General features: G+C 65.9%; 50 protein-coding genes and 1 pseudogene (2 of these 51 cut by a window edge). 21 read left to right on the forward strand and 30 right to left on the reverse strand.

What is annotated here, in order from left to right; genetic code table 11:
• From ACQR1L_RS07915 to ACQR1L_RS07940, 6 genes are all read right to left on the reverse strand, one after another.
• On the reverse strand, nt 1-315 hold the beginning of the coding sequence (locus ACQR1L_RS07915) for an ABC transporter ATP-binding protein (protein ID WP_434857397.1). Its footprint begins 681 nt before the window's first position; only the first 315 of its 996 coding nucleotides appear in the window; the start codon lies at nt 313-315; its stop codon lies beyond the left edge, outside the window.
• Entirely contained in the window at nt 315-1220 is a 906-nt protein-coding gene (locus ACQR1L_RS07920; RefSeq protein ID WP_434857398.1) for an ABC transporter permease, read from the reverse strand. The genes ACQR1L_RS07915 and ACQR1L_RS07920 overlap by 1 nt, the downstream gene beginning before the upstream one ends.
• Complete coding sequence (locus tag ACQR1L_RS07925) at nt 1217-2197, reverse strand: ABC transporter permease (protein ID WP_434857399.1); 981 nt, start codon at nt 2195-2197, stop codon at nt 1217-1219. Before ACQR1L_RS07925 ends, ACQR1L_RS07920 begins: the two co-directional genes overlap by 4 nt.
• Nucleotides 2198-2246: 49 nt before the next feature.
• A complete protein-coding gene (locus ACQR1L_RS07930) occupies nt 2247-3842 on the reverse strand; it encodes an ABC transporter substrate-binding protein (protein ID WP_434857400.1) in 1596 nt (531 codons plus the stop codon).
• Between the two features lie 81 nt (nt 3843-3923).
• Nucleotides 3924-4868: a CobW family GTP-binding protein gene (locus tag ACQR1L_RS07935; protein WP_434857401.1), complete on the reverse strand. Its 945-nt coding sequence runs from the start codon at nt 4866-4868 to the stop codon at nt 3924-3926.
• A complete protein-coding gene (locus ACQR1L_RS07940) occupies nt 4865-6511 on the reverse strand; it encodes an amidohydrolase (protein WP_434857402.1) in 1647 nt (548 codons plus the stop codon). The genes ACQR1L_RS07935 and ACQR1L_RS07940 overlap by 4 nt, the downstream gene beginning before the upstream one ends.
• Nucleotides 6512-6726: 215 nt before the next feature.
• On the opposite strand from ACQR1L_RS07940, the gene ACQR1L_RS07945 reads away from it, so the two are divergent.
• Entirely contained in the window at nt 6727-8268 is a 1542-nt protein-coding gene (locus ACQR1L_RS07945) for a PLP-dependent aminotransferase family protein (protein WP_434857403.1), read from the forward strand.
• Between the two features lie 4 nt (nt 8269-8272).
• On the opposite strand, the gene ACQR1L_RS07950 is transcribed toward ACQR1L_RS07945, so the two are convergent.
• A complete protein-coding gene (locus tag ACQR1L_RS07950) occupies nt 8273-9067 on the reverse strand; it encodes a sulfite exporter TauE/SafE family protein (protein ID WP_434857404.1) in 795 nt (264 codons plus the stop codon).
• Between the two features lie 193 nt (nt 9068-9260).
• On the opposite strand from ACQR1L_RS07950, the gene ACQR1L_RS07955 reads away from it, so the two are divergent.
• Both ACQR1L_RS07955 and ACQR1L_RS07960 read left to right on the forward strand, forming a co-directional pair.
• Nucleotides 9261-9674 (forward strand): nuclear transport factor 2 family protein, encoded by a 414-nt coding sequence (locus ACQR1L_RS07955; RefSeq protein ID WP_434857405.1) that lies wholly within the window; start codon nt 9261-9263, stop codon nt 9672-9674.
• On the forward strand, nt 9671-11059 hold the full coding sequence (locus ACQR1L_RS07960) for an NAD(P)/FAD-dependent oxidoreductase (RefSeq protein ID WP_434857406.1): 1389 nt from the start codon (nt 9671-9673) through the stop codon (nt 11057-11059). The genes ACQR1L_RS07955 and ACQR1L_RS07960 overlap by 4 nt, the downstream gene beginning before the upstream one ends.
• A gap of 326 nt (nt 11060-11385) precedes the next feature.
• Here the strand turns inward: ACQR1L_RS07960 and ACQR1L_RS07965 are convergent.
• The 7 genes and pseudogenes from ACQR1L_RS07965 to ACQR1L_RS07995 all read right to left on the reverse strand — a co-directional run bounded on the left by ACQR1L_RS07965 (nt 11386) and on the right by ACQR1L_RS07995 (nt 18838).
• Nucleotides 11386-12326 (reverse strand): annotated as a pseudogene (locus ACQR1L_RS07965) (ABC transporter substrate-binding protein).
• Nucleotides 12323-13426, reverse strand: coding sequence for an LLM class flavin-dependent oxidoreductase (locus tag ACQR1L_RS07970; RefSeq protein WP_434857407.1), 1104 nt, complete (start codon nt 13424-13426; stop codon nt 12323-12325). Before ACQR1L_RS07970 ends, ACQR1L_RS07965 begins: the two are co-directional and overlap by 4 nt.
• A gap of 21 nt (nt 13427-13447) precedes the next feature.
• A complete protein-coding gene (locus ACQR1L_RS07975) occupies nt 13448-14632 on the reverse strand; it encodes an acyl-CoA dehydrogenase family protein (RefSeq protein ID WP_434857408.1) in 1185 nt (394 codons plus the stop codon).
• Nucleotides 14626-15417, reverse strand: coding sequence for an ABC transporter ATP-binding protein (locus ACQR1L_RS07980; RefSeq protein ID WP_434857409.1), 792 nt, complete (start codon nt 15415-15417; stop codon nt 14626-14628). The genes ACQR1L_RS07975 and ACQR1L_RS07980 overlap by 7 nt, the downstream gene beginning before the upstream one ends.
• Nucleotides 15411-16424 (reverse strand): ABC transporter permease, encoded by a 1014-nt coding sequence (locus ACQR1L_RS07985; protein WP_434857410.1) that lies wholly within the window; start codon nt 16422-16424, stop codon nt 15411-15413. Before ACQR1L_RS07985 ends, ACQR1L_RS07980 begins: the two co-directional genes overlap by 7 nt.
• Complete coding sequence (locus ACQR1L_RS07990) at nt 16402-17493, reverse strand: ABC transporter substrate-binding protein (protein ID WP_434857411.1); 1092 nt, start codon at nt 17491-17493, stop codon at nt 16402-16404. The genes ACQR1L_RS07985 and ACQR1L_RS07990 overlap by 23 nt, the downstream gene beginning before the upstream one ends.
• Nucleotides 17494-17743: 250 nt before the next feature.
• Nucleotides 17744-18838, reverse strand: coding sequence for an LLM class flavin-dependent oxidoreductase (locus tag ACQR1L_RS07995; RefSeq protein ID WP_434857412.1), 1095 nt, complete (start codon nt 18836-18838; stop codon nt 17744-17746).
• 302 nt (nt 18839-19140) lie between these two features.
• On the opposite strand from ACQR1L_RS07995, the gene ACQR1L_RS08000 reads away from it, so the two are divergent.
• From ACQR1L_RS08000 to ACQR1L_RS08040, 9 genes are all read left to right on the forward strand, one after another.
• Complete coding sequence (locus ACQR1L_RS08000) at nt 19141-19998, forward strand: ABC transporter permease subunit (RefSeq protein ID WP_434857413.1); 858 nt, start codon at nt 19141-19143, stop codon at nt 19996-19998.
• Entirely contained in the window at nt 19995-20714 is a 720-nt protein-coding gene (locus tag ACQR1L_RS08005) for an ABC transporter ATP-binding protein (protein WP_434857414.1), read from the forward strand. The genes ACQR1L_RS08000 and ACQR1L_RS08005 overlap by 4 nt, the downstream gene beginning before the upstream one ends.
• An 18-nt stretch (nt 20715-20732) precedes the next feature.
• Nucleotides 20733-21749 carry an NrtA/SsuA/CpmA family ABC transporter substrate-binding protein gene (locus ACQR1L_RS08010; protein ID WP_434857415.1) on the forward strand — a complete coding sequence of 339 codons (1017 nt, stop codon included), beginning with the start codon at nt 20733-20735 and terminating at the stop codon, nt 21747-21749.
• A gap of 35 nt (nt 21750-21784) precedes the next feature.
• The gene (locus ACQR1L_RS08015) at nt 21785-23014 is read left to right on the forward strand and encodes an acyl-CoA dehydrogenase family protein (RefSeq protein ID WP_434857416.1); all 1230 of its coding nucleotides are present in this window, start codon (nt 21785-21787) and stop codon (nt 23012-23014) included.
• Nucleotides 23015-23047: 33 nt separating this feature from the next.
• Nucleotides 23048-23614: a flavin reductase family protein gene (locus ACQR1L_RS08020; protein ID WP_434857417.1), complete on the forward strand. Its 567-nt coding sequence runs from the start codon at nt 23048-23050 to the stop codon at nt 23612-23614.
• 23 nt (nt 23615-23637) lie between these two features.
• Complete coding sequence (gene epsC / locus ACQR1L_RS08025; protein WP_434857418.1) at nt 23638-24591, forward strand: serine O-acetyltransferase EpsC; 954 nt, start codon at nt 23638-23640, stop codon at nt 24589-24591.
• 198 nt (nt 24592-24789) lie between these two features.
• Nucleotides 24790-25011, forward strand: coding sequence for a hypothetical protein (locus ACQR1L_RS08030; RefSeq protein ID WP_434857419.1), 222 nt, complete (start codon nt 24790-24792; stop codon nt 25009-25011).
• Nucleotides 25012-25066: 55 nt separating this feature from the next.
• A complete protein-coding gene (locus ACQR1L_RS08035) occupies nt 25067-26410 on the forward strand; it encodes an LLM class flavin-dependent oxidoreductase (RefSeq protein ID WP_434857420.1) in 1344 nt (447 codons plus the stop codon).
• A gap of 88 nt (nt 26411-26498) precedes the next feature.
• A complete protein-coding gene (locus ACQR1L_RS08040; protein WP_434857421.1) occupies nt 26499-27326 on the forward strand; it encodes a MetQ/NlpA family ABC transporter substrate-binding protein in 828 nt (275 codons plus the stop codon).
• A gap of 51 nt (nt 27327-27377) precedes the next feature.
• Here ACQR1L_RS08040 and ACQR1L_RS08045 read toward each other — a convergent pair whose 3' ends face one another.
• The 4 genes from ACQR1L_RS08045 to ACQR1L_RS08060 all read right to left on the reverse strand — a co-directional run bounded on the left by ACQR1L_RS08045 (nt 27378) and on the right by ACQR1L_RS08060 (nt 31552).
• Entirely contained in the window at nt 27378-28232 is an 855-nt protein-coding gene (locus ACQR1L_RS08045; RefSeq protein WP_434857422.1) for an NADPH-dependent oxidoreductase, read from the reverse strand.
• A 139-nt stretch (nt 28233-28371) separates the two neighbouring features.
• Nucleotides 28372-29589, reverse strand: a complete 1218-nt coding sequence (locus ACQR1L_RS08050; RefSeq protein ID WP_434857423.1) for an LLM class flavin-dependent oxidoreductase — start codon at nt 29587-29589, stop codon at nt 28372-28374.
• Nucleotides 29586-29960: a 4Fe-4S binding protein gene (locus ACQR1L_RS08055; protein ID WP_434857424.1), complete on the reverse strand. Its 375-nt coding sequence runs from the start codon at nt 29958-29960 to the stop codon at nt 29586-29588. Before ACQR1L_RS08055 ends, ACQR1L_RS08050 begins: the two co-directional genes overlap by 4 nt.
• A complete protein-coding gene (locus ACQR1L_RS08060; RefSeq protein ID WP_434857425.1) occupies nt 29957-31552 on the reverse strand; it encodes an FAD-dependent oxidoreductase in 1596 nt (531 codons plus the stop codon). Before ACQR1L_RS08060 ends, ACQR1L_RS08055 begins: the two co-directional genes overlap by 4 nt.
• A gap of 448 nt (nt 31553-32000) precedes the next feature.
• On the opposite strand from ACQR1L_RS08060, the gene ACQR1L_RS08065 reads away from it, so the two are divergent.
• Nucleotides 32001-33425 carry an FAD/NAD(P)-binding protein gene (locus tag ACQR1L_RS08065; protein WP_434857426.1) on the forward strand — a complete coding sequence of 475 codons (1425 nt, stop codon included), beginning with the start codon at nt 32001-32003 and terminating at the stop codon, nt 33423-33425.
• Here the strand turns inward: ACQR1L_RS08065 and ACQR1L_RS08070 are convergent.
• From ACQR1L_RS08070 to ACQR1L_RS08090, 5 genes are all read right to left on the reverse strand, one after another.
• Nucleotides 33407-34183: a MetQ/NlpA family ABC transporter substrate-binding protein gene (locus tag ACQR1L_RS08070; RefSeq protein ID WP_434857427.1), complete on the reverse strand. Its 777-nt coding sequence runs from the start codon at nt 34181-34183 to the stop codon at nt 33407-33409. The two genes, ACQR1L_RS08065 and ACQR1L_RS08070, sit on opposite strands and share 19 nt — an antisense overlap.
• 259 nt (nt 34184-34442) lie before the next feature.
• The gene (locus ACQR1L_RS08075) at nt 34443-35255 is read right to left on the reverse strand and encodes a class II aldolase/adducin family protein (RefSeq protein ID WP_434857799.1); all 813 of its coding nucleotides are present in this window, start codon (nt 35253-35255) and stop codon (nt 34443-34445) included.
• Nucleotides 35256-35276: 21 nt separating this feature from the next.
• On the reverse strand, nt 35277-35942 hold the full coding sequence (locus ACQR1L_RS08080; RefSeq protein ID WP_315705772.1) for a methionine ABC transporter permease: 666 nt from the start codon (nt 35940-35942) through the stop codon (nt 35277-35279).
• Entirely contained in the window at nt 35932-37056 is a 1125-nt protein-coding gene (locus ACQR1L_RS08085; RefSeq protein ID WP_434857428.1) for a methionine ABC transporter ATP-binding protein, read from the reverse strand. The genes ACQR1L_RS08080 and ACQR1L_RS08085 overlap by 11 nt, the downstream gene beginning before the upstream one ends.
• 152 nt (nt 37057-37208) lie before the next feature.
• Complete coding sequence (locus tag ACQR1L_RS08090) at nt 37209-38054, reverse strand: CmcJ/NvfI family oxidoreductase (protein ID WP_434857429.1); 846 nt, start codon at nt 38052-38054, stop codon at nt 37209-37211.
• 441 nt (nt 38055-38495) lie between these two features.
• Here ACQR1L_RS08090 and ACQR1L_RS08095 point away from each other — a divergent pair, with 441 nt between their 5' ends.
• On the forward strand, nt 38496-38699 hold the full coding sequence (locus tag ACQR1L_RS08095) for a hypothetical protein (RefSeq protein ID WP_434857430.1): 204 nt from the start codon (nt 38496-38498) through the stop codon (nt 38697-38699).
• 39 nt (nt 38700-38738) lie between these two features.
• Here the strand turns inward: ACQR1L_RS08095 and ACQR1L_RS08100 are convergent, their stop codons facing one another.
• From ACQR1L_RS08100 to ACQR1L_RS08110, 3 genes are all read right to left on the reverse strand, one after another.
• Nucleotides 38739-39677: a TauD/TfdA dioxygenase family protein gene (locus ACQR1L_RS08100; protein ID WP_434857431.1), complete on the reverse strand. Its 939-nt coding sequence runs from the start codon at nt 39675-39677 to the stop codon at nt 38739-38741.
• A 31-nt stretch (nt 39678-39708) separates the two neighbouring features.
• Nucleotides 39709-39912 carry a hypothetical protein gene (locus tag ACQR1L_RS08105; RefSeq protein ID WP_434857432.1) on the reverse strand — a complete coding sequence of 68 codons (204 nt, stop codon included), beginning with the start codon at nt 39910-39912 and terminating at the stop codon, nt 39709-39711.
• A 395-nt stretch (nt 39913-40307) separates the two neighbouring features.
• Nucleotides 40308-40508, reverse strand: a complete 201-nt coding sequence (locus tag ACQR1L_RS08110; protein WP_434857433.1) for a hypothetical protein — start codon at nt 40506-40508, stop codon at nt 40308-40310.
• A 260-nt stretch (nt 40509-40768) separates the two neighbouring features.
• On the opposite strand from ACQR1L_RS08110, the gene ACQR1L_RS08115 reads away from it, so the two are divergent.
• The 5 genes from ACQR1L_RS08115 to ACQR1L_RS08135 are packed head-to-tail and all read left to right on the forward strand — an operon-like array spanning nt 40769 to nt 46892.
• Nucleotides 40769-41995, forward strand: a complete 1227-nt coding sequence (locus ACQR1L_RS08115) for an MFS transporter (protein ID WP_434857434.1) — start codon at nt 40769-40771, stop codon at nt 41993-41995.
• Nucleotides 41996-42051: 56 nt separating this feature from the next.
• Nucleotides 42052-43404, forward strand: a complete 1353-nt coding sequence (locus ACQR1L_RS08120; RefSeq protein ID WP_434857435.1) for a c-type cytochrome — start codon at nt 42052-42054, stop codon at nt 43402-43404.
• An 11-nt stretch (nt 43405-43415) separates the two neighbouring features.
• Nucleotides 43416-43901, forward strand: a complete 486-nt coding sequence (locus ACQR1L_RS08125) for a (2Fe-2S)-binding protein (protein WP_434857436.1) — start codon at nt 43416-43418, stop codon at nt 43899-43901.
• Nucleotides 43898-46129, forward strand: a complete 2232-nt coding sequence (locus ACQR1L_RS08130; RefSeq protein WP_434857800.1) for a molybdopterin cofactor-binding domain-containing protein — start codon at nt 43898-43900, stop codon at nt 46127-46129. The genes ACQR1L_RS08125 and ACQR1L_RS08130 overlap by 4 nt, the downstream gene beginning before the upstream one ends.
• Before the next feature lie 22 nt (nt 46130-46151).
• On the forward strand, nt 46152-46892 hold the full coding sequence (locus ACQR1L_RS08135; protein ID WP_434857437.1) for a DUF1275 family protein: 741 nt from the start codon (nt 46152-46154) through the stop codon (nt 46890-46892).
• 44 nt (nt 46893-46936) lie between these two features.
• On the opposite strand, the gene ACQR1L_RS08140 is transcribed toward ACQR1L_RS08135, so the two are convergent.
• Nucleotides 46937-52051, reverse strand: coding sequence for a trifunctional serine/threonine-protein kinase/ATP-binding protein/sensor histidine kinase (locus ACQR1L_RS08140; protein WP_434857438.1), 5115 nt, complete (start codon nt 52049-52051; stop codon nt 46937-46939).
• 233 nt (nt 52052-52284) lie between these two features.
• Here ACQR1L_RS08140 and ACQR1L_RS08145 point away from each other — a divergent pair, with 233 nt between their 5' ends.
• Nucleotides 52285-53190, forward strand: a complete 906-nt coding sequence (locus tag ACQR1L_RS08145) for a helix-turn-helix domain-containing protein (RefSeq protein ID WP_434857439.1) — start codon at nt 52285-52287, stop codon at nt 53188-53190.
• A 28-nt stretch (nt 53191-53218) separates the two neighbouring features.
• Here the strand turns inward: ACQR1L_RS08145 and ACQR1L_RS08150 are convergent, their stop codons facing one another.
• Genes ACQR1L_RS08150 through ACQR1L_RS08160 form a run of 3 tightly spaced genes read right to left on the reverse strand, consistent with a single transcriptional unit; the run spans nt 53219 to nt 56414 of the window.
• A complete protein-coding gene (locus tag ACQR1L_RS08150; protein WP_434857440.1) occupies nt 53219-54160 on the reverse strand; it encodes an efflux RND transporter periplasmic adaptor subunit in 942 nt (313 codons plus the stop codon).
• Nucleotides 54157-54363 carry a DUF1656 domain-containing protein gene (locus ACQR1L_RS08155; protein WP_434857441.1) on the reverse strand — a complete coding sequence of 69 codons (207 nt, stop codon included), beginning with the start codon at nt 54361-54363 and terminating at the stop codon, nt 54157-54159. Before ACQR1L_RS08155 ends, ACQR1L_RS08150 begins: the two co-directional genes overlap by 4 nt.
• 11 nt (nt 54364-54374) lie before the next feature.
• Complete coding sequence (locus ACQR1L_RS08160; RefSeq protein WP_434857442.1) at nt 54375-56414, reverse strand: FUSC family protein; 2040 nt, start codon at nt 56412-56414, stop codon at nt 54375-54377.
• Nucleotides 56415-56683: 269 nt separating this feature from the next.
• Between ACQR1L_RS08160 and ACQR1L_RS08165 the strand changes: the two genes are divergently transcribed.
• Nucleotides 56684-56727: the start of a DUF3551 domain-containing protein gene (locus tag ACQR1L_RS08165; RefSeq protein WP_434857443.1), read on the forward strand. Its footprint extends 184 nt past the window's final position; only the first 44 of its 228 coding nucleotides appear in the window; it begins with the start codon at nt 56684-56686; its stop codon lies off the right edge, out of view.

The raw sequence follows: 56727 nt of genomic DNA on the forward strand, positions 1-56727 counted from the left end.
ATTGAGCGCCGTCATCGGCTCCTGGAAGATCATCGACATGGCGCTGCCGCGCAGGCTCCGCATCTCCTTCGGCGACAGGGCCAGCACGTCCCTGCCATCCAGCACGATGCGACCCGAGGTAATGACGAAGTCCTCCGGCAGCAGCCGCATCAGCGCCAGCGCCGTCATGCTCTTGCCGCAGCCGGATTCGCCGACCAGCGCCAGGGTCTGCCCCAGCGCGACCGTGAACGACAAATTCTCGATCACAGGGACGAGGCGGCCGGCCCCGTTGCGCATGCTGACGTTGAGATCATCGACTTCGAGCAGCGCACCCATCACGACCTCCGCCGCAGGCGCGGGTTGATCGCATCGTTGAGGCCGTCGCCGACCAGGCTGATTGCGAGCACCGCGAGGAAGATCGCCGCTCCCGGGAACATCACCGCCCACCAGGCGTCGAGAATGTAGTTGCGGTTCTGGCCCAGCATCAATCCCCAGCTCATCACGTTCGGGTCGCCCAGGCCCAGGAAGCTCAGGCCGCCCTCGAACAGGATCGCGACGCCGATCGCCAGCGTCGCCGACACGATCACCGCGGGCAGCGCATTCGGCAGCAGCACGCGCAGGATCAGGTTTGCGTTGGAGGCGCCCGCCGCGCGCGACGCCTTGACGAAGTCGAGGTCGCGCAGCCGCATGAGTTCCGCCCGCGTCAGCCGCGCCACCGAGGTCCAGCTGACGCCGCCGATCGCGAGCGTGATGGTGGTCAGCTTCGGCCCGAACAGCGTCACCAGCACCATCGCGAACAGCAAGGGCGGCAGGATCTGGAAGAACTCGGTGATCTTGACCATGATGGCATCGATCGCGCCGCCGAAGTAGCCGCCGACCGCGCCGATGACGAGGCCGATCGCGATCGTGATGAGCGCGGCGACGGCGCCGACCGCGAGCGTCGCGCGCCCGCCATGGATCAGCCCGGCCAGCACGTCGCGGCCGAGATAGTCGGTGCCGAACCAGGCATCGGCATCGGGCGGCATGAACGGCGCGCCGACGAGATCGAGCGGATCCACCGGATAGAGCGATGGCCCGACCACGGCTACCACAATGATCAGGATCAGCAGGCACGCGCCGGCGACGCCGGACGGGCTCTTCATGAATTGCCGTAGCGCCAGGCGCCCCGGCGACGCGGCGGCCCGCACGGGCAGATCGGCCGGCGACGTCGGCAGCGGCGCGGTGCTCTCGATCACCGTCATCGCCGCCCCGTCCGGATTCGCGGGTCAACGAGGCGGTAGACCACATCGGTCAGGATATTGGCGGTCATCACCATCAGCGCAGAGAAGAACAGCACGGCCATCAAGGTCGGATAGTCGCGCCGCAGAATGGAATCGAACACCAGCCGGCCCATGCCGGGCCAGCTGAACACGGTCTCGACCAGCACGGCGCCGGCGAACAGATTGCCGAACTGATGGCCGGCGACGGTCACGATCGGGATCAGCGTGTTGCGCAGCGCGTGTTTGCCAACCACCAACCACTCCGGCAGCCCCTTGGCGCGGGCGGTTCTGACATAGTCGGCCGACAGCGCCTCGATCATGTTGACGCGCGCCAGCCGGCTGTATTGCGCGATGAACACGAGCGCGAGCGTCAGCGACGGCAGCACCAGATGGCGGGCGACGTCGAGCACATAGGCGACCCCGTACCTCGGATTGACCACGTCGGCCATGCCGACGACGGGGAGGATCGGCCAGACCGAGCCGAACAGCAACAACAACAGCAGCCCGGTCCAGAAGATCGGCGCTGCGTAGCCGGCCAGCGAGACCACCGTGACCGCGTGGCTGAACAGGCCGTTCGGCCGCCGGGCGCTGACCACACCAAGCAAGGTCCCGATCGCGAGCGCCGCGGACAGTGCGCACAAGGTCAGATACAGCGTCGCCGGCAGCCGCTGCAGGATCAGGCCGAGCACGGGCTGGTTGAAGTAGTAGGAGTAGCCGAAGTCGCCCATCGCGACATTGCCGAGATAGATCGAGAGCTGCTGCAACAGGCTCTGGTCGAGGCCGTATTTGGCGCGCAGCGCCGCAACGACGTCGGCCGACGCGCCGCCCATCTCGCCGGCGATCACCTGGACGGGATCGCCGGGAGCAAGGTGGATCAGGCAGAAGTTGAGCACCAGCACGGCGATCAGCAGGGCGACCGCATTGATGATCTGCCGGGCCAGATGGGTGGCGAATGCCATGATGCAGCACGTCTCCTCGTGGCTCTCGCGAACCGATGTCAGACCCGCCTCAGGTCTTCGGCGGCGTTTCCCAGTACAGCTCGTCGAGCGGCGACATCATGCCCCAGATCGAGTTCGGGAGATTGCCGAGTCCCTTGGCAAACGCATTGTAGTACGGGCTGACATTGATGAAGTAGATCGGCACATCCGAGACGACGATCTTCTGGAACTCCGAGTAGAGCGCCTTGCGCTTCTCGGGCGAGGTTTCGACCGCCGCCGCCTGCAACAGCTCATCCACCTTCGGATTGGAGTATTGCTGGGTGTTCGACCAGATGATGCCCTTGCGGATGTTCGACGTCAGATAAGTCCGGTTGACGCCGATCACCGGGTCACCCCAGTTGTAGACGGTGTCCATGGTCAGGTCGAAGTCGAAGTTCGAGACGCGCTGCGCCCAGGTCGGGAAATCCGGCGCGGCGCGCACCTCGAGATTGATGCCGACGCGCTTGAGCTGCGAGCGCATGTACTCGGCGACATTGCGCTGCTGCTCGTCGCCGCCCGGAATGTAATCGATGGTCAGCGAAAAGCGCGAGCCGTCCGCCCCCTTGGCGTAGCCCGCGGCATCCAGCAACGCCGCCGATTTGGCGTAGTCCACCTTGTAGGCTTCGACGGCCGCTTCGGCGAGCGGCGAATCCGGCGCGATCGGCCCCAGCGCTGGCGTGGCCTTGCCGCCCATCAGCTTGGAGACGATGAAGTCGCGGTTGGCCGCATAGGCGATGGCCTGGCGCACGCGGACGTCGTCGAGCGGCTTCTTCTTTGTGTTGAAGGCAAGCCAGTTGAGCGGGCCGACGCCGGCCATGCCCTTGTCGGTCACGACCAGGTTGGGTGACTTCTGCAGCCGATCGATGTCGCGGGCGCCGGCGATGAAGGGAAACGCGCTGAAGTCGCCGCGTTCCAGCGAGACCACGGCCGCGTTCTGGTCCGACACCAGCCTGACCACGATCTTGTCGAGCTTGGGCCGGCCGGGGATGAAGAACTTGTCGAACTTCTCCAGCGTGTAGTATTCGCCCTGCTTGTACTCGGTCAGCTTGAACGGCCCGGAACCGATCGGCTTCAGGTTGGCCGGGTGGGTCTTGAGGTCCTGGCCATCGCCGTAGATGTGCTTGGGCAGGATCGGCATCAGCGCCGGCGACATCGCCAGGAGCAGTGACGGGCTCGGGTTCTTCAGGCGGAGGATCGCGGTCGCGGGATCGGGCGTCTCGACCTTGTCGACCGCCGCCAGCATGGTCTGGAACGGATGATTGGCCTTGATCGCCATGATCGAGAAGGCGACGTCCTCCGACGTCACGGGGTGACCGTCGTGGAAGACGGCATCCTTCACCAGGTGCAGCGTGACGGACAATCCGTCAGGCGCGACCTCCCACGACTGCGCCAGATAGGGCTGCGGATTCCACTTGTCGTCATAGCGCAGCGGGCTGGCGAAGATCTGCGCGGTCGGCATCGCCGTCGCCATGCCCGACTGCACGGCGCCGTTGAAATGCCGCGGCACCTGCGTCGTCGCGACCACCAGCGTATTGCCGCCCGCTGATTGCGCCTGCGCCGCGGGCGAGGCGGCCGTGGCCACGACGAGACCGAGAGCTCCGAGCACGAAATGTCGTCTGATCAACATGGCTATCCCGCTTCCTGATTTACGAAAGGGTGGATGATGAGAAAGTCGCTTGGTGGTCCGATGTGCTCTGCTGTCATCGCGTCACGCCGCAGCGGTCAGGGCGCGGTCGAGGATCGCGTCGAGTTCGTGATCCGATGGCAAATTCGCGGTACCCACGCCAGCCAGCGTGATCGTCTCAGCCACATCCGACGCAGCATCGTCCGCGGGCGTCAGCGACCAGTTGCGCGACACCAGTTGGAACACCTGCGCCCGGTCGTCGCCGTCGACCCGGCAAATTCCCTTCAGCCGCAGCAACTGGCCCGGCAGGTCGTGCACCGCGGCCGCCAGCCTGTCGCGATCGAAACGGCCGGCGCGCCGATAGGTCCAGCGACGGAAATCGCTCTCATGATCCACCGTTTCCGCCACCGGCTCGGCGCGGAAACGTGCGAGCCGCCCCCGTCCGAAAACGGCCTGATGCGCAGGAGTGAGCGCCGATAATGGCTCGATCGGCACAGCCGGCCGGATGGCGCCGATGACGGCACACGCGGCCTCACGCTGGCTCTCGCTGGCGAGGTCGCATTTGCTGAGCAGCACGACGTCGCATTTGGCGAACTGGTTGCGGATGGTCTCGCCGATGTGCCGGTCCTCGCACTGTGTCGCGATGCGGGTTGCATCGGCCAGCACGACGACGCCGTCGAGCCGCAGCGACGGCTCGACCAGCGCGATCTCGGCGATACGCCAGGGATCGCCGACGCCGCTGGCTTCGATCACGACGCGATCGAAGCGCCCGACATCGTCGAGCAGCCGCGCCAAGGTGTCGAGAAAGCCCGTCCCGATGCTGCAGCAGACGCAGCCATTGGTGAGCGACATCGTCGTGCCGTCGTGGCTGCGGATCAAAGCCGCATCGACGTTGATCTCGCCGAAATCGTTCACCAGCACCGCGCAACGCTCCGTGCTTGCGGACAGCAGCCTGTTGAGCAGCGTGGTCTTGCCGGCGCCGAGAAAGCCGCCGATCACGGTGAACGGAATGGGCGCTGATGCCGTCATGTGCGCGGCGCCTCCTTGACGACGCCGCCGACCACCGTGCCCCACACCGGAACGTCCTTCAGGGCCTCCGGCGCGACCGTCAATGGATCCTGCTCGAGGACCGCGAAGTCAGCATACTTGCCGGCCTCGATGCTGCCGATGAGATGGTCGAGCTTGAGCGTGTAGGCCGCGCCGATCGTGATGGCATTCAGCGCCTGCTCCACGCTCAGCGCCTCGGTCTCGGCGCCGAGCTTGCGGCCCGACGAGGTCACGCGGTTCACGGCGCACCACGCGGTGAACAGCGGCGACAGCGGCGTGACCGGCGCATCGGAATGGATCGAGAAGGGAACGCCGATCCGCTGCGCCGTGCCGGTCGCATCGAGGCGGTTCGCCCGCTCCGGTCCCATCGTAAGCTCGTAGTGGGAATCGCCCCAGTAGAAGACATGATTGGCAAACAGGTTGACGCACATGCCGAGCGCCTTCATGCGGCGGAACTGCGCCGCGTCGGCCATCTGGCAGTGCTGCAGGGTATGGCGGTGGTCCGGCCGCGGATGAGCGGTCTGCGCCTTCTCCACGGCGTCAAGCGCAAGCTCGGTCGCCTCGTCGCCATTGGTGTGGATGTGAAGCTGGATGCCCGCCCGGTGGTAGAGATCGACCAGGCGCGGCAGCTCGTCGGGCGCGATGTACCACAGACCATTCGACGCGCCGTTGTGGTAACCAGGCCAGCGCAAGCGCGCCGTGAAGCCCTGGATCGAACCGTCCACGACCAGCTTGACAATGCCGTAATGCAGCTTGTCGTTGCCGGACTCACGAAGCGCTGTGATCTTCTCGATCGCCTTGTCCGGGCTGTGGGTGGCCGAGGCCAGCGCCGGCACCAGGCGCACACCGAACTCCGCCTGCTGCGTCGCCGCGCGGTAGAGATCGAGCGTGTTCTCGGTGAGATCGTTGTGCAGATCGGTGATCGTGGTGACGCCCTGCACGCAGGCCGACGACGCGTAGCGCTGCACGTCCGACATTGTCAGCAGCTCCGACAGCGGATTGCCCACCAGACGGAACGCCCGCAGCCGTGCCGCGATGCCTTGCAGCTCGCCGCTGGCCCGGCCGTCGGCTCCGGCGACGACACCGGAGATGTCGGTGGCATGCAGGAGCTGGGTGCGCTCCAGCACCAGCGTGTTGACCACGCTGATATGGAAGCTGGCGTGGATCACCATGATCGGCCGCGTCGTCGAGACCCGGTCCAGCGCTTCGCGCGTCAGCTTCTCGCCGCCGATATGCAGCGGATCGAAACCCCAGGCGAACAGCGTCGCGTTCGGATCGGTCATCGCGGCTTCGGCCTCGCGGAGCCGTGCGACGATCGCATCGATATCAGGCACGCCGGCCACCGCACTGCCCTCCGGCGAGCGCCGTTCGAACGCGCCGACATAGGGCAGCGACCACATCATGCCTTCCATGATGTGGCTATGACCTTCGACGAACCCTGGTAGCAGCACCTTGTCGCGGAAGCGCATGTCGATCCCGCCCTGCGGGACGAACTGAGCGATCTCAGCTTCACTGCCGGCCGCGACGATCCGCCCCTCTCGCACCGCAACGTGCGTCGCATGGGGTCGCGACGGATTCATCGTCACGATTCTGCGGGCGACGTAGACGACGGTATCTGAGCTCACCGCGAACTCCTTCAACTTCCCAGGACCCGTTTGACCAGGACCCGTTTGACCAAGAGCCATCTGTTGAAACCTGCGGTGTCGGACGAGTCCAGGCCAGCGCCAGATGCCATGCACAAATGGAGCCAGCCCATGCGAAACGGGGCCGCAGACTTTCCGCCATGGCGCGGTTTTTGCTTTAATTTCAGCAGCTCACAGGGTTGGGACCAAATACCTCGATGGCAAAATTCGCGCCCTTGCTGCGATCCGAAGCGGACCGGCCAACAGTTCCGATTCACGACCTCCTGTTCTGGGTCTCCTTGTTTGACGGCCTGGACCGCGGCGGCACTTTCCTGCAACTTCAGATCCGACAGATGATCGTAACAGCGATTGAGGATGGTCGTCTGCCGCTCGGCGTTCGCATGCCGTCCAGCCGCGATCTCGCCGCGCTGCTCAAGGTGTCCCGCAATACCATCGTCATCGCCTATGAGCAGCTCGTCGATCAGAACTTCCTGGTCTCGCGCGAGCGTAGCGGTTACTTCGTGGCCGGCCTGCCGAAGCATATCGGCGAAGCCCAGCAGCCCGCGACGGAAATCTACAGCCGGCGCTGGACCGAGCGGTTCGCGCTGCAGCCGTCGGCGCTACGCAACATCGTCAAACCGCTCGACTGGCAGACCTATCCCTATCCCTTCATCTTCGGTCAGTTCGACCCGAGCCTGTTTCCGACCAACGACTGGCGTGAAAGCGCGCGCGCGGCGCTCAGCGTGCCCGAGATCAACAACTGGGCGCGCGATATGATCGACGGCGACGATCCGGCGCTGATCGAACAATTGCAGCGGCAGGTGTTGCCGCGCCGCGGCATTCGCGCCCGCGCCGACGAGATCATGCTCACGATCGGAGCACAGCACGCCCTGTATTTGATTGCGAAGCTGTTTCTGCAGCCCGACACCCCGATCGGCATCGAAGACCCCGGCTATCCGGACGCGCGCAACATCTTCGGCATGATGACATCGCGGGTCGTGCCGCTTCGGCTCGACGATCAGGGCCTGGTGCCTGACGACGCGTTCGCGCGCTGCGCGCTGGCCTATGTCACCGCGAGCCACCAGTGCCCGACCACGACGGCGATGTCGCGGACACGGCGCGAGGAGATTCTCAAGGTCGCGCGCGAGCGCGATATCGTCCTGATCGAGGATGATTATGAGAGCGAGCTGATGCCGGAGGGCAGCAGCCTGCCGCCGCTGATGAGCCTGGATCGCGACCAGAGCGTGCTCTATGTCGGCAGCCTGTCGAAGGCCTTGGCGCCCGGACTGCGGCTCGGCTACGTCGTGGCGCCAGCGCCCGTCATCCGCGAGTTGCGCGCGCTGCGCCGGCTGATGCTGCGCCATCCGCCGCTGAACAACCAGCGCGTCGCGGCCTTGTTCATCGGCCTCGGACACTACCGCTCGCATCTGCAGCAGGTCGGCCGCGTGCTGCTGGAACGCGCCACCCTGCTCGATTCGCTGCTGCCGCAAGCGCTGCCGGGCTGCAGCTGGTCGCGCGGACCGGGCAGCACCAGCTACTGGATCACCTGCCCTGCGGGAACGGATGCGGTGCGGCTGTCGGAGGTGGCGCGCGCCGAAGGCGTGGTCATCGAGCCCGGCGACGTGTTCTCGATCAACCCCGAGGCGACACGCAACTGCTTCCGTCTCGGCTTCTCCTCGATCCGCACCGACCGGATCGCGCCGGGGATCGCGAAGCTCGGCCAGATCTTCGCTCAGTACATGTCGTCGCGAACTACCTGAGCGACTACAGCAGGTCGCTCAGCCCCTTGAGTGCACTGCCGAGTGCGACCACCGCGAGACTCGCCATCGAGACCCGGCGATGTAGCGCGTCGCTGCCGCGATGAAAGCCGAGATCGCCGAGCCAGGTGCCGACCAGCATGACCGGGATGCCGAGCGCGGTCAGCACCGCGATATGCAGGTCGAGCAGATCGAACCACGCCAGGCTGGCCGTTCCGACGATCGAGGAGACCAGGAAGAACACCATCATCGAGGCACGCGCGGCGATCCGGCCGAATGCGCCCGAATTGTAGTAGACGATCACCGGCGGTCCGGGCATGCCCGCAAGGCCATTGAACAAACCGGCGGTGAGACCGACCAGCGCCGTGATCCAGCGCGCCGGCGTTGCCGTCAAACGAAACCCCGTATTCAGCAGCACGACCGCGCCGACCGTGATCAGGGCAATCAGGAGGCGTGCCGCCGATGCCGAGACCACGCTGAGCACCAGCGCGCCGATCGGCGAGCCGATCACGCCTCCGAGGATCAGCCAACGCAGCGATGGCCAGTCGCAGACCCGCGAGGCGCGCGGCAGATCGCCGAGTCCTATCAGAAGCTGCAGGCAGACCGCGACCGGCACCGATTGCGTGGGCGGCATGAACAGGCCGAGCAGCGGCACGGCCGTCAGCGCAAAACCGAAGCCCGTGAAGCCGCGCACCAGCGCCGCTGCAAAGATCGACAGCGCCGCGGCGAGCACCAGTGGGGCGCTCGGCAGCGAGGTGGAGGCGATGTCATGGACCGCGACGGCAAGTTCCTGCAGGGCCATCGTCAAGGTGTGATGTAAGGACAAAAGGGCGGCGTCATGCGCCCAGTCAGCAGGATCGCCATGGTCGTGAAAGGGCCAGCCGCGCCCGACCACCGGGCCAGTTCTGGCTACAGAGCTCGCCCGCTCTGGTTCTAGGGCCCCCAGCCGCCGGCATGGCACATGCGAGCCAAGCTCCAGCCGCGGAGGACATGACATGGCCGATCTCGAAACCGTCCGCAGCGAACTGCTCGCCACGCTGTTCGCCGCCTTCAACCGACACGATGGCGCGGGCGTGATGGCCTGCATGACCGATGACATCATCTTCGACGCGGCCGCAGGCCCAGACAGCTGCGGCCGGCGCATCAGCGGCGCGGCCGATGTGCGCGCCGCGTTCGAGGCGACCTGGAGCGGCATGCCCGACGTCAGCTGGGAGTGCACGCGCCATGCGGTGTTCGGCGATCGGGGCCTGTCCGAATGGATCTTCCGCGCGACGGCGCCGGATGGCCGGCACATCGAGGTGCAGGGCTGCGACCTGTTCGGCTTCCGCGGCGACAAGATCTGCACCAAGAGCGCCTTCCGCAAGGACCGGCCGCCGCAGCCGGCCGCGGGCGGGAGTGCCGCGCGATGAACATGCATGCCCTGCCAACGGCCGCCTATGACCCGCACTACGACCCGCTGGTCGCCGACGGCCCCGGTCGCAATCGCGACTACGCTCCGACCTACTGGATCGCCACCGCCGGCACGCCGCCGGAGAGCGACGGTCCGATCACGACCGACACGACGGCCGACGTCGCCATCATCGGCTCGGGCTACACCGGTCTCGCCTGCGCGATCTTCCTGGCGCGCGAGCACGGCATCAAGGCGATCGTGCTCGAAGCCAATCGCGTGGCCTGGGGCTGCAGCACGCGCAATGGCGGCCAGGCCCAGAATGCCTCGGGCCGGCTGACCCGCTCGCAATGGATCAAGCGCTGGGGGCTCGACGTCGCCAAGCGCATGCATGCCGAGGTCACCGAGGGTTTCGAGACCTTCGAGGAGCTGGTGCGATCGAGCCCTGTCGATGTCGAGCCGCAACGCGGCGGTCATCTCTACATTGCTCACCGCCAGCGCAATCTCGACAAGATCGCGGCGGAATCGAAGGTTCTCAACGACGTGTTCGGCTATGCCTCGCGCGTCATCTCGCGCCAGGAACTGGCGAGCGACTTCGTCAACGAGGCCGAGGCCGTCGGCGCGGTGCACGAGCCGCTCGGAACCGGCGTACATCCGGCCAAGCTCGCCTTCGGCTATCTGCAGATGGCGCGCGCGCTCGGCGTGCGGGTTCATACTGCGAGCCCGGTGACGCGCATCGCGCAGCGCAACGGCAAATTCGTGCTGCATACGCCCGGCGGCGCCGTCAGCGTCAACGGCGTCGGCATCGCCACCGGCGCCTATACCTCGCTTGGGCTGACGCCGGAATTGTCCGGCCGCTGCATGCCGATCCTGTCGAACTCACTGGTCACGCGCCCGCTCACGGCGGCCGAACTTGCGGCGACCGGCTTCAAGACGCGGCAGGTCATCACGGACACCCGCACCTTGCGCTTCTACTACCGGCTGCTGCCGGACGACCGGGTTCAGATCGGCAGCCGAAGCGCCATCACCGGCGCCGACGCCACGCATGACCGCCACCTCCAGCTTCTGGTCGACGGCCTGCATCGCAAATTCCCCGCACTCACCGGCATCGAGATCGATTACTCCTGGTGGGGCTGGGTCGATGTCAGCCACGACATGATGCCGCGCATCGTGCGCCCCGATCCCCAGGCGAAGCTGGTCTATGCGCTCGGCTATGGCGGCAACGGCGTGTCCTATTCGGCCCAGGCCGGCCGTCGCATGGCGCAGATGATCGCCGGCCAATCCTTCAAGGGACAGGACCTGCCGATCTTCACCTCGCCGTTGCCGACGCACCCGTTCGCGCCATTCCGACGCATCGGACAGCGGATGCTCTACCGCTGGTATCATCTGCGCGACGAGGCAAATTGAGCCCCTGCCGCTCGGCCAGATCCGGCGGGCGCTGCAGCAACCGACACCTAACGATGCTGAGGGGGTCAGCCAGACTCCGCTCGGCCTTGCGCCCATCGCTCGACCGGCCGCCAGGCGACCGGGCCGCCCTGTGCGCGCCTGGTCGTTGCAGGGGAGAGTCTGACAAAGACGGCACACTCGAGACCAAGGCGAAGACGCTGCGCACGAGCCGCCTCACGGCTTTGCTGGTATGGCACCATCAGCCGTGAAGCTTGTGAAAGCTGACCGTAAGATCACCGCGAGCAAACCATGGTCGTCAGCCCACATGGCGCGTACGAGACGGCAGCTCAGAGCCCCGCACCCTTCGCGATCGCCGCGGTGAATGACCGGTCGAGGATCGCCGTCGCATCGAGCCGCTCCTTGATGAGGCCGGTGCGGGTGTAGAGGTCGATGGTCTTCTGCTCGTCGGCGACGACGGCGTCGTCGACCGGCACGATGCGCACCTTGGCGCGCTTCAGCCAATTGAGCGGCACGGCGGGCGGAATGTTCATCAGGCGGCCCCAGGTCTCGGCGTAGCTTCGACATTGCCGAGCGACCAGGCGCGCGCGGCCGTCAGGCGCTGGACGAAATCCTCCAATGCAGCGCGCTTGTCCTTGATCGCAGTGGGGGTGGCGACCTGGAAGCTGAGGCCCGGCGTCAGCCCCTCGCCGGTGATGACGCGGCGGGACTTGAACAGCACCTCCTCCTGGCTGACATAGGGCTCCCACGTCGACCATGCGTCGACCGAGCCCTGGGTGTAGGCGACCTTGGCATCGGAGGGCGGCAGGAACACGAGCTGGATGTCATTGGTGGTCCAGCCCCGGGATTCCAGCGCGGCAAGAACGAGCTGATGTCCGATCGAGCCACGGCCGGTGGCGATCTTCTTGCCCTTGAGATCGTCGAAGCTCTTGATGGCCGAGTTCTCGGGCACCAGCATCGCCAGCCCTTCCTGGGTCTGGCGTATCGCGGCGATCGCCTTCACGGGCACGCCGGAGGCCGCCGCGAAGGTGAAGGGCGCATCGCCAACGAGGCCGGTCTCGATCGCGCCGGCGCTGAGTGCCTCCAGCAGCGGCGCCGCGGCGACGAACTCCTTCCACTCGATCGTGTAGGGCACATCCTTGAGGACGCCCGCCGCCTCCATGACGGCGCGCGCATTGCCCTTCTGGTCACCGACGCGCAAGCTGGCCTGCGCAAGCGCGGATGCAGTGAATGCGAGCAGCAGGCCCGCGGCAATGAGTACGCGCTTCATTCCGCCGCCACTCCCTTGGCACGCTGGCGACCCGCGATCAGCGCGCGCGTCGCCGGGATCAGCGCGCGCCCGTAATCGATGGCATCGATCAGCGGATCGAAGCCGCGGATCAGGAAATGGCTGATGCCGAGATCGTAGTAATCACCGAACACCTCGGCGACCTGCTCCGGCGTGCCGACCAGCGCCGTGGTGTTGCTGTTGGCGCCGGTGAGCTTGGCGATCTCGGTCCACAGCCGCTTGTCGACGCGTTTGCCCTGCTCGGCGATCGCGAGCAGGCGCTTGGCGCCGTCGGTGGCGTGGCCATCAGCCGGCTTGCGGTAGCCGGTCTGGTCCTGCAGCGCGGTGGCGCGCTCCAGGATGTCCTGCGCCCTTGCCCAGGCCTTCTCCTCGGTGTCGGCGAGGATCGGCCGCACCGACAGCGAGAAGCGCGGCGCCGGACGGCCGTGCTTCGCCGCCGCCGCGCTGACGCGGGCGACCTGCTCGCGCACCTGCGCGTAGGACTCGCCCCACAGCGCATAGGTGTCGGCATGCTTGCCCGCGACGTCGATCGCCGCATCCGAGGCGCCGCCGAAATAGATCCGGATGCCCTCCTTGCGATACGGCTTGACCTGCGCGAACGCGTTCTCGACCTGGTAGTACTTGCCGGCGTAGCTGAACGGCTTCTCGCTGGTCCATTCGGCGCGGACGATGTCGAGGAACTCGCTGGTCCGGGCGTAGCGCTCGCTCTTGTCGTCGAGCGTGTTGCCGTCCTGGCGCAGCTCATTGGCGTTGCCGCCGGTGATGACGTGCAGCGCGACGCGCCCCTTGGAGAACTGGTCGAGTACTGCGAACTGGCGCGCCAGCAGCGTCGGCGAGGTGAAGCCCGGCCGCTGCGCGATCAGCACGTTGAGCCGCGAGGTGACGCCGAGCACGTGCTGGGCCACCTGCAAACTGTCCGGCGAGGTCGAGTGGAACGCCAGGAGCGCGCGGTCGAAGCCGGCATTCTCATGCGCCTTGGCCACCGTCTCGATGTGAACGGGATCGAGCACCGGCCCCTGGCGGACGATGATCTCGGACGAGTTGTTGTTGGAAATGAAGCCGATGAATTCGATTTCGGACATCTGTCCTGTCTCCTTGTGTTCCTAGAGTCCCAGCGCCAGACGGCCCGCGGCGATGCGCGTGGCGTCGTCCTGCGGGGTGTGGACGCGGCCGCACAGCACGTCGCGATAATGCCGCTCCAGCGGATTGGCGCGGCTGAGGCCGTGATTGCTCGACAGCGACAGCGCATCCTCGACCGCCGCCACCGCATTGTTAGTGACGGTGAGCTTGATGATGTTGCCCTCGACCGGGCTGACCACCCGGCCCTCGTCGAAGTCGCGCGCGACGCTCTCGATCAGGCGTGAATTGACCTGTAGCCGCGCCTCGATCGCGCCGAGCACCTCCTGCGCGCGGGCCAAGGTCGACAGCGGCGCGCCGAGGCTCGACGGCGTCCGCGTCCTGAGGAAGTCAACGATCCAGTTGCGCGCCGCGCGCGCGACGCCGTCATAGATGGCACCGACGAAGGCGGCATGAACCAGTGCCTGGGTCGGGTTCTGCACCCGCCAGTCCGCGGGCTTGCGCAACTCGATCTCGTGATCGAGCGGGATCACGACGTCCTCGAACACGACGTCGTGGCTGCCGCTGGCGCGCAGGCCGAGATGGTCCCACGTCTCCACGATGTTGATTCCGGGGAGCCCGGCCTGGACCAGGAACAGTCCGAGCCGCGGCTCGGCCTCGTCGGTCTTGGCCCACACCGAGTACCAGGACAGGATCGGCGCGCCGGTCGAATAGATCTTGTGGCCGCTCAGCCGCCAGCCGGTCTCGGTGCGCCGCGCGATCGTCTCAGGCAGGCCGCCGCGCGACGGCGAGCCGAGCGCGGGCTCGACGCGGAAGGTGTTGATCAGCGCGCCGCGCTCGACCGAGTCCCGCTGGAGCTTGCGGGCCAGCCGCGGCGGATATTCTTGGCTCCGCGCCATGACGAAGTGCTGGATGTAATGCATCGCCAGGACCAGCGCGGTCGACGGATCGGCCTCGGCAATGATGCCGAGCACGCGCGCCGTAAGGCCCGCGCCCGCACCATGGCCGCCGAGCGCCGTCGGCACGGTCAGCGACAGCAGACCCGCCTCGAACAGATCCGTGAAGTTCTGGAACGGGAAGCTGCGGTCGCGATCATGCGCCGGCGCGCGTTCGGCGAACACAGGAACCAGCCGCAGCGCGCGTGCGATCAGTTCGTCCTCGTTGTCAGCGCCGGTCTGGCGTGGCGCGAGGCTTTCGATGACGGCTACCATGTCGCTTCCAACCCGAGGAGGCCGAGGATCTGCCGGCGCAGATCGGCGAGATGCGGATCGCCGCGATGCCGCGGATACGGCCGGTCCACGACGATATCGGCCTTGATGCGCGCGGGACGATCGCTGAGCACGATGACGCGATTGGCCAACACCAGCGCTTCCTCGACATCGTGGGTGACGAGCAAGGTCGTAAAGCCCTTGCGCTGCCACAGCGCCACCAGCTCGGCCTGCATCGCGATGCGGGTCAGCGAATCGAGCTTGCCGAGCGGCTCGTCGAGCACCAGCACCTTGGGATCGTTGACCAGCGCCCGCGCCAGCGCGACGCGCTGCGCCATGCCGCCGGAGAGCTGATGCGGATAGGCGTTCTTGAAGTCGGTGAGGCCGACGAGATCGAGCGCAGCATCGACGCGATGACGTTGCTTCTTCAGGATGCCCTGCGCTTCGAGGCCGAGCGCGACATTGTCCCACACCGTGCGCCAGGGAAACAGCGTCGGATCCTGGAACACGACGACGCGAGACGGGTGCGGCCCCCTGATGCTGACCTCGTCCTCGCGCAAGCTGCCGCTGCGCGGCTTGTCGAGGCCGGCGATCAGGCGCAGCAGGGTCGACTTGCCGCAGCCGGACGGGCCGAGCAGCGCGACGAACTCGCCGGGCTCGACGATCAGGCTGACGTCATCGAGCACCTTCAGCTCGGCACCGTCGATATCGAAGGCATGGTCCACATGGGCGATGTCGATCGCAGCACCAGGAACTTGCGCCCGAACGGCCACGGCAGCGGCTACCATTTGACGACTCCCTTCTGCCAGACCAGCACGCGGTCACGGGTCTTGAACAGCAAGGTGATCGCGCCGGAGCACAGCAGCGACATCACCAGCAGCGCGGCATACATGTTGGAATAGGCGGCCCAGCCCTGCGCCCATTGCAGGTACCAGCCGAGTCCGGCCTTGACGCCGATCATCTCGGCGACGACGAGCACCGCGAACGAGGCGCCGAGGCCCATGAACAGGCCGACGAAGACATGCGGCAGGGCTGCGGGGATCGCGACCTTCAGCACCAGGAACCACGGCCTGGCACCCAGCGTGCGTGCCACATCGTAGTAGGCTGATGGCACGCTGGCGACGCCGGACCAGGTCAGCACCGTCACCGGGAAGCCGGTGGCGAGCGCGATCAGGAAGGTCGACGCGCTCCAGCTGGTCGGGAACGCGAAGAAGGCGATCGGCAGCCAGGCGGTCGCCGGCAGCGGCCCGATGAAGCGCAGCACCGGATGCACCCAATAGCCGATCCGCGTCGACCAGCCGATCGAGACGCCGGTGATGAAGCCGGTGGCCGCGCCGATCAGATAGCCGCCGAGCTGCAGCTTGATCGAGGCGACGACGCTGTCGAGCAGTTTCGGCAGATCGTCGGTGTAGACCTCGATGATCGCCTGCGGCGGCGGGAAGAACGGCAGCGGCAACCAGGCGTATTTGGCGGTGGCGAGCTCCCACAGCGTCAGGAACACGCCGAGCGCGAGCAGCCACGGGCTGCGCTTGCGCAACGCCGAGCCGGCGCGGCCGAGCTGCGCAGCCGCAACGCTCGCGACGAGCACGAGCCCGGCGATCACGAAGGCCGCGATCGCGAGATCCCTCGTGCGGGACCAGTCACCGACATCCTCTCGGACCAGACAGGAAGCGCCGAAGGCGGCCCAGGCGAGCGACGCGGCGATGCCAGGCGACACCGCTCGGAGCTTATCGGCAAGCACACTGCTCCGCGCGCTGTCGCCGCTAGCGACCTCAGACAGCGAAAATGTCGACATAGATGCGCTCGGCGAATTTGCTGGTGTCGGTGCTCGGCTTGAAGACGGAGACGACCTTGAGGTCGTCGGCATAGGCCTTCAGCTCCTGCTTGAGCGGCTGACCATGCGGATGATGATGATGGGTGTGGTAGCGCACCATGCCTTCGAGATCGGCCAGCGTCGCCTGCTTCGGCGCATAGGGCTGGAACGACTTCGCCGCCTCGACCGGGTTCTGCGCCGTGAACATCGCGGCATCGAGCAGCGCCTGCGTGATGGCGCGGCCGACCTGCGGCTCCTCGCGCACCAGGCTGCCGCGCAGCCCGAGGATGCAGCAGACGCGGTTCTGATACTCGCCGTCGAGATTGGAGGCGACCTCGCGATAGGCGGGATCCTTGAGCCAGAGATAAGCGAGCGGATCGGAGGCGAGGAACGCCTGTGTCTCGCCCTTGTCGGCGGCGACGTTGACGACGGCGCCGGGATAGACGCGCCAATCGACGTCCTTGACCGGATCGATGCCGAGCCGCGCGAGCTGGATCGAGAAGAAGTTCTTGTCGGGTCCGCCGAGATCGCCGACCGCGACCGCCTTGCCCTTGAGGTCGGCGAGCGTCTTGATCCCGGAATCCGTGCGCGCCAGCACTCGCATGCAGCCGCCATGGGTGCCCGCGGCGATCTTGACATCGAAGCCCTGCTCCAGCGGCTTCAGCCAGCGCAGCGCCATGCCGAGCCCGGCATCGCTCTTGCCGGTTGCGATCGCCTCGAGCAGCTGATCGGTCGAGCCGGAGTAGTTGATCAGCTCGACGTCGAGATTGTACTTCTTGAAGAAGCCCTGGTCGATCGCCACCGGCACCGGCGTCAGGCAGACCGCACCGGCATTCCAGGACAGCTTCAGCTTGCGCGGCGCACCGGTGAGAGCCGGCGCTTCGGCTGCGGTCCGGCAGATCGGAAACTGCGACAGATCGATCTCCGGGGCGGCCCGCAGCGATAGAGCCTGCGCGGCCAAGCCGCCGAATGGCGCCACCAAAGCGGCACCGGCCCCCGCCTGAAGCAGCCGACGCCGGGTGACTGCGCCCATGTTGACCGTGTTGTCCATCGCCCTCTCCTGCCGACAAAGCTCCGCCGTTGCGCGGGCGTGCAGCGCCCGCACTCCCTTAGCGGAATGCATCGATGTGTCGTTAAACCTGCGCTGTCGTCAGCGCCCCAATGATGAACGGATGATGCGTTCGCGACTGCACATCGTCAATGAAATGGAATTTCGAATGTGGGGTGGCAGCGAGCGATAATGTCCCCACGAGACGAGCTTCGCAAAGCAATCAGTTCTTCTGCGCACCTTGCGGGCGACATCATCCCACGCGACGACCGGACTCGGGATTCCCCAGACCGAGATTACGCTGCCGCTGCCGGACACGCGGAATCACCTCCTCGGCGAACCGCTTCATCTCCGCCTCGAACGGCTGGAACTGCAGCATGAACAGCTCGATTCCGGCAGCGTGGAAGTCGATGATGCGATCGGCCACCTCCTCGTAGTTGCCGACCAGCCCGGCCGCGGTGCCGCCATTGCTGCCGACACGCGCGCTCTTCTGCATGGTCTGCATCATCACGACCTTGGGATCGGTGTTTGCCTTCTGGATGGCCTTCATCGGCGCATCCTTCTCGGCGAGACGCAGCAACCGCTGATGAGCGGCCTCCGCTTCGCCGGCGGTCGGCCGCGCGATCACGAACGCCGAAAGGCCGAAACGGAGCGGCGGCACCGCGCCCCTCGGCCGCGCCGCGACATCGCGGATCAAGCTGCCAACGTCATCGAGCGGCTGTCCGTTGATGAACCAGACATCGCCGTGATCGGCGACCAGCGCGCGCGCCGGCTCCGATTCACCGCCGACATAGATCCGTGGCCTCGCGCGATAGAGGTCCTTCGGCCGCAGCGCGTAGTCCTGCACATCGAAATAGCGGCCCTTATGCGTCAGCCGCTCGCCCTGCAGCAGCCGCGACACGACGTGGATCCATTCGCGGCCATAGGCGTAGCGCTCATCGTGCTCGGCGAAGCCGATGCCGGCGCGCTCCAATTCGGGCCTGTTCCAAGCGTTGACGAGGTTGATGGCAAACCTCCCACGGCTGATGTTCTCGATGCCGAGCGCCATCTTGGCGAGGACGACGGGATGATAAAGATAGGGCTTGATCGCGGTGATGATCTCGATCCGGCTGGTCAGCGCCGCGAGCGCAGCGGCTGCGCTCCAGGCCTCCAGCTGATCGAGATCCTCCTGATGCGGATTGATGGTGTGCTGCGCGACCAGCGTCGAATCGAATCCCAGCGCCTCGGCCTGCAGCACGAGATCGCGATTGCGCTCCCAGGAGGCATCATAGGGTTCTTCCGGATCCTGATGCGCGGCCCGCGGGCCATGCACCAGGGCCCAAATCCCGAAACGGAGCGGATGTGTCATGGTCGAGCCTCACGATCTCAGCGTCACGCTTCGCCGTCTCGACGATGCGTTGTCATAGCCGCACGTACTAACAAATCCCGAAAAGAAGTTCTTGCCGCTTTTGACCCGCGCGGGAAATCGAAAACCTCCGAACGCAACGACAATTGGAAAACGGCTCTATTCCGATCAGCCATGTTTCGTGGGACAGTTTGTCGGCGCGCAACGGGGCTGCGTCACGCAGCCACCTGCGCGCATCCGATTTACTTTGCTCCGCCGCGCGATCGCGATCGGCGGAGCCATGACATCGCGAGGACGACGCAGTCTTGAGCAATCTCGAACAAGCTGCCGGGACGATCGAGCTGCCGCAGACCACCAGTGGCGCGCGCCCCGGCACCCATCAAAACCGCGCGCTGAGCCCACTGGCGCTCCAGGCCCTGTCGTGGCTCGCGCCGGTCCTGCTGATCCTGATCTGGGAAGCAGCCGCGCAGGGCGGCTATCTGTCGCCGCAAGTCCTGCCGGCGCCCAGCAAGGTCGTCCGCACCGCCTTCAAGCTGACCACACAGGGCACCCTGCTGAACGATCTCGGCGTCAGCCTGCTGCGCGCCGCCGCCGGCTTTGCGATCGGCGGCGCCGTCGGTTTCGCGCTCGGCATTCTCGTCGGCTTTTCGCGGATCGCGGAGGCGCTGATCGACCGCAGCATCCAGATGATCCGCGCGATTCCGTTCCTCGCCGTGCTGCCGCTGGTGATCGTCTGGCTCGGGGTCGGCGAGGCCGAGAAGGTCTTCCTGGTCGCGCTCGGCGTGACCTTCCCGATCTACATCAACACCACGCTCGGCATCCGCCAGGTCGATCCGAAGCTGCTCGAGCTCGGCCGCGTCCAGGCATTGTCGACCCTGCAGCTGATCCGACGCATCATCCTGCCCGGCGCGCTGCCCTCGATCCTCACCGGTGTCCGCTATGCGCTGGCGACGGCCTGGCTCGCGCTCGTCGTGGCCGAGACCATCGGCGCGCAATCCGGCCTCGGCTTCCTCGCGATGGACGCGCGCGAATTCCTGCGCACCGACGTGATCGTGCTCACCATCGTGATCTACGCCCTGATCGGCGTCGGCGCCGATTTGATCGCGCGCTGGCTGGAGCGGCGTCTGCTCGCCTGGCACCCGAACTATGGAGCTGCGCGATGACGGTCCAGTTCGCGCCGCCGCTGCAGGGCGCCACCGCGCCTGCGGTTATCGTCAACGGCCTGCGCCGCGCCTATGGCGATCGCACCGTGATCGAGGGTCTCGATCTGCGCATCGAGCGCGGCGAGTTCGTCGCGCTGCTCGGCGAAAGCGGCTGCGGCAAGACGACCTTGCTGCGCGCCCTCGCTGGGCTCGACCCGATCCAGGCCGGCCGGATCATCGCGCCAAAGCGTCCTGCCGTGGTGTTTCAGGAGCACCGCCTGCTGCCGTGGGACAGCCTCTGGCGCAACGTGGCGCTCGGCCTCGACGTGCCAGATGCGCGCCAGCGCGCGGCCGCCGCGCTTGCCGAGGTGGGCCTCGGCGACCGTCTCGACGACTGGCCGCGCAACCTCTCCGGTGGCCAGGCACAGCGCGTCGCGCTCGCCCGCGCGCTGGTGCAGCAGCCGGAGCTGCTGCTGCTCGATGAACCATTCGCCGCGCTCGATGCGCTGACGCGCATCCGCATGCATGCGCTGGTGCGCGAGCTCGTCGCCACTCATCGTCCCGGCGTGCTGCTGGTCACCCACGACGTCGACGAAGCGATCGCGCTCGCCGACCGCATCCTGGTGATGCGCGACGGCCGGATCGCCTTCGAGCATCGTACCGCCGCCGGTGGCGAGGTCGCGCGCAGCGACCTGCTGGCCGAACTCGGCGTGCTCAACCCCTCCCTTCACACCTGATTTCCTCAAGGATCGACCATGTCTTCGGATGACCTGTCCCGCCGCCATTTCCTGGGCACTGCCGCGTTCGGCATCGGCGCGCTCGCCGGCCTCACGCTGACCGATGACGCCTGGGCTGCGCCCGGCCGTGTCACTGACACCGTGCGGCTGACCTGGGGACTCTCCGGCCTCAACCTGATCGCCAAGGAGCGTGGCGAACTCGAGAAGCTGCTCGCCAAGGACGGCATCAAGGTGGAGTGGCTCGGGCCCTTCCCGAACCACGCGCCGACCCTACAGGCCGTCACGGGCGGCACCGCCGACTTCTCCTTCGGCGGCTCGACGACGCCGGCGCTCGCCGCCATCATCGCCGGCTCGCCGCTGGTGTTCACCCAATTCGTCGTCTACGAGCCGCGCACCACCGCGATCATCGCCCGCGACGATTCCGGCATCAACAAGGTCGAGGACCTCGTCGGCAAGTCGGTCGCCGTGAACCGCTCCGGCCTCGGTGAATTCCTGCTGGTCGCAGCGCTGGAGAAGCACAAGGTCGACCGCTCCAAGGTCAAGTTCGTCTATCTCAATCCGCCGGACGCAGCACCCGCGCTCGCCTCCGGCAAGGTCGATGCCTGGTCGATGTGGAGCCCGGGCGTCGACATCGCCCGGCTCGACTACAAGGCCCACGATATCTTCCTCGAAGGCCGCGATCTTGAATTCCAGATCGACTACACGTCCTATCTGACGACACGCAAATTCGCGACCGAGAACCCGGCGCTGGTCCGTGCCGTCAACGACGCGTTCCGCGCCGAGGGCAAATGGATCTCGGAAAACAGCAAGGATGCCGAATACATCGCGCAGAAGGCCGGCAAATACAGCGACACGGTGCGCGATCAGTTCATCGCGATGAATCGCCAGTACCGCTATTTCTCGGTCAACGACAGGCAGTTCGTCGCCGACCTGCAAAAGGCCGCCGACTGGCTGGTCGAGCGTAAGGTGCTGCCCGAGCCGGTCAAGGTTGCCGATCATCTCGCCCAGATCGAGGACGCAGCGCCGCAGCGCTGAGCACGATCGTTCCCACTCAATCGCCTGGACTCGTCATGAACAAGCCGGTCTCGACCAAGACTCTCATCGCCGACACGTCGCTGCCGTTGGCGGCAGAGACGCTCGATCAGTTGCTCGCCGCCATCGCCGATGGCGAGTCGGAGCGGGAGCGCGAGCGCATCCTGCCGCACCAGCAGATCGCGATGATCAAGCAGGCGCGGCTCGGCGCGCTGCGCCTGTCCGTGGCCGCTGGCGGTGCCGGAAGCACGATCCGCGGCCTGTTCGAGATCGTGATCCGGCTTGCCGAGGCTGACGCCAATGTCGCGCACATCCTGCGCAATCATTTCAGCGTGGTCGAGCGTCTGGTCCGAATTCCCCGCGACGACCAGGCGCGGGAGTGGCAGCAGCGCGTCGCGGCTGGCGCGATCATCGGCCTCGCGACCACGGAGCTCGACAGCCCCCAGGTCGGCAACATCACGCCGAACACCACCTTCACGCCCGATGGCGACGATTATCTGCTGAACGGAACCAAGTACTATAGCACCGGGACGCTCTATTCCGACCTGGTCCTGGTGCGCGCCGCCGATCCGGACGGACGTCCCGGCGCGACCATCCTGCCTCTCGATCGCGCCGGCATCGAGCTGATCGACGACTGGGACGGCATGGGCCAGCGGCTCACCGCGACCGGCACCACGCATTTCCGTAATGTCCGGGTCAAGCGGCAAGAGATCGTGTTCGATGCGCCCGACATCGGCTACGGCGTGCCCTACTCCAATACGTTCGCGCAGCTGTTCCTGACCGCAGCCGTGGCCGGCATCAGCCGCGCGGCCCTGCGCGATGCCATCGCGCTGGTCCGCTCGCGCAAGCGCACCTTCTACTACGCGCCGCACGAGAAGCCGACCGAGGACCCGCTGCTGCAGCAGACGATCGGCCAGATCGCGGCGTCCGCGCACGCCGCGGAAACGGTGGTGCTCGTCGCCGCCGAGGCGCTCGACGCTGCCACCGAGGCGTTCGATGCGGGCCGCGCCGACGCCGAGGCGCTCGCGCATCGGGCCGCACTGCTGTCGGCGCAAGCCAAGATCGTCGCCGACGATGCCGCCATCCGCAATGGCGGGCTCATCTTCGACGTCGGCGGCGCGTCGTCGACCAAGAAGGCCACCAATTTCGACCGCCACTGGCGCAATGCGCGCACGCTGTCGTCACACAATCCGGTCACCTACAAAGAGCGGGCGATCGGACAGTATCTGATCAACGGCACGCCGCTTCCGGCCAAGGGATTCTTCTGACCGGCAGGCGCAGCCCCCTGAAGGAGGCGACGGATGAGCAAGCATGGACTGCATCTCCTGACGGCGTCCACTCCCCCGCACTTCTACTCGGCGCTGCGCCGCGTCGCCGCCGGCGTCAGCATCGTGACCGCCGGCCGCGACGACGACATCACCGGCGTCACCACGGCGTCGCTGGTCTCGCTCTCGGTCGAGCCGCCGCGGCTGATGATCAATCTCGGCCGGCAGTCGTCGGCATTTCCGTTGATCGTCCGCGACGGCTGGTTCGGCATCAACGTCCTCAGCTCGGATCAGCTTGCGCTCGCCGACCGCTTCAGCAGTCCGCATATCGCCGGACGGCAGAAATTCGAGGGCGTCGAGTGGTCGCGCCATGCGAGTGGTGTGCCGCTGCTGCAGCATGCGCAGGCGGCGATCGCCTGCGAGGTCGACGAGATCATCGAGCGCTACGACCATGCGATCATCGTCGGCCGTCCCGACACGATCGAGCTGGCGCCGCGGCTGTCCAGCCTGCTGTACTGGAACGAGCAGTATGTCGAGGTCGACCGCAATGCCGATCTCGACCTGCTCGCCGAGGTCGGCGTACCACCGGCGCATGTGCGGTGACGGCGCAGCATGGGGGAGACGGTATGAGACATCGTCCAGGCTCCGGCGCAGAGACGCCGGCCCCGGCGGGCGAACGCTGGGGCCTCGATCGGCTGGTGGCGGAGCTGCGCGTGTCGCGCGAGGAGACCCACAGCATCCGGAAGGACGGTGTCATCCACCGGCCGCCCTCGCGCGAGAAGCTGGCGCAGGTCGTCGCCGCCCTGACCGAGGCGCTGTTTCCGCGACACTATGGCCAGTACGACCTCGATAGCGAGAACATCGACTATTTCGTCGGCCACCGGCTGAGCGTCGGCCTCGACCTGCTGTCCGACCAGATCCACCGCGCCGCCTTGTTCGTCGGCGACGAGCTGATCCCTGGATTTCGTCAGCCCGAGGCCATCGAACTGACCCACAGCTTCGCGAAAGAATTGCCCGCGCTGCGCGGCATCCTGATCAGCGATTTGCGCGCCGCCTTCGTCGGCGATCCCGCGGCCAAGAGCTTTCCGGAGATCCTGATCGGCTATCCCGGCATGACGGCGATCATCCATCATCGGCTGGCCCACCTTCTCTACGGTCTCGGTGCACGCCTGGTGTCGCGGCTGATCGCCGAGATCGCCCATACCAGGACCGGAATCGACATCCATCCGGGGGCGCGGATCGGCTCCGGCTTCTTCATCGATCACGGCACCGGCGTCGTCATCGGCGAGACGGCCGTGATCGGCGATAATGTCCGGATCTACCAGGCAGTCACATTGGGCGCTCGACACTTCCCGACCGAGGAGGACGGCACGCTGATCAAGGGCGATGCCCGCCATCCGATCGTCGAGGACGATGTCGTCATCTATGCCGGCGCCACCATCCTCGGCCGCATCACGATCGGCCAGGGATCGACGATCGGCGGCAATGTCTGGCTGACGCACGACGTCCCGCCCAACAGCGTCGTCACCCAGGCCACGCTCCGCAACAAGGTCGGCGGACCGAACCTGCAGACCTCCTGAGCGGACGTGGATCTGCTGGAACGGGCGATCGAAATGGAGATCCCCGGTCGCTGATGCGCACGACGGATTCATGCTCGTGCCGCGGGTAACAATGCAAATCCATTTCATCGACAGCATCGTCCTACAAAAGCTAGATTTTCGCATTCGCGCGGCCGGCATCAACGATGCCGTGATGGTCGCGCCTCGACGGATGCCGTGATGTTCGACCCTCTCGCCATGATCAGCCTGCACCAGGATCCGCCCACGGGTCGCAGCGATGTGCTCCGCGACAGCACGCCCGCCGAGAGGCCGCTGCTTCACGAGCTTCACCTGCGCGGTCGCGATCTCGGCGCAGGCATCGGCCGTGTTGCCGTCGAGCTCGCGCGACGCCTGCGGTGGCCGCAATCGCCGTGCCGCGTTGTGACCGACACGCCGCGATAGCCATACTCCAAGCGATCGCTTCGCCTCCCCCGACAATCCAGCCCACGAGCGCCCCATGAGCCAGCGTCGTCGACTGAACCTCAATCTCTTCATCTATCCGGGCGGCCATCACGAGGCGGCATGGCGCTACAAAGGATCATCCGCCAGCCGCGCGCTCGATATCGGCTATTACCAGCAGCTGGCGCGAACGGCGGAGCATGCCAAGTTTGACGCGATCTTCTTTGCCGATGGTCCTGCGCTGGCCGACAATGTCCGCTATGCGCAGCGCTTCCGTTTCGAGCCGATCACCTGGCTGTCGGCGATCGCCGCCGCCACCAGCCATATCGGCCTGATCGGCACGGCATCCACGACCTATCACGAGCCCTACAATCTCGCTCGCCTGTTCGCCTCGCTCGATCATCTCAGCGGCGGCCGCGCCGGCTGGAACATCGTCACGACCAGTGCGGCGCAGGCGGCGCAGAATTTCGGCCTGCCGGAGCATCCTCCGCACCACGAGCGCTACGAGCGCGCCAAGGAGTTTCTCGACGTCGTCACTGCGCTGTGGGACAGCTGGGAGGACGACGCCGTGGTCAATGACCCCGCGTCCGGCATCTTTGCCGACACCGACAAGGTCCATCCGCTCAATCATGTCGGAAAGTACTTCCGCGTGCGCGGGCCGCTGAACGTGCCGCGCTCGCCGCAGGGTCGGCCGGTCTATGTCCAGGCCGGCTCGTCCGAGGACGGCCGCGCCTTCGCCGCGCGCTTTGCCGAAGCGATCTTCACCGCGCACCAGACGCTGGCCAGCGCGCAGGAGTTCTATGCCGATATCAAGCGCCAGGCGCGCGCGCTCGACCGCAATCCCGATCACGTCAAGATCCTGCCCGGCATCAGCCCGTTCATCGGGTCGACCCAGGACGAAGCCGACCGGCTGCAGGAGGAGTTCAACTATCTCATCCAGCCCGAGTACTCGCTGGTGCAGCTGCGTCAGATGCTCGGGCTCGATCTCTCGGGCTTCGAGCTCGACGGGCCATTCCCGCGTCATCTGATCGAGACCGACGGCGCACGCGGCGTCGCCAGCCGCTTCAAGCTCGTGGTCGATATCGTCGACCGCGAGAAGCCGACGATCCGTCAGCTGATCCAGCGCCTCGCCGGCGCCCGCGGCCATTGGGTGATCGCCGGCACGCCGGAGAAAATCGCCGACAACATCCAGGCCTGGTTCGAGAACGGCGCCGCCGACGGCTTCAACGTGATGCCGCCCTGGCTGCCCGGCGGCTTCGACCTGTTCGCCGAGCACGTCGTACCGATCCTGCGCAAGCGCGGCCTGTTCCGCACGGAGTACACGGGCCGGACCTTGCGCGAGCATTACGGGCTGGATCGACCCGCCAGCCTCTACAGCCATCCGGTCCAGGCGATCGCCTGAGCGCCGTTTCACGGGCGGCGCGGACGCCAAGCCAGGCGCCCGCGCCGCCTTTCGTTTGGTTCAAGCCATATCAAGCCTTGGAAGTCACATGCATCACATCACCAGATCGCAATTCGTCGGCCTGCTCGCCGCCTCCCTTCTCTCGATCGCCGCCAGCAGCGGCGCGCTGGCCCAAGCCTCCGAGAAGAAGGAGCTCAAGGTCGGCTTCGTACCCGGCCCCTACATCGACGAGTTCAAGATCGGCGTCGCGCCCGAATTGCAGAAGAAGGGCTACCAGATCCGCTATGTCGAGTTCTCGACCGGGCTCGAGGCCAACAACGCCGTGTTCAAGAGCGAGATCGACGCCAATGTCATGCAGCACACGATCTTCCTGAACTCCTACAACGAGCGGCAGAAGACCGACCTCACCGGCATCGTGCACGTGCCGACGCCGCCGATGGGGATCTATTCCAAGAAGCATCCGCTCGGCACCAAGATCGGCCAGGGCGCGAAGATCGCGGTGCCCAATGATCCGGTCAACCTGCAGCGCGCGCTGTGGATCCTGCGCGATCTCGGCCTGATCGAGATCCGCGACTCCAAGCCGATCGACGTCACCGAGCTCGACGTCATCAAGAATCCCGGCGGCATCAAGATCGTCCCGCTCGAGGCGGCGCAGGCGCCGCGCGCGCTCGATGATGTGGACTTCGCCGCCATCCAGGGCAACTTTGCGATCTTCAGCGGCCTGAAGCTGACCAACGCCTTCGCCCTGGAGAAGATGACGACGCCCTACATCAACGTGGTCGCCGTGAAGCGCGGCAACGCCGAGACCGCCTGGGCCAAGGACATCGTGGACGGCTACAAATCACCGGGCTTCAAGGCCGCGATCCTCGCCGATCGCTTCTATGACGGCTTCACCCTGCCCGACTACATGAAGTGAGCCATCGCGGCGGTCCGTCCCGGGCCGCCGCCGATCTCTGCGGGTCCGCAGCTACTTCAATCCGAAGCCGAGCGCGCGCAGCGCCTCGGCCAGTCTGTCGCGGCCGTTGAGCGCCTTCGCCGAGCCGAGCCGGTTGAGCACCGTGTCACGCCAGCCGACGGGCGCCACGCCCTGGCTGGTCTGGAACGCGCGCAAGGTCTCGTCATAGGCGGCGATGCCGTGGATCTCGTCGGTCGGCGCATAGCGCTCGCGATGCAGAACCACGCCCTGTCGCAGTCGCGGCTTGACGTCCTCACCGGCTGCCAGATCGGCATAGCCGACGCAGAGGCCGAACACGGCCAGCACGTTCGGCGGCAGGCCGAGCTCCTCGGCCACCGCCTGCGGACGGTTGCGGATCGCGCCGATATAGACAGAGCCGAGCCCGAGCGCCTCGAGAGCGACCACGGCATTCTGCGCGGCGAGCGCTGCATCGATGATCGCGACGAACAGCGTCTCCAGGAAATGGATGCCGTCATCGGGGCGCCCTTCCCGCCGCGCCAGCCGCTCGGCGCGCGACAGATCGGCGAGCCAGACCAGGAACAGCGGCGCCTCGCGGACGTGCTTCTGGTTGCCCACGAATTCCGACAAGCGCTGCTTGCGCGCGGGATCCTCGATCGCGACGACGCTCCAGGTCTGCAGATTCGACGAGGACGCTGCGGACTGCGCCGCAGCCACCAAGGTCTCCACGGTGTGCGGCGGCACCGGATCGGGGCGGTAGCTGCGGATCGAGCGGTGCGCCAGGAGATGGCCGAGGATCTCCTCGGCGCCGGACGCGATGGCCGGGATGTCCGCGCCATAGCGCTTGCGCAACGCCGCGGTGATGTCGTCGCTCGGAGTGATCGGTGCCCTCGTTTCGATGATCGTCATTCCAGTCCCCATGCCGGCCCGTACGCCATTGTCACGGCCGATGTTCGATAGTTGCGTGCGCGTCGGCGCCCAGCAAAGCCGACCCGGCGGACAACGGCAATCCCCCGACGGATCATGCGTGCGATGTCGAAAGGTCCAGCTACTCCGCCGCCTGCGCCGCGGTGGGATCAATCACCGGTTGACGCAAGCCCGCCTGCTCCATCAGCGGCAGCACGCGGCGGCCGAAGAAGTCGAGATCCGGCTTGAAGTCGTAGAACGACAGCTGCAGGCCGTCGACGCCTGCCTTCTTGAGCTGCACGAACTGCTCGACCACCTGCTCCGGCGTGCCGATCACCTCGATGTTGCCGCCGATCGCTCGGCGCTTGGGCGCATCGACGCCGACGCGGCCGCGCCAGGCATGGGCGTCGCTGTCGAGATTGTGAAAGCTGCCCACAGGATCGGCATGGGCGACGATGGCGTCGTGATAGGCCCAGGTCTCGCGCTCGGTCTCGCGGCAGATCACCATCGGATTGAGCAGGGTGCGCACCTCGCGGCCGATGTCGCGCGCCGCCTGCTTGACCCGCGCGGTATGCGCCGGCAGCGCAGGGATCGCGCTCTCGAAGCTCGAGCCGGCCGGGCTGGTGATGAAGACGATGTCGGAATAGCGCGCGGCAAAGGCGATGCCGGCATCGGAGCCGGTGGCGTTGACCAGCACCGGCCGGCCGAAGCGCGGCTTCGGCGTCACGAAGGCGCCGTTGAGCTTCCAGGACGACTGGCCGGAGAACGAGTAGTTCTCGCTGTCGCCCCACAGCCGCTGCAGCACTTCGAGAAACTCGGCCGCGAGCTCGTAGCGGCGGTCGTGATCGATCCGGCTCCAGCCGAACGCCTCGTGCTCGGCGGCACGATGGCCGGTCACGACATTGATGCCCCAGCGGCCATTGGAGATATGGTCGAGCGTCGCGCCATACTTGGCCAGATGCAGCGGGTGCATCGGACCGTAGAGCACGTGGATGGTCGAGATCAGGATGATCCGCTTGGTCAGGCTCGTCAGCGCGGCCGTGGTCATGAAGGAGTCGAGCGCCTCGCCCGTGAACACGCCGCCATAGCCGCCCTTCGGCAGCCATTGCGACAGCGCGAACACCAGATCGAAGCCGAGGTTCTCCGCCGCCAGCACCAGGTCGCGGTTGTAGTCGAAATGCCATGACGTCGTGCGCGGCAAGGTCGAGGCGCTCCAGCCGCCGGCCTGGATCGGCAGGAACAGGCCGAGCAGCAGCGGCTGCTGCAGCGCCTGCGACAACGGGCTGTCCGGGCGGTCGGCCGGTCCCGGAAAGCCGTCGAGGCCGACCAGGGCGCCCGGCCGGTGGGTGATGATCGTCATGCTGTCCTCGTGTCGTCCGTCTCGGCTGCGCGCGCGGCCTCGCCGGCGCGGCGAAAGACCGTTTCCATCAGCCATTGCTCGTTGGGAAACTGCCCGGCCCATTCGTCCCAGCCGGAATGCTTGCGATATTGGCCCAGCCGCCCCGAGGCCACCGCCTCCTCCGGCGTGATCGCGACGCGGCGGTCGCAATCGGGCGCGACGTAGATCGCATCCGCCCGGCAATACAGCTCGCACATGAAGCAGGTCTGGCAGTCCTCCACCCGCACCAGCAGCGGCGGTCCCGACGCGGCACGGTCGAGCACGTTGGTCGGGCAAACCTCGACGCAGGCGCCGCAATCCGTGCAGCGATCGGCAAGGATAAGCTCGATCATGACGCAGCTTCCAGCGCGATCGGAGCTTCCCGCGTGGGGCGCGTATCGGCTGCGATCTCGACGCGATCGAGGCCACGGCTGACGAGCCGCACCGCCAGCTTTGGGTCGAGGCCGGGATGATCGATCCTGCGATGCAGGCCCCTGCTCTCGGTCCGGCGGCGCGCGGTCGCGACCGACCAGCGTGCCGTGGCGACCAGGGCCGCCGTCTCGCGCGAGCGCATGACATCGCCGCCCGCATGGTCGGAGATCTCGCGCCACAAACCATCGAGCTCGCGCTGCGACGCCGCCAGCGTCGATTCCTTGCGGAACAGGTTCTTGTCGAACGGATGCATCTCGGCGCGGACTCCGGCCCTGATGGCGTCGTGATCGAGCGCACGGGTCCGCAAGCGCGGCCGCAGGCCGGCCTGCCCGAGCGGCGTCAAGGGCGAGGCCTTCGCTCCGATGCTGCGCGCCAGCCGCGCGGCGGCCTGTCCTGCGCGGACGCCGGAGGTCAGCGCCCAGGCCGAATTGATGTTGCCGCCCCCGGAGATCGCACCAGCCACCTTCTCGCGCGAGGCATTGTCGCCGGCGACGAACAGCCCCGGCACCGACGTGCGGCCATCGACATCGTCAACCCTCACGCCGCCGAGCCCGCGGATCGTGCCGTCATTGTGCAGCGTCACCTCGAAGCGATGGCGCCAGGGATCGATGCCCCAGCGATCGAACACCAGCGGCACGTTCGGCGAGATCGTGTGCAGCCGGGCCTTGATATCGTCGGGCAGACGCTGCAGCGAGCAGAACACGGGACCCGCGAGCAGCGCCCTGGCCAGTCCGATCGTCTGTTGGGGTCCGAACGGCAGATCGAGCTCGCGCCCGTCGGCGTCGTAATAGGTCGCGAACGCATAGGCCATGCTGCGCGTCATCGTCGAATGCGCCGGCGCGATCGTGTAGGCCGCGGTGAACTCCATGCCCGAGAGATCCACGCCGGCTTCGGCCGCGAGCAGATAGCCGTCGCCGGTGTTGGTGCGCGATCCCAGCAGGTGCGACAGGAAGCTGGTGCCGCCTGCGGCGAGCACGGTCGCACCCGCCGCGATCTGATAAGGCCGATCGCCGTCCTGACGGCGAAGGCCTCGTGCGCCGCCGATCGTGCCGTCGCCGCGCGCCAGCAGTTCCAGCACCGGCGACTGGTCGAGGATGGTGACGCCACTCTCCCGCGCGACGGCGCGCAGCGCCCGCATGTATTCGGGGCCACGAACGGCGCGATAATTGGTCTGCCCATCGTCATCGATGCCGAACGCATAATGGCTCGCGAGCGTCCGCAGCGTGCGCCAGGTCTCGTCGATGATCGCGTGCATCCATGGGGCCTCGCCGAGTCCGAGACCGGCGACGACACGCTGGCTGACGGCCTGCGCGCGAGCACCAGGCGGCACCCACCAATGGCCCGGGCCGGCCGCAGCCGTGACGCCGCTGGTGCCGCAATAGCCCTTGTCGACGAGGATCACCTGCGCGCCGGCACGCGCGGCCGAGATCGCAGCCCAGGCGCCGGCCATGCCGCCGCCGATCACGAGCACATCGGCGGTGAGCACGAGTGGATCAGTCACGTTAGCTGTCACGAGGCGATCCGACGCGTCACCCGCAAGGCGCGCGCTCCCATTGGTCCTCTCAGTATCGCTCGCACAACCATGGTCCGAACTCCGCAGCCCTGCGCGCAAACGACGCACATGTACGGGCATGGTCATCCAGTGAACCGCCGCTGGCAATTTCAGAATTGCGCGATTTTCGAACGCTCTGTTCTCACCGCGATCCGTGATCGGAGAAGAATTCGGTTGCGCGTTCCCGGCCCCGTCGTCGCCCGGCCTTCCAGTCGGCGCTTATGACAATTCTCATGTGCCGTCGTTCATGACGACATACTTGCGACAACAATCCGCACTTTCCTGGAACAAATTCGACCGGAACATGCCGAGACTTGGAAGATTTGTCTTTCCGAAGCCGGCCGCCGGTTTACGTGCTAGATTATGAACGTTACGCATCGTCCGCGCGCGAGAGAAAAGGCATCTCTGCATGAGCCGTTTTCCGGAACGACATATCATCATCGTCGGCGGCGGCGCATCCGGCGTGCTTCTGGCCTATCAGCTGCTGCAGCGCCCGGAATCCGATATCCGCGTCACCCTGATCGAGAAGCGTTCGGAGGTCGGCCGCGGGCTGGCCTATCACACCGGGAATGCCGATCATTTGCTCAACGTGCGCGCCGCCAATATGAGCGCGTTGCCGGATGATCCCGACCATTTCTGGCGCTGGCTATCGACCCATGAGCATGGCCTTCAGCTCTGTCCCGATCCGTTCTGCTTCGTGCCCCGCCGGCTCTATGGCGACTACATCGCCAGCCTGATCGCGCCCCACCTTGCGACCGAGAACGGTGCGCGGCGGCTCGCCATCATCCAGGGCGAATGCGTGGCGGTCAGCGAAGGCCGCGACGGCGTCACCGTCAGCCTCGCCGACGGCACGCGCCAGCTCGGCGACGTCGCGGTGTTCGCCACCGGCCACGATGCCGCGATCCCGCGCTCGGCCTGGCATGCCGATCCCTGGATCAACCCGTCCGTTCCCGGCTTCAGCCGCGACTCGGCGGTGCTCATTCTCGGCGCCGGCCTGACGATGGCGGACTACGTGCTGTCGCTGTTGCGCGAGGGCCATCGCGGCCCGATCCTCGCGATTTCGCGACGCGGCCTGATGGCGAGGGGACATCGGCGCATCAGCCCCTGCAAGATCAGCGAGGACGAGGTTCCGTTCGGTGCGCGCGGCAGCGTTCTGCTGCGCTGGTTCCGGGAGCGGATCAAAGCACACATCGCCGAGGGCGGCGACTGGCGTGCCGTCATCGATGCGGTGAGGCCGTTCAGCCACCGGCTGTGGCAGGACCTGCCGCCGGCGTCCAAGCGCAGCTTCCTGGAGCATGCGCGGGCGTGGTGGGACGTGCATCGCCACCGCATGGCGCCCGAGGTCGAGGAGCGGATCGCACGCGCGATCGCGGACGGCCAGCTCCGCATCGCTGCGGCCAAGCTCGTCAAGATCGACGGCGGCACGCAAGGGGCCCGCGCGCATTATCGCCGGCGCGGCCGCAGCGAGATCGAGACGCTCGAGGTCGGCGCCGTCATCGACTGCACGGGCATTGTCAGAGATCCCCGCTCCACTGCCAATCACGCAGTCCGCAGCCTGTTCGACCAGGGGCTGGCGCGCTGCGATCCCTTGCGGATCGGCATCGAGGTCACGGCCGATTGTGCCATCGTCGGCGCCGATGGCACGCCCTCGCAGCGGCTGTTCGCGATCGGCCCGCTGACGCGGGCGGCCTTCTGGGAGATCATCGCGATCCCCGACATCCGCAGCCAATGTGCCGATCTGGCGAGCCGGCTGTTGCAGGCCCGCCAGATCACCGTACCGAAGGTCGATGCGCCGGCGCTGGCCGCAGCCAGGGATCACCAGGTGGCGATGTAGGTGCCCTTGAAGCGGGTGTCGAGGAATGCCTTGACCGGCTCGGAGTGGTAGGCCTCGATCAGCTGCTTGACCCAGGGCTTGTCCTTGTCCTCTTCGCGCACCGCGAGGATGTTGACCCAGGGCCCTTCCGCATTCTCGCGCGCGATCGCGTCCTTGGCGGGATTGAGCCCGGCCTGGACGGCGTAGTTGTTATTGATCGAGACGAGGTCGACGTCGGCCAGCGCGCGCGGCAGCTGCGCGGCGTCGAGCTCGACGAATTTCAGCTTCTTGGGATTGTCGGTGATGTCCGCCACCGTCGCGGCGACGTTGCTCGGATCCTTCAGCTTGATCACGCCATGCAGCGCCAAGATCATCAGCCCGCGCGCGCCGTTCGACGGATCATTTGCGATCGCGACCTTGGCCCCCTCGGGAAGCTCGGCGAGCGTCTTGTACTTCTGCGAGTAGACGCCCTGCGGCGAGGCGATGGTGGTGGCGACCTTGACGATCTTCCAGCCGGTCTTGGAGATCTGGTTCTTCAGATAGGGCTCGTGCTGGAACGAGTTCGCCTCGAGATCCTTCAACGCCAGCGCCTGGTTCGGAATCACGTAGTCGGTGAACTCGACGACCTTGATGTCGAGTCCGCGCTCGGCGGCGACCTTCTTCACGACATCGATGATCTCGGCATGCGGGCCGGCGGTGACACCGACGCGGATGGTTTCGGCCTGCGCGGGAAGCGCGACGGACAGCAAGGCGGCCAAGGCGATAACGGAACGTAACATTCAAGTCTCCAACCAAACAAAAGAGTTCCGCTGGTGACTAGCCCTGGTGCCGCGGGGGATCAATCGCAGCTGCGAACAAAACAATGGACGCGCTTCCGACATCAATGTTTGTGTACGAATGTTCTTTATTCGGCTCCTTGCCGATCGATTTGTTCTCTCCCCGCGTAGCCCGGATGAGCGTCAGCGACATCCGGGGTCGCACAAGCTGCCGAGGAGACCCCGCATGTCGCTGACGCTCATCCGGGCTACGCGCTCTCACTCAGTTGAACAGATCCGGCTCCTGCGCCGTGATCCAGTCCCACAGCGGCTGGAAGCTGAAATAGCCGCCCTTGTGGGTACCGACCTGCCCCGCCGTGTGCTTGGCGATCTCGTGCGGAATGGGTTTTGTGGGCCCCGCGGCCTCGGCCAGCAACTGCGTGCGTGCGGCATTGTCCATCGCGATATACCACCACGCCGTCGCCTCGATGGTCGGGCCGACCGTCAGCAGGCCGTGGTTCTGCAGGATGGCAGCCTTCTTGGTGCCTAGCGCGGCCGCGATCTTCCTGCCCTCCTCGGCATCGAGCACGACGCCGGTGAATGGATCGAACAGCACGTGATCGTCGTAGAAGGCGCAGGAATCCTGCGTCAGCGGATCGAGCAGACGGCCCAGCGCGGAGAACGCCTTGCCGTAGGTCGAATGGGTATGCGCGGCGGCGATCACGTGCGGATGCGCGGCGTGGATCGCGGAATGAATGACGAAGCCGGCCTGGTTGATCGGCTTGTTGCCGATCAGGATGTTGCCGTCGTGATCGACGAGCTGCAGGTCGGAAACCTTGATCTGGCTGAAATGCGTCGACAGCGGATTGATCCAGAACCGGTCGGGGAATTCCGGATCGCGCACGGTGACGTGGCCCGCCAGACCCTGATCGAAGCCGTAGCGCGCAAACAGCCGGAAGGTCGCGGCCAGGCGCCGCTTGCGATGCAGCCGCTCCTCCTCGAAGGTGGCTGCGGGCGCACGTTCGACCAGCGCAAACTTCCTGGGGCGTTCGACGATCTCGTTCATGGTCGTTTCCTCCTGCTCGGCTGCGTCGATTGAAACCGTGTCTGCGTCAGCTCAGCGCTGCCTCAAGCGCCGATTGAGCCGGCGCGCAAGGTGATCGCCGACCGTCTGCACCGTCTGCACCAGTGCGATCAGCACGACCACCACGGCCAGCATCATCTCCGGCATGAAGCGCTGATAGCCGTAGCGGATGCCGAGATCGCCGAGGCCGCCGCCGCCGACGGCGCCGACCATCGCGGAGTAGCCGAGCAGGCTGACCACCGCGAGCGTCAGCGCCAGCACGAGGCCGGGCAGCGCCTCCGGGATCAGCACCTTGAACACAATCTGCAGCGGCGTCGCGCCGAACGAGGACGCGGTCTCGATAAGGCCGGCATCAACCTCGCGGATGGCCGCCTCGACCAGCCGTGCAATGAACGGCGTCGCTGCGACGGTCAGCGGCACGATCGCGGCGCCCGAGCCGATCGAGGTGCCGGCGACGAGACGCGTGAACGGGATGATCGCGACGACCAGGATGATGAAGGGCGTCGAGCGCGTCGCATTGACGACGACGCCGAGCGCCGCGTTCACGGCGGGCGCCGCGAACAGCTCGCCCTTGCGGCTGGTCGCCAGGAAGATGCCGAGCGGCAGACCGAGGGCGGTCGCGACCAGCGCCGCGGTCGACACCATGAACAGGCTCTCGCCGGTGGCCTGGACGATCAGGTTGATGAGCTCAGGCGACATAGCCGAGACGCTCCGCTGCGAACTGTTGTTGAGAGAGATAAGCGAGCGTCTGCCGCGCCGCAGCCTCGCCACCGGGGATGCCGAGGATCAGCGATCCGACATGCTGGCCGCCGATCTCGTCGATGCGCGCCGACAGCAGCGCGACGTCGATCGACAGCTCGCGGGCGAGCCGCGCGACCAAGGTGTCGCCGGCATCGGTGCCGCGCACCTGCACGCGAATGACCGCCTGCCCGATTCCCGTCGGCTCCTGCACGAGCCGGCTCGCCAGCGACACCGGAACGGCATCGCCGAGTGCTTCGGCCAGGAAGGTCTGCGTGGTCGGGTGCTTGGGATGGGTGAAGATGTCAGCGACATGGCCGCGCTCGACCACGCGTCCGTCATCGATCACGACCACCTCCTTGGCGAGCTGGCGGACCACCGACATCTCGTGCGTGATCAGGATGATGGTCACGCCGAGCTCGCGGTTGATGTTGGCGAGCAGGTCGAGAATGGCGCGCGTGGTCTGCGGATCCAGCGCCGAGGTTGCCTCGTCCGACAGCAGCACGTCGGGCCGCGTCGCCAGCGCGCGCGCAATGCCGATGCGCTGCTTCTGTCCGCCGGACAGCTCCGACGGATAGCGGTCGTGCTTGTCGGCGATGTCGACCAGCTCGAGCAGTTCGCCGACCCGCGTTCGGATATCGGCCTTTGTCCAGCCGGCGACCTCGAGCGGCAGGGCGATGTTGTCGGCGGCCGTGCGCGAGGACAGCAGGTTGAAGTGCTGGAAGATCATCCCGATCGAGCGCTGCGCCAGCCGCAGTTGCTGCCCGCTGAGCGCCGAGATCTCGCGCCCATCGACGATGACCCGGCCGGTGCTCGGCTTCTCCAGCCCGTTGATCAGCCGCACCAGGCTCGACTTGCCGGCGCCGGAGCGCCCGATCACACCGGTGATCGAGCCGCGCGCGATGGCAAAATCGATCTCCTTGAGCGCCGCGACGGCCGGCTTGTCGCGATAGGCGGGATAGGTCTTGGAGAGCGCCTCGAAACGGACCATCGGCGCGGCGACGGCGGCTTCGGGCACGATCGCTTCCACCGGCCGGATCGGCTCGGCAACAGCGAGGGACGAGTGGGCATTCATGAGAGGACCTTGACTTGACGTGCTGCAGCGCACGCATTCAGCTCACCATCGCCCGCGATCAGCCCCGAGGCAATTTCAGAAATGCCCGAAATCATGGACGAAGCTTCTCGAGCGTTGGCGCGTCGTGAAACATCATGCTCCCCGATGCATTCTCAGCTGTCATGGAACACCAGCGTCCGCAGCTCGATGCTCTCGCGCGGCGCGGCATCCGCCGGCGTGGTCGGATCGACGAAGGCGGTATGCGGTCCGAACCGCGTGCGGCCGTCGGTCGCCGAATCGTAGCATTTCAGCAGCAGCGCCTCGTCCACCGTCATCTCCGGAAAATAGAACCAGCGATGCGCCGGATTGTACGTGACCGAATAGGTCTCGCCGTTGCGGTTCGGATAGATCAGATCGGAGGCGACGAGATCCTCCGGCGCGACGGTGGTGCCATCGCACATCGCGAGCGGGCTGTCACGGAGCGGGCCGATGATCGGGCGCCAGAGATTGATGACCTGGACCCGCCCTCGCAGCAGCGCGTCAGCCTCGTCACCGAGGTGCTCGCGCACCCGATTGACGCCCGATGTCACGGTCTGGTCGACATGGACGCGCGTCGCCGGCTGACGCGGCCCGCCATCGCGGACATCGGGGGCGCCGGGCACGCGCTTGCGCACGGTGTGATCGAAGATGACGACGCGATCGGCCCGCAAGGTCGCGCGAATGAAGGCCTCCGCCGCCGGGTAATAGACGGAGCGGATTTCCTTCTCATTGGTGAAGTCACGCACGAAGGTCGGGTGCCGCACCAGCGCAAAGCCCTCGCGGTCGAGCGAGAAGGATGACGCGATCGGGCGGCCGTCGAACACCGGCACCCGGTGCGGCTCCGGCAGCGCCGTGGATTTCGGCTCGCCCGGCGGCGGATCGAACGCGTAGGTCCGCGGCTTGGACGCAATGGGCGCCAGATAGTTCAGCTCGGCGAGCACGAAGGGCAGCGCTTCGATCTTTCTCTCGATCAGGCTCATGGGATGTCTCCGGGCAATTTCATGCGATTGCATGGAGCTTGATCGGCGCCGGCGGACAGAACAAGCCGATGCTCGAAATAGCAACGGTTCTGCTTCCGAGGCGGCCCGGCGTGGAAAGAGCTTGCCCACCGATTGAAGCTTGCAACCGTCGTTTTCTTCCGCTCGCCGCCTCCCACGCGAGGGCATGGCTGGCATGACATGGCCGCAACCGAGACTCTGCCGGCGGTCGCGTCGACCCAGCAGCAAATTGTTGCACGATCACACCGAAATTCGCCTGTCCCATTTCATTGACGACCTTCACCCTGCTCCTACACTGATCGATATTGCAACGCGCTCCCGACCAACAGCACCCATCCGACGCAAATGTCAGCCGCAGCTTCGCAGGTCTTCGCCATCGACCTGGGCCCGTACCCGGCCTTCGTGTTTGCCGCGAGGGATCACATGGCGGCGCAGAGCGTGGTGCGATCACCGGCCTTGCTGCGGGCAATCGACTCTTTCTGCCGGCTCAAACGTCCCGCGCAGGCAGAACGGCTCGCGCTGCGCGAGGCGACCCATGGCGAGACGGCGATCTATCTCGACCGCGCCGACGAGTTGGCCGACGACGCGGTCTGTCGCCTGCTCCTGGTTCATCTCGGCCCGGGCTGACGCCGCGGGAGAGATCGCTCTCGCCGCGGCGCGAACGCCCTACTCCGCAGCCTCGCTGAGATCGAGCCGTGCCCGCGGGCTCTCGCCGGTCACCACCGACACCCGCTCGCCCCAGCGCTCCTCGGGATAGTAGTCCCACACGGCATGATGCTGGCTCGCCCAATTGTCCCAGACGAGCAGCGAGTTGGGCTGCCACTGCACGCGGGTCTGCAGCGCAAGCTGGCTTTCGACATGGCGGAACAAGAGCTGCAGCAGCGCGTCACTCTCCCGACGCGTCAGCTGCACGATGTGCGAGGTGAAGGACGCGTTGACGTAAAGGAATTTGCGGCCGGTGCGCGGATGGGTCACGATCACCGGATGCTCTGATTGCGGATAGGTCTTGCCGGGATCGGGCTTGGCGCCGTAGCCGGCGGTCCAGGCCAATGATCCGTCATGGATCGCGGTCAAGCCGTCGAGCAGGTGCTTGATCGGATCCGACAGGAATTCATAGGCGAGATACATGTTGGCGAAGGCGGTGTCGCCGCCGAGCGGCGGCGTCTTCGTCACCCGCAGCAGCGAGACCGCGATCGGGCTCGGGTCGCAGGAGACGTCCGGGTGCCAGCCGTCGCCGGCGGTGAAGCGCGAATTGGCATCGGTCTTCCACGACAGGAATTCCGGATCGAACGGCCCATCATGACGGAAACGCGTTGCCGCCAGTTCGTGCCGATGCAGCGACTTGCCGAAGCGGCGCGCGAAGCGCTTGTGGTCCTCCTTGGAGATGTCCTGATCGCGAAACACGATCGCCAGATTTTCGTCGAGCGCGCGGTGGATCTCCGCGAACTGCGCCTCCGGCACATCCTTGGAAAGATCGACCCCGCCGATCTCAGCGCCGACCGTCGGACCGAGTTGCCTGACCTCGATCGTCTCATAGGGTTCGCGCTTCCGGCCGTTCCAGGCCTGGATGGCGAGCTTGTCGTTGAAGTCCCTGTAGAAGCTCATGAGCCATATCCTTCGATGTCGATGGGATGAGTTAGACGGAGCCGCGGCGCAGGCGTCCGCCACCGCTGGTGACAAGCGCACGGGCTGCGCGCTCGGCATCGCGCGCCGATGTGAAGGACTGCCCTTCCAGGCTGTCGAACGCGCGCTCGGACGAGAAGAAGCTGAAGCCGCGCTCGTCGGCCGTGACGATGCCCGCGGTGCGATTGAAGACTTCGATGACAAAGGCTGTCGGCATGACTGATCATTCGCCGCCTTGCGCAGCGGCGCTCCTGTCGGATCTGCAAATCGATGATTGAGGTGAATTCGGCTGCAGCGATCAGCAACAGGCCCCGGTCGCCGCCGAGAAGCAGCGTCCGGCGAGGCGCTTGCGCACCAGGCGGCGGGCTGCAGATCTCATTCTCATCTTGGCGAGTCCCGGTTGAGCGATGACGGCGCTGAATATCTGCGCAGGATGCGTTTTGGTCAATGAAATGGGCATTCAAAGATCAGAGCGCCGCGCGCTATTTGTTTCATGGCGACACACATCGACGCGAATAATCATTCAGATCGGCGCGAGATCAGATTGCAACCCATTTGCAACGCATAGATGCAGGATACGACGGATTACCCGCACCGTGGGACCTTCTACTGTCAGGTCGTGAGCGCGAGAAACAGCGGCATGGTCAACGCGGCAACCAGCGTCTGAAAGCTGATGATGCCGGCCGCGACGCGGTGGTCACCACCCAGGAGCCGCGCCACGATGCAGGCAGAAGGCAGCGCGTTGAACAGAACAAGTGTGTTGAGCGACACCCCGCTCAGGCCGCGGCGGCGTCTGATGCCGTGGGTAGCCATTGGTGCCAGCGCCAATTTGACCACGCTGGATTGCAGAATTGGCCCGCACCAGATGAGAGCAAAGCTCGGACACCAAAGCGCGCCGCGAGGCGACTTTGCACATTTCAGAGTCGCTCCCGCCGCGTGCGTCGAGATCGCGATGGGCTCGCAAGCAACAATCGAATCGCGCCGAGCTTCAATCATACTTTGAGGTGTCTACGCTCGCGCGCGGCTTGCGATACTTGATGGCCCATAGCTATCGCGCTGGAAGGTCAATCGCAATGAGCCAGGCATCGGCCAAGACGTCGTTCTCCCCAGGCATGTCCACAGGCTTGATGTTTGCCATGGCGAGCGCCGCCGGCATCGCCGTCGCCAACATCTACTACAATCAGCCGATGCTGGCGTTGATCGAAGCCGAGTTGCCCGGCCGTCTTGCCGGGCTGATCCCGACAGCGACGCAGCTCGGCTACGCCGCCGGACTGTTCCTGCTGGTCCCGCTCGGAGACATCGTCGAGCGCCGCCGGCTGATCATCATGCAATTCGCCTTCCTGGCCGTCTCGCTGGTCCTCGCCGCGATCGCGCCGAACGCCTTGCTCGTCGTGCTCGCTTCACTGGCCGTCGGCCTGTTCTCGACCGTCGCCCAGCAGATCGTTCCCCTGGCAGCGCATCTGGCGGCCCCGGAGCGTCGCGGCAGCACGGTCGGCACCATTCTCGCCGGCATACTGACCGGCATCCTGCTGAGCCGCACCCTTGCCGGCCTGGTCGCGACGCATGCCGGCTGGCGCGAGATGTTCTGGCTCGGCGTCCCCCTGGCGCTCGGCGCGGGAGGCCTCATGGCGTTGACGCTTCCGCACAGCCCCGCCGCTTCGAAGCTCGGATATCTGCAGCTCCTCAACTCGATCGGTCATCTGTGGCGCGAGTTTCCGGAGCTGCGGCTTGCCGCCGTGACGCAAGGCTTGATCTTTGCCGCCTTCACTGCGTTCTGGACCGTGCTTGCCTTCCGGCTGCAGGCCCCTCCGTTCGGGCTCGGGGCCGATGTCGCTGGCCTGTTCGGGATCGTCGGCGCCATTGGCATCCTCGCTGCTCCGCTGGCCGGGCGCTTTGCTGATCAGCGAGGTCCGTCCGTCGCCGTTCTCGGCGGCGCGATCCTGACGCTGGTCTCCTGGGCGGTGTTCGGCCTCTGGTCGTCGCTGACGGGCCTGGTCGTCGGCGTCATCCTGCTCGATCTGGCGATGCAGACGGCCTTGGTCGGCAACCAGCATATCGTCTTCGCCTTGAGGCCCGAGGCGCGCGGCCGGCTGAACACCGCGCTGATGGGCTGCATGTTCCTGGGCGGCGCATTCGGCTCCGCGGCTGTGACGGCTGCCTGGCAATCCGGCGGTTGGCCCGCAGTCGCGACGCTCGGACTGGTGCTCGCCGGGTTGGCGACAGCGGCGCAGGCCAGGAATTTCCTTCGCCGGAAGGCCGGGACGAGCGGCGCTCCGATCAAAGGGCGCAGCGAGGTCTGACGGATGACTTCAGCCGAACGGCACTCCCCGAGCTCGATCAAGGAAGGCGACGTCGCATGAGAAGGGCGCGTGTTGTCATCGCAGCAGCGGCGATCGGCATCGTCGGAGCTGGATCCGCTCTGTTCTATGCGTGGCAGCCGGCTCTTGCACCGATCACGCCGCCGGCTCCGGCCACGTTCGACCAGGCACTTGTCAGAAGGGGCGCCGAGCTCGCCCTGCTCGGCGATTGTCAGACCTGCCATACCGCGCCCGGCGGCCGCACTTTTGCCGGCAGCCTCGCGATGCCCACGCCGTTCGGAACGATCTACTCGACGAACATCACCCCCGATCCGGAGACAGGCATCGGGCGGTGGTCAGAGGCCGCGTTCGCGCGAGCTCTCCGTGAGGGCGTCGATCGCGAAGGACGGCACCTTTACCCGGCATTCCCCTACGATCATTTCACGTTGATCTCCGATGACGACGTTCGGGCGCTCTATGCCTTCTTCATGTCGCGCGAGCCCGTGACGTCGACGCCTCCGCCCAACGCCTTGCCGTTTCCAATCAATGTCCGCCTCGTCCTCGCGGGATGGAAGCTGCTGTTTCTCGATCGCGGCCGCTTCGAGCCCGACCCATCGCGTGACCAGCTTTGGAATCGCGGGAAGTATCTCGTTGAAGGGTTCGGCCATTGCGGCGGCTGCCACACGCCACGAAACGTGATGGGAGCCGAGAAGACGTCGCGTGCGTTTGCGGGCGGCGAAGCCGAGGGCTGGCGGGCCTACGCCCTCGGCGCAGCCTCTCAAGCGCCAACCCCGTGGAACGAAGCAGCGCTTACGCAATATCTGTCGCGTGGTTTTCATCCGCTTCACGGCGTCGCCCGCGGACCTATGGCCCCCGTGGTCGCGAACCTCGCTCAAGTCCCACAGCAGGACATCATTGCCATGGCCCGTTACATGGCCTCGCTGTCGAAGCCTGAAACCGCTGAAGCAAACGCCCAACCGGCTCAACCATTGCCTGAGCAGGGCCCAGGAATTGTCCCGCAATCCGCGGGCTCCCAGGCGCCCACGCCCGTGGCCGGCACGGCAGATGGAGCCGGCATCTACGCGACTGCGTGCGCGTCCTGTCACGCCAGCGACCGCCCCCTCCCCTTGGGTGCGATCCGGCTTTCACTGTCGACCGCGATCACGGACGACAGCCCGGACAATCTGATCAACATCATCCTGAGCGGAATTCCGGCCTCGAACGGCACGGCCGGTCCGATCATGCCGAGCTTCTCGAGCGCGATGAGCGCGGGGCAGATCTCCGACCTCGCGCGCTATCTCCGCAGCAGCTTCACCACCGCCGCGCCCTGGGCCGACGTCGACGACACCGTTCGAACGGCTATTGCCGAACAGCGGAAAGCCAGGGCCCAAAGACTCAACCCGGATCGATGAGGGGGATCGTCATGCTCACAATCACGCTGAATGGTACGCCGCGCGACATCAGATCCTCGCCGGATACGCCGCTGCTCTACGTGCTGCGCGATGAGCTCGGCCTGAATGCCGCCAAATATGGCTGTGGCCTCGGTCAATGCGGCGCCTGCACCGTGATCCTCGACGGCGATGCGATCTTCTCCTGCATCACGCCGGTGATGCTGGCGGCCGACCGCGAGGTCACGACGCTCGAAGGTCTCGGGACCGTCGAGCATCCCGGCCCGCTCCAGAAGGCCTTCATCGACGAGCAGGCGGCGCAGTGCGGTTATTGCATTCCCGGCATGATGATGCGGGCCAAGGCGCTTCTCGACAAGGTGCCCGTGGTGTCCGACGCGTTGATCCGCGAAGAGCTCCAACCCCATCTGTGCCGCTGCGGAACGCACATGCGGATCCTGCGAGCCATCCAGCGTGCCGCCAAGGCAGTTGCGACCTCGACGACGGCGGACGTCGCGCCATGAGCACGATCGTCACACGCCGCGATGTCTTGGCCGGCGCCGGCGCGCTGGTTCTGTCCTTCAGCATTGCCTCCCGACGGGCCTGGAGCCAAACGGCAACGTCCGCTGCTCCGCCAAAACCATCCTTGCCCGGCAGCCTGGCCGGCACACCGCGGCTCGATGCCTGGATCCGTATCGATGCAACCGGCGATATCACGATCCTGACCGGCAAGGCCGAACTCGGACAAGGGCTGAAGACGGCGCTGCTGCAGATCGCTGCGGAGGAGCTCAAGGTCGAGCCGAGCGCACTCAAGCTGATCACAGCCGATACCGGCCTGACCGCCGACGAGGGTTATACGGCAGCGAGCCATTCCGTTCAGGATTCGGGCACAGCCATCCGCAACGCGGCGGCGCAAGTTCGCGAGATACTCATCGGCGAAGCGGCCCGGCGCCTCGATGTCGATCGGGCCATGCTCCACGCCGAGAATGGCGCGGTGGTCGGCAGCAACGGAGCTCGCCTGTCATATGGCAACCTCGTCAGCGATCATCTCCTCGAAGTCAGCGCCGCGCCAAGCTCGAAGCTCACCGCAACCGCCGACTTCAAGGTCATGGGACGTCCGGTGCATCGCGTCGATATCCCCGCCAAGGTCACGGGCGGAGCGGCCTATGTCCAGGACATGCGCTTGCCTGGCATGTTGCACGGGCGAGTGATCAGGCCACCGAGTCCGGGTGCCGTTCTCGAACGCGTCGACAGCTCAGCGCTCCAGCACATGACCGGAATTGTGAAGGTGGTCCGCGACGGCAATTTTCTCGCCGTCGTGGCCGAGCAGGAATGGACGGCGGTCCAGGCCATGCGCGTGCTGGCCACTCACGCGACGTGGCGGGAAACAGCAACTTTGCCGGATCAAGAAAGGCTTGCCACCACGTTGATGGCTCTGCCGTCGGAAGACACCGTCATCCTCGACCAGGGGCAACATGGCGAAGCCGGGCACGCGATCGAAGCGACATTTACCCGCCCCTATCTCGCGCATGGATCGATCGGTCCGTCCTGTGCCGTCGCCCAGACGCAAGATGACAAGTTAACGATCTGGACGCATACGCAGGGCGTGTTTCCGCTTCGCAAGGCGATTGCCGAACTGCTGCGGCTGTCGCCGGATAAAGTGCGCTGCATCCATGCCGAAGGCGCCGGTTGCTACGGCCACAACGGCGCGGACGATGTGGCGGCTGACGCCGCCCTGCTCGCCGTCGCGCTGCCGGGCCGCGCCATTCGCGTCCAGTGGATGCGGGAGCAGGAGCATTCCTGGGAGCCATTCGGTCCGGGCATGGTGACGAAGCTGCGCGCTGCCGTCGGCCAGGATGGGATGATCAGCGACTGGCACCACGAGGTCTGGAGCCAATCGCACATGATGCGGCCGGGTCCTGCCGGAACGTTGCTGGCGGCCCGCGACATCGCGAACCCGTTTCCGCCGGCGCCTCCGGTCGCGCTCGCGCAACCGGAAGGCGGCGGCGATCGAAACGCGATCCCGCTGTACAAGCTCCCCAATGCAAGGGTCGTGAGCCATTTCCTCCCGGAGATGCCGCTTCGTGGTTCGTCGATGCGCTCGCTGGGTGGCTATCTCAACGTGGTCGCGATCGAAAGCACGATGGACGATCTCGCGCGCGCCGCCGGCCACGATCCCGTCGCCTTCCGGCTCTTGCATCTCGACAACGCGCGCGGCCGTGCCGTCATCGAAAGAGCCGCCGACGAGTTCGGCTGGTCGACGCGGCCTGCGCTGAAACGAGGCGGCGGCTACGGCTTCGGCTTCGCTCAATACAAGAACCTCGAAGCCTATTGCGCCATTGCGTTGGAGATCGCCGTCGACGACCAGACGGGCGTCATCAGCATCGCGCGCGTGATCGCAGCGGTCGACACCGGCGAGGTCGTCAATCCCAACGGCGTACGCAACCAGATCGAGGGCGGGATCATCCAATCCGCGAGCTGGACGCTGTTCGAGCAGGTCAGCTTCGACCGGACGCGGGTCACGTCGATCGATTGGTCGGCCTACCCCGTGATGCGTTTCGCCAGCGTCCCCGGCACGATCGACGTCCACATCATCGATCAGCCTGGCGCGCCCTTTCTCGGCATTGCCGAAGCTGCGCAAGGCCCGACCGGTGCCGCCCTCGCCAATGCGGTCCGCGACGCCATCGGACGGAGACTCTACCACCTGCCGCTGACCGCCGCGCGCATCAGAGAGGCCATGAACGCATCATGAGAGACGTTGCGGGAGATCTTTCGTGATCGCCAAGCCCACAGCTTCCGCACCTGGCGATTCCGACATTGCAGCGCGACGATGCCTCGAAGACTTGCTGCCGCCGGCCTTGAGCGTCATCGCCGGCATGGTCGATCTCACCGGCTTCTTCATGCTCGGCCACGTCTTCACCGCACATATCACCGGCAATTTGGTGGTCGCGAGCGCGGCGGCCGTCGACGGCGGTCCCGTCTATTGGGCGCAGCTCGCGGCGCTTCCCATGTTCGCGAGCGCCCTGGCACTCCTCTGGCTCATCGCCCGGCTTTCAAAGCGCCGCGGCGTCTCGCTCGTGAGATTGCTGCTCGGCCTGCAGACCGGCCTGCTCGCCGCAGTGTTGCTGCTCTGCGTAACGGGTCGGCTTTCGGCAGCACCGCAGAGCCCGGTTGCGGGGATCGCCGTACTGCTCGCGGTCGCCGCCATGGCTTCGCAATATGCGCTGCTCCGGCTGGCGCTGCCTCAGGCGGTGTCGACCGCGGTCATGACCGGAAATCTCGCCAACGTCGTCCTGGGCCTGATGGACGCGCTCACGAACGGACATCCCCTGACGCGCGCGGACGATGGCCGGCTGAGGCGGGCTCTGCATCTGCTGGGCGGCTTTCTGACCGGCTGTCTGGTGGCCGCGCTGGCGATGCCGCTGATGCGGGAGTGGGCATGGGTCCTGCCCGTCGCACTGGCTGCCGTGCTGACCATTCATCCCCTGCTCTGGGCCGACGCCGTCGGTCGATGATCGGCCGCGCGCGAGATCGATGCTGTTCAGGACTCGCGGCGGCGTCACGATACGCGATCATCTTCGCGTCCCGTTCGGGACGCGACGGGCTCCTCCGCAACGGGGATGCTGATGTCGAACGTGCTTCCCTGTCCGAGCGTGGATCGAACGCCGATCGTTCCCCGATGCAGTTCCACGATCGAACGGCAGATCGCCAATCCGACGCCCATTCCGGTCGTCTTGGTCGTGAAGAACGGATCGAAGATCTTGCTCCTGATCTCGTCCGACATGCCGCAGCCATTGTCCTCGATCGAGAGTCGCACCGTGCCATCATCGGCGGCGACGGTCCTGATCACCACGCGGCGGACGGCCTGCTCGGTCTCCGCCATCGCGTGGATCGCATTCGTCACCAGGTTGAAGATGACCTGCTGAAGCTGAACGCGGTCGGCGGAAATGGTGCGCCGCTGCTCGGCGAGCTCGACCATGATTTTCACGTGACCGGCGTCGAGATCATCTGCGATCAGCCGCACGACTTCCTCCACGACTTCCTCCAGGGAGATCGGCGAGAACGTGGCCGGCGCCTGCTTGCCCAGCGATCGCAGCGATTTCACGATGTCGGCGGTACGGCGGCCGGAATTCCTGATCCTGATCAGCCCTTGGGTCACCTCCGCGATATCAGGCGTGTCCCTGTTCAGCCACCGCAGCGCCGCCTCGGTCTGCGTGATGATGCTGGCGATCGGCTGATTGATCTCGTGAACGATCGAAGCGGCGAAGCTGCCGAGCGCCGTCATCTGCGAGGTCCGCCCCAGCTCCGCGCGGGCCTCGCGCAATTCAAACTCCGCCTCGGCCCGCCGTCTGTTTTCGTCGATCAGGTTGCGATACAGCCTTGCCGCATCGAGCGAGATCGCAGCCTGCGCCGCAAGCACCTCCAGCATGGCGGTCCGGCTCGGCGTGAAGACGTTGGCGGAGAGAGAGTTCTCCAGATACAGCACGCCGACGAGATCACCCCGCTTGATGAAGGGAATGCAGGCCAGCGAGCGGGCGCCGCGATGGCGCGGCCCGGGAGCGTCGAGCTCGGGAGCATCCGTGGACACGTCCGCAAAGGTGACCGCCTTTTTCGTCCTCATGACGGATGTCAGCAGCGAGATCGGAAGATCATCGTCGGACGGAACGGCGCTGTAGAGATCGACCCGGATGCCCTGGTTCTCCACCCACGCCGAGGCCTCGATGCCCGGCACGCCGTCCTGAACCAGCAGAAACAGCCCGAACTGCGCGCCTGCATGGATGATCATGCTGCGCATCAAGGTGCGAAGCACCTGCTCGAGTCCGACCTCCTCGGCCAGGGTCTGCGCCGCCGCCGTCAGAGCCGCGAGATCGAGCTCCCGCTGGCTGACGGCGTCCTCCGACAGGCTGGTTCTCTCCGACCTCTGCGGAAAGCGAACCGCGAGATGGGTGGCCTTGCCGGTCGCCCCCCATTGTCGGTAGCAAGCCTCCGCAGCGATCAGGCACCCCTGGGCCGGAGCAGACAGACCCGCCTCCAGATAATATTGCCCCGCCAGTTCATGAGCCAGCGCCTGGTCATGGATGAAGCCGGTCTTCTCGGCGGCACGGGCCGCCTGCTCGTACAATTTCTGCGCGGCCGCGCCGCCGCCGCTCAGCCGCGCAGCCTCGGCTTCGAGCAGAAGCGACTTGCTCTCGAACGTATCCGGATTCAATCGCGCCCAGGCAGCAAAGCGCGCGCGCGCCGCATCGAGGCGCGCCACCTTGTCGTCGGCCGGCCGGCCGCCCGCGATCGATCGGCACGACGCCAGCGCGAAGAAGAAGCAGCACTGCGCCGTATCGATGTGAGCCGGCGCGGACCAGGATAGATCCATCGCCATTTCGAGATGGCGCAGCGCAGCGCCATCTCGATTGAACAGGAATGCCGTGACGCCGGCGTAATGATGCACCCAGAATTGGGTAATGACCGACGCGGCGGAGGCGTCGTCAGGACCTCGCTGACGGTCATTTTCGCCCGTCAGCAGCGCAGTGGCGAGGCGCATCTGGGCGTCCAGGATGAGCTCGATATCCCTGTATCCTATCTCGCTCGTGTATCTCAGTCCCTCCGTGATCTCGGCCCGAACGGCCGGGAGCGGTTCGCCGACCACGAGGAGATTGGAAGCGACATGATTGCGCGCGTAGCACGCCATCCCCAGATCGCCCGCAGCCTGCCCCACACGGACGCCGTCGCGGGCCCGATCGAGCGCAAAGCGCATCGGCTTGGTCCAGACGCTGACCTGGTCGAGCGCAAGGAGCGCGGCAGTTCGCTGCGCTTCGTAGCCTTCCCGTTCGACCATCCGGCAGGCCGTTTCAGCCCAGAGCAATCCCTGCTCGTAAGCCGCGAAGTGATGCGCACCGTAGACGCCGAACCATGCGAGGCCATAGGCCGATTCCGGCGTAACGCCATGGTTCAAGGTGACTTCCACGATCTTGAGAACGTGAAGAAAGCGCAGGTCACCCGGCACGAAGGACGAGGAGATCAGCGTCGACAGCAGGGGAAGTGCGGTGCGCGCAACCTCGTCGGAGGCGTCGGGGAGAGCCAGAAATCCGTCGGGGGTGAGTTCTTGCAGCCGCACGCAGCAGGCTTGATAGAGCCGCTCCAGATCATCCAGAGCAGGCAGACGCTCGATGGCAATACCGATCGCCGAGAGGCCGAGCAATGCGGCCTCGATCGCCTGATTATATTGCGACCTGATGATCAGCGCTAACGCCCGCAGACGATAGGTGTCGGCGATTTCCACGGGCGCGACGGCGACATCCAGCAAGACGTCGAGTCCCTGCAGGGCTTCCTCAACGCGGGCGAGCGCAAGCAGGCAGTCGCAGCGCAGCCACTCCGTGGCGAATGCCGGAAACTCGGGATCCGCCGCGCCGCCATCCGATCGCAGGTCGGCAGCGACGTCGAGAAATCGCAAGGCCTGGTCCACTGCTCCCGTGGAGCGCGAGTGACGGGCCGCGGCCAGCAGCACGCGGGCGAACGCAAGACGCTCGCCATATTCCAACCGGCTTCGATCGGCGCGTTCGATCTGCGATGCGATGTCGAGCGTCAGGTCGGAGCCGAAGTCACGATGAGCGAGGAAATGGCGAGCAATGCGCAAGTGCTCGATCGGCCGACTCTCGTCGTCGATGAGCGAGTAAGCGGCCTCACGAACGCGGTCATGCGAGAAGGTGAGGTGGTCCCCGCCGCGAGCGAGCAGATTGGCCTGCATGAGCTTCTCTGCCAGCTGAAGGGTCTCGTCATGGGACGTCGCCATCAGGGCGGAGAGAACACCGACCGACGCATGCCTGCCCAGAAAGGCGAGCGTCCGAAGCAAATGGCGCTCACGCTCCGGCAAGGCCGAGAGACGACGCGCCATGAATTCCACGACGGTACAGCCTTGAAGAAGACGGGCCTGATCCCACCCCCATTCCTGCCGTCTCGGGTCGAATGCGATGACCTGCTCGTCGGTGAATTTATGCAAGAGCTGGCTGATGTAGAACGGGCTGCCCTTGGTCTCGCGATGGATGATCGCCGACAGCTCTCCGATCCGATCAACAGCCTGGCCCAAGGCAAAAGCGACCAGTTCGGCAGTCTCGACCGGCGCCAGAGAGGACAAACGGATGTCGGTGCAGGAAATGCCCGAAGCCATGGCTTCATCGGACAAATCTCGCCACAGACGGTCGACACCATCGTCGCTGCGGCAACTGCAGATCAGCAAGATGGGCGCGGAATTCGCACCGAGCATCGCCTTTGCGAGGTCCAGACTGGCGCCATCGAACCACTGCAAATCGTCGAAGAACAGGATGAGCGGCACCTGTGCCGAAGCAATGGCAGCGAACGTTTCGCGCAGGATCCGCGTCGTTCGAACCTGCGCGAGATGAGCTGGCACCTCGGGGAGTGGCTGGCTTCCGCCCTGCACGAGCTCGACATCGGGAATGAGATCGGCCAACAACCGGCTGCAGCCAGGCACCTCGGCGAGGCGACTGTGCACGGCGTTTCGAACGTGCTGATCATGCGAATGGAGACCTTCCAAAGCCGAACGCAACGCCTGGACGATGGGCGCGTACGGGATCGCCTTGCGCAGCGGGTCTCCTTTTCCCATAGCGCTGATGGCGTCATTCCGGTCCAAGCTCTTCAGCAGATGGCTGACGAGAGACGATTTCCCCGTTCCCGGAGCCCCCGACAACAACACCATCTCGGTTCTGCCGGATTGCCGGACGTTGCGGAACGACTGCGCGAGGCGCTCGACTTCCGCGCGGCGGCCGACGAGAGACTCAGCGAGCCGTTCCCTGACTGCGAACGTCGCTTCAGGGCTGCGGTAGACGCCGTCGCGCCCTGCCCTCGTCTTCGACGCGATGATGCCCGCGACATCGGCCCGAAGCTCTTCGGCGGATTGATATCGCCGGCTCGGCTCCTTTGCCAACAGCTTGAGCAGAACCTGATCGATGACGGGCGGAATCCCCGCCCGAACCAGGCTCGGCGCCGGCACGGTAATGGCGACATGGGCATGGAGCCACTCGGCGATACTCCCGGCAAGCAAGGGAGGGCGACCAACCAGGAATTCGTAGAGGATTGCGCCAAGGGCGTACAGATCGCTGCGCTGGTCCATGACGGGCCGTTCGCGTCTGGTCTGCTCAGGTGCCGCGTATCGGAAATTGGCGCTGGCGAACTCGGGGACGTCGGATGCAAGCTCCTGTCCCGACACATGCGCCCGTCCGAAATCCGCGAAACACACCCCGCCCTGCTCATCAATGAGTACTTTGGCCGGCTCGAGAGCGCCGTGAACAATGTCGGACGCGTGAACCCGCATCAGCGAGATTGCCGCACGTTCGGCAATCCCAAGAAATCGATCGAACGAGACCTCTCCGGGAGGAGTGTCCGCCAGCGTGTGATACACATCGGCCGGATAAACCAGGACGATCTTGTCTCGATGGCCGACATAGGCAGGTCGCTCGGCCGCGTCGCCACCAATCCGGGCTGCAATGGCCGCCTCGCGCTCCAAACGCGTGCCTGCCGACGTCCCGGCCGCCGCACTCCGGACGCGCCACCTTTCCCCCGCTTTATCCGCGGCGAAATAGGTCTCGATTCCCTCGGCCTGACCGGCAAACGTCAGGGCAAGGTCGGACCACCAACGGCCATCGATAGCCTCGTAGAGACTGGCCAAGCCGGATACGTCCTCGGCGGGCGTTTTGGCCTGACATGTCGTCTTGCACGTTGCCAAGCTTGGATCTCACCGCTGACGTTGACCTGATGTTCAGGCCTATATCAGCCACCTGGCCGGGTCTTTGCATGAACCAGCGAAGTTTTTGCCAGAATTGATATCCTTGATCCGGCGACCGGCCCGGCCCACATTGCAGGGCATTGCGAACGCGGATCGACGATGTGGAGCTAGACCAGATGCCGGGGCTTGAGGCGTTCGGAGACCGGAAATTCCCTGCTGCAGACCTTCTGCTGTCGTCCGAAGGGCGCGGTTGGCAAGGGGTTGGCCTCCAGGTTCGCAGTCATCCTGCGTGCGACATACCGGCCCCGATCCCTGATGAGATGGAAATCACCCTGGCGATTGCAGGCTCTGCGTCGGGACGGGTGGAGCGTTGCGCCGGCGGCAGCTTTCAGAAGACGGCCGCGAGATCCGGGACATTGTGGTTCTGCCCCATCGGCGTCACCGAGGATTCGATCAGGATCACTGAGCATCTTCCGGAGGTGCTGCACATTTTTCTGGCAAAGTCCCAGTTCGAGAGTTTGTCAGAACTGAGCTCGAGATCGCTAACGCCGGCGAGTGTCGCCTATCTTGCCGATGTCAACGACGAACTGGTGCGGCAGATCTGCCTGCGGATCTATCGCGAGGCTCAAGAGGAAAGCAGTGGTGGAAAGCTGCTCGTCGAATGTCTCACACAATCTCTGGTCGCCCATCTCATCACGAGCTATTCCAGCGACGGCCCTCGATTGGACCTGGATCACGGCAGCGGACACGGCAAGCTCGACGACGTCAGACTGACGCGGGTCCTGGAGTACATTCAGGCCAACATCGACCAAGATATCTCGCTCTCCAAGCTGTCGGACGTGGCCTGCCTGAGCAAGCACCATTTTGCCCGGGCGTTCCGAGAAGCAACCGGAACACCGCCGTACCGCTTCATCAGTGAACGCAGACTCGATCAGGCACTCGATCTGCTGAAGCGCAGCGACCTGCCTCTGGCGACGATCGCGCATGTCTGCCGCTTCTCGTCGCAGGCAACTTTTTCACGAGCCTTTCGTCGTCACGTCGGCGTCGCGCCGGGGGAGTTTCGTCATCGCGCCCGAATCTGAGCGTCAGCTCTAAGCTGACGATGTCATTCTATTTCGACGCAGACGGGACAACTAGATCTGCTCCTGCGGGAGCGCTGCTCGGATCGATCGAAACCGTCGCGGTCAGGCCAGCGGCCAGCACAACCGATGGAGGGACATTGTCGAGCGCGATCCGAACCGGGACCCGCTGAGCCAGACGCACCCAGGTAAACACAGGATTGACCGTCGCGAGGCCGGATGGATCGGACTCGGCGTTGGGGACGGCGATCCCCCGCTCGATGCCGACGACGGATCCCGCCAGCGGTTCGGGATAGGCCATCAGGGCGACGCGCGCTTTATCGCCAACCCGAACTCTGCGCAGCAGCGTCTCCTCGAGATAGGCATCAACCCAGAAGCTGTCCTTGTCGACGACCGACAGCGCGCGCTGGTCGCTCGTCGCGTAATCACCCGGCTGAATAACCAGGTTGGTGACGTATCCATCGACAGGCGAGACGATCACGGTGCGACTGAGCGCCAGGCGCGCCTTGTCCCGGTTGCTGAGGGCCTGACGGTAGGTCGCAGCCGCCATGTCGGCCGCCGCCGTATAGATCTGCTGCTCCTCCTTTGAGACAGCCAGCGAGGTCAGGCGGGCGCGCCGCTCGGCCTCGGCCTGCTTGTTGTCGAGATCGGCCTTCGCGCTGGCAACGGTTGCTTCCGCGCTCGCCAGCGCAATTTCAAAGTCGGCCGGATCGATCTTCATCAAGACATCACCCTTGCGCACGGACTGCGCCGCCTTGACGTCGAGCTCCGCGATCCGGCCCGAGACCTGCGGGGTCACCGCGATGACGTATGCCCGGACCGTGCCGTCGCGCGTCCATGGCGCCGCCATGTAGGCCTGCCACATCATCCACGCCGCATAGGCGGCAACAGCAACCGTGCCGAGCGTGACCAGAACCGACAGGAGCTGCTTCGGCAGCGTCCGACGCTTCTGCTGAGCATCAACGGCGGTCATTGCAACGCTCCTGAGACGACCACGATGGCGGAGAGGACGATCACGTAGATGGATAGGTTGAAGAGGCCGGGATGCCAGACCAGCCGATTCATTCGCAGCCGCGCTCCGAGAAAGCTGAGCGGCAGGGTCGCCACCCAGGCGAGCAGCAGCATCCCAACAAACGGCGCGAAGTAGACGCCGAACAGATTGATCTCCCGATACATCTCGTCTGACCTCACTTGAACGCCGTGCCGGGGAGCTGCCAGAAGCGGAGCGGCTCCGCCAGCAATCCTGCATGATTGTCGATCGCATCGATGATGACAGCGGCGTCCGATTGGCACGCGATCCGCGCTTCGTCAGTCGCAGCGTCGACGGCCCGGTTCTCGCGACACCATGACACGAGCATGGATCGCGCCGCGAATGGACGGCCCTCGGCGAACGCCTTCAGCGCGGTCCGAACCGCTCGCTGTGTGCGGACGTCCGGAGCCGTCTGCTCCAGCCGCAAGGCTGCCCGGCCCACCGCATAGAGCGCGAGCAGGTCAGCGGCATCCTCCACCGCGGCTTGCAGTGGAAGCACCTCGATGCGTCGCGCCATGATCGCGGTCCAGCGGCGTCGATCCGGCGTCCACGCGCCGGCCATCAGACGACGAAGGTCTCGCGCCGACAGAGCGATGAGCCGCCGCGCGCGAACCACTGGTGGTATGACAGGGATCGCGACAAAGAACAGCGCGCCCACCGCACTCCCCGCCATGATCGCCAGCGCGAGATTGAAGTATGCGGCCGCGTCGTAGACGATCGGATTGCCGACGCCGAGCAGCGGCAGCGACGAGATCGTCATCGCGAGGAAGACAACGCTATGCCACTGTCCCGCCTGCATCGCGCCCAGCCAGACGAACAGCACCGACAACACACTGATCAGCGCGGCGAAACTGGAGAAAGCGGGCAACACTCCGAAATAGAGCACGCCACCCACGACGGCCATCAGCGTGACCCCGATCGTATAGTCCCGTGCGAGATCGCGCGCCAGGTCTCCGAACGACGCAAAGATCAACGTGGCGATCACGGCGAAAACGATCGCGAACGGACCCGAGGGCCACGCCGTGACCACCCAGAACCAGGCGGTGCACATCACGGCCGCCGCGGTCCGGGCGCCGTTGACGAGAGCCGGAAGCGGATCGGCGATCACCGGAAAAGCCGGCCAGCCTGCGCGCCCCGTTCCGATCAGCGAGCCTCTTGCCAGCATGCCATCGGCTGACGCCTCGAGGCTCCGCAGGATGGCTGCCGCTGCGTCCGACAGCGATGCACTCACGGCATCGCGGCTGCGCAACCCGTCGATCTCAGCAAGCGCGGCCTGGCAGTCCCTTCGCAATCCAGCCGGATCGCTTTCAAGCTGCGCGGCGTCAATTGTCCCGAGCAGCTCCAGGAGCTCTCCCCGGCCGACCATCGATGTAGTTTCGTCGTGACCGTGGGCGGCGTTGCGCCAGCTCGTCAGCGCATCCAGCAGCTTCATCGGAATCCTGCGCAGCCGGCCGCGATCGCCAACGAGCGACTGCTCCCCCAGCGCCGCGTCGATCGCAAGGTTCAAGGGACCCAGCTCCCGCGCGATCTCGATGCGTCCGGCACGCCCTCTCCCTGTCACCGACCCGGACGCAACGTCCGCGAAGAAGCCGCGAAACAGCTTCACCGAGATTCGAGAGACGGTCTGAGAGAGGACCCGTCCCGCAGTCCCACGATCAGTCAGCAGGGCCACAACACACGCGGCGCCCACGCCGATACAGATCTCTCCGACGCGGACGATGGCCAGGAATGCGGCGGAGGATGGATCGGTCACGGTGTCGGCGAAGATGACCGCGCCGGTGATGCCCGCCAAGGCGGCGGCGTAGGCAGCCAGATTGCGCAGCAGGGTTGCCGCCGCGGCGCATGCGCCGCAGAATACGGCCAGCAGCAACAGCATCGGCTCTCGCTGCTGAGGACAGATCGCAAGCAGCGCCACGATGACCACGGCGCCGATGCCGGAGCCGATCGCTCGAAATCGTCCCTTCTGGATGGAGGCACCAAGATTCGGCTGGCAGACGATGGCAGCCGTCGTTGCAGCCCAGAACGCATTCTGCAGCTCGAGATAATAGGTGATGAACAGAGCCAGGCAGACCGACGCAGCCAGGCGCAGACCGAACAGAATCCGTGGCCCGAGCGGTTGAAACCACGCCAGCGTTGCGTGCCGCAAGCCCCGCCAATTCAGTCGACCACCGCGACCGTCTTCGTACGATGCAGTCATATCGGGCGACCCCCCTGACGCTGAACGCAATCCACATGGCTTCAGGGACGAACGACCTCCATCATACCAAGGTTTACCGACATCGCTTCACGAGCACGATGAACGGAGCTCCCTTGCGGCCATGGCTGAGGAGAGGCTGGACAAACCTTCGTTTGCCTGCCCGGCCGTTCGAATTCGAAGACTGTCATGACATTTGAAAACGATAAGGGAGACCGCCACGCAAGTGATACGGCACGGCAAATGGTTGCCGGTTGCACGAGGATCGAACGATGAAGAAGCTCTTGGTGTTGTCGATTGTGGGCGTCGGAATGTT

This window comes from Bradyrhizobium sp. HKCCYLR20261 (genome assembly GCF_051168435.1).
Taxonomy (GTDB): domain Bacteria; phylum Pseudomonadota; class Alphaproteobacteria; order Rhizobiales; family Xanthobacteraceae; genus Bradyrhizobium.

What these genes read in the sequence shown, in the direction of transcription:
- ACQR1L_RS08035 (WP_434857420.1), top strand. Translation starts at nt 25,067, where the DNA reads ATGAGCCAGCGTCGTCGACTGAACCTCAATCTCTTCATCTATCCGGGC.
- ACQR1L_RS07955 (WP_434857405.1), top strand. Translation starts at nt 9,261, where the DNA reads ATGGCCGATCTCGAAACCGTCCGCAGCGAACTGCTCGCCACGCTGTTC.
- ACQR1L_RS07950 (WP_434857404.1), bottom strand. Translation starts at nt 9,067, where the DNA reads ATGGCCCTGCAGGAACTTGCCGTCGCGGTCCATGACATCGCCTCCACC.
- ACQR1L_RS07960 (WP_434857406.1), top strand. Translation starts at nt 9,671, where the DNA reads ATGAACATGCATGCCCTGCCAACGGCCGCCTATGACCCGCACTACGAC.
- ACQR1L_RS08160 (WP_434857442.1), bottom strand. Translation starts at nt 56,414, where the DNA reads ATGACTGCATCGTACGAAGACGGTCGCGGTGGTCGACTGAATTGGCGG.
- ACQR1L_RS08065 (WP_434857426.1), top strand. Translation starts at nt 32,001, where the DNA reads ATGAGCCGTTTTCCGGAACGACATATCATCATCGTCGGCGGCGGCGCA.
- ACQR1L_RS08045 (WP_434857422.1), bottom strand. Translation starts at nt 28,232, where the DNA reads ATGACGATCATCGAAACGAGGGCACCGATCACTCCGAGCGACGACATC.
- ACQR1L_RS08005 (WP_434857414.1), top strand. Translation starts at nt 19,995, where the DNA reads ATGACGGTCCAGTTCGCGCCGCCGCTGCAGGGCGCCACCGCGCCTGCG.
- ACQR1L_RS08040 (WP_434857421.1), top strand. Translation starts at nt 26,499, where the DNA reads ATGCATCACATCACCAGATCGCAATTCGTCGGCCTGCTCGCCGCCTCC.
- ACQR1L_RS08115 (WP_434857434.1), top strand. Translation starts at nt 40,769, where the DNA reads ATGAGCCAGGCATCGGCCAAGACGTCGTTCTCCCCAGGCATGTCCACA.
- ACQR1L_RS08080 (WP_315705772.1), bottom strand. Translation starts at nt 35,942, where the DNA reads ATGTCGCCTGAGCTCATCAACCTGATCGTCCAGGCCACCGGCGAGAGC.
- ACQR1L_RS08120 (WP_434857435.1), top strand. Translation starts at nt 42,052, where the DNA reads ATGAGAAGGGCGCGTGTTGTCATCGCAGCAGCGGCGATCGGCATCGTC.
- ACQR1L_RS07945 (WP_434857403.1), top strand. Translation starts at nt 6,727, where the DNA reads ATGGCAAAATTCGCGCCCTTGCTGCGATCCGAAGCGGACCGGCCAACA.
- ACQR1L_RS08085 (WP_434857428.1), bottom strand. Translation starts at nt 37,056, where the DNA reads ATGAATGCCCACTCGTCCCTCGCTGTTGCCGAGCCGATCCGGCCGGTG.
- ACQR1L_RS08010 (WP_434857415.1), top strand. Translation starts at nt 20,733, where the DNA reads ATGTCTTCGGATGACCTGTCCCGCCGCCATTTCCTGGGCACTGCCGCG.
- ACQR1L_RS08030 (WP_434857419.1), top strand. Translation starts at nt 24,790, where the DNA reads ATGTTCGACCCTCTCGCCATGATCAGCCTGCACCAGGATCCGCCCACG.
- ACQR1L_RS08090 (WP_434857429.1), bottom strand. Translation starts at nt 38,054, where the DNA reads ATGAGCCTGATCGAGAGAAAGATCGAAGCGCTGCCCTTCGTGCTCGCC.
- ACQR1L_RS07990 (WP_434857411.1), bottom strand. Translation starts at nt 17,493, where the DNA reads ATGGACAACACGGTCAACATGGGCGCAGTCACCCGGCGTCGGCTGCTT.
- ACQR1L_RS07925 (WP_434857399.1), bottom strand. Translation starts at nt 2,197, where the DNA reads ATGGCATTCGCCACCCATCTGGCCCGGCAGATCATCAATGCGGTCGCC.
- ACQR1L_RS08055 (WP_434857424.1), bottom strand. Translation starts at nt 29,960, where the DNA reads ATGATCGAGCTTATCCTTGCCGATCGCTGCACGGATTGCGGCGCCTGC.
- ACQR1L_RS08150 (WP_434857440.1), bottom strand. Translation starts at nt 54,160, where the DNA reads ATGACCGCCGTTGATGCTCAGCAGAAGCGTCGGACGCTGCCGAAGCAG.
- ACQR1L_RS07930 (WP_434857400.1), bottom strand. Translation starts at nt 3,842, where the DNA reads ATGTTGATCAGACGACATTTCGTGCTCGGAGCTCTCGGTCTCGTCGTG.
- epsC (WP_434857418.1), top strand. Translation starts at nt 23,638, where the DNA reads ATGAGACATCGTCCAGGCTCCGGCGCAGAGACGCCGGCCCCGGCGGGC.
- ACQR1L_RS07935 (WP_434857401.1), bottom strand. Translation starts at nt 4,868, where the DNA reads ATGACGGCATCAGCGCCCATTCCGTTCACCGTGATCGGCGGCTTTCTC.
- ACQR1L_RS08070 (WP_434857427.1), bottom strand. Translation starts at nt 34,183, where the DNA reads ATGTTACGTTCCGTTATCGCCTTGGCCGCCTTGCTGTCCGTCGCGCTT.
- ACQR1L_RS08100 (WP_434857431.1), bottom strand. Translation starts at nt 39,677, where the DNA reads ATGAGCTTCTACAGGGACTTCAACGACAAGCTCGCCATCCAGGCCTGG.
- ACQR1L_RS07920 (WP_434857398.1), bottom strand. Translation starts at nt 1,220, where the DNA reads ATGACGGTGATCGAGAGCACCGCGCCGCTGCCGACGTCGCCGGCCGAT.
- ACQR1L_RS07970 (WP_434857407.1), bottom strand. Translation starts at nt 13,426, where the DNA reads ATGTCCGAAATCGAATTCATCGGCTTCATTTCCAACAACAACTCGTCC.
- ACQR1L_RS08105 (WP_434857432.1), bottom strand. Translation starts at nt 39,912, where the DNA reads ATGCCGACAGCCTTTGTCATCGAAGTCTTCAATCGCACCGCGGGCATC.
- ACQR1L_RS08125 (WP_434857436.1), top strand. Translation starts at nt 43,416, where the DNA reads ATGCTCACAATCACGCTGAATGGTACGCCGCGCGACATCAGATCCTCG.
- ACQR1L_RS08130 (WP_434857800.1), top strand. Translation starts at nt 43,898, where the DNA reads ATGAGCACGATCGTCACACGCCGCGATGTCTTGGCCGGCGCCGGCGCG.
- ACQR1L_RS08050 (WP_434857423.1), bottom strand. Translation starts at nt 29,589, where the DNA reads ATGACGATCATCACCCACCGGCCGGGCGCCCTGGTCGGCCTCGACGGC.
- ACQR1L_RS07980 (WP_434857409.1), bottom strand. Translation starts at nt 15,417, where the DNA reads ATGGTAGCCGCTGCCGTGGCCGTTCGGGCGCAAGTTCCTGGTGCTGCG.
- ACQR1L_RS08020 (WP_434857417.1), top strand. Translation starts at nt 23,048, where the DNA reads ATGAGCAAGCATGGACTGCATCTCCTGACGGCGTCCACTCCCCCGCAC.
- ACQR1L_RS08155 (WP_434857441.1), bottom strand. Translation starts at nt 54,363, where the DNA reads ATGTATCGGGAGATCAATCTGTTCGGCGTCTACTTCGCGCCGTTTGTT.
- ACQR1L_RS08145 (WP_434857439.1), top strand. Translation starts at nt 52,285, where the DNA reads ATGCCGGGGCTTGAGGCGTTCGGAGACCGGAAATTCCCTGCTGCAGAC.
- ACQR1L_RS08095 (WP_434857430.1), top strand. Translation starts at nt 38,496, where the DNA reads ATGGCGGCGCAGAGCGTGGTGCGATCACCGGCCTTGCTGCGGGCAATC.
- ACQR1L_RS08110 (WP_434857433.1), bottom strand. Translation starts at nt 40,508, where the DNA reads ATGGCTACCCACGGCATCAGACGCCGCCGCGGCCTGAGCGGGGTGTCG.
- ACQR1L_RS07985 (WP_434857410.1), bottom strand. Translation starts at nt 16,424, where the DNA reads ATGTCGACATTTTCGCTGTCTGAGGTCGCTAGCGGCGACAGCGCGCGG.
- ACQR1L_RS07995 (WP_434857412.1), bottom strand. Translation starts at nt 18,838, where the DNA reads ATGACACATCCGCTCCGTTTCGGGATTTGGGCCCTGGTGCATGGCCCG.
- ACQR1L_RS07975 (WP_434857408.1), bottom strand. Translation starts at nt 14,632, where the DNA reads ATGGTAGCCGTCATCGAAAGCCTCGCGCCACGCCAGACCGGCGCTGAC.
- ACQR1L_RS08015 (WP_434857416.1), top strand. Translation starts at nt 21,785, where the DNA reads ATGAACAAGCCGGTCTCGACCAAGACTCTCATCGCCGACACGTCGCTG.